The 55,417-nt window shown below is 73.7% G+C and carries 52 protein-coding genes and 1 tRNA gene (1 of these 53 cut by a window edge); 26 read left to right on the top strand and 27 right to left on the bottom strand.

The genetic code is table 11. The features are described 5' to 3' along the window. Together ACH4PY_RS34425 and ACH4PY_RS34420 are read left to right on the top strand one after the other, a co-directional pair. Window positions 1-451 carry the 3' portion of a response regulator gene (locus tag ACH4PY_RS34425; protein WP_398192334.1) on the top strand. Its footprint begins 236 nt before the window's first position, so 451 of the gene's 687 nt are visible here — the last part of the coding sequence; its start codon lies beyond the left edge, outside the window; it ends in the stop codon at window positions 449-451. A 144-nt stretch (window positions 452-595) separates the two neighbouring features. Next, window positions 596-1,567: a zinc-binding alcohol dehydrogenase family protein gene (locus ACH4PY_RS34420; RefSeq protein ID WP_398192232.1), complete on the top strand. Its 972-nt coding sequence runs from the start codon at window positions 596-598 to the stop codon at window positions 1,565-1,567. A 42-nt stretch (window positions 1,568-1,609) separates the two neighbouring features. Here the strand turns inward: ACH4PY_RS34420 and ACH4PY_RS34415 are convergent, their stop codons facing one another. Then, complete coding sequence (locus ACH4PY_RS34415; RefSeq protein WP_398192230.1) at window positions 1,610-2,749, bottom strand: threonine aldolase family protein; 1,140 nt, start codon at window positions 2,747-2,749, stop codon at window positions 1,610-1,612. Between the two features lie 64 nt (window positions 2,750-2,813). After that, a complete protein-coding gene (cdgB, locus tag ACH4PY_RS34410; RefSeq protein ID WP_398192228.1) occupies window positions 2,814-4,475 on the bottom strand; it encodes a diguanylate cyclase CdgB in 1,662 nt (553 codons plus the stop codon). A gap of 321 nt (window positions 4,476-4,796) precedes the next feature. Here cdgB and ACH4PY_RS34405 point away from each other — a divergent pair, with 321 nt between their 5' ends. Further along, the gene (locus tag ACH4PY_RS34405) at window positions 4,797-5,309 is read left to right on the top strand and encodes a flavin reductase family protein (protein WP_031525224.1); all 513 of its coding nucleotides are present in this window, start codon (window positions 4,797-4,799) and stop codon (window positions 5,307-5,309) included. A gap of 40 nt (window positions 5,310-5,349) precedes the next feature. On the opposite strand, the gene arfB is transcribed toward ACH4PY_RS34405, so the two are convergent. Beyond that, window positions 5,350-5,787, bottom strand: a complete 438-nt coding sequence (arfB, locus tag ACH4PY_RS34400) for an alternative ribosome rescue aminoacyl-tRNA hydrolase ArfB (RefSeq protein WP_398192225.1) — start codon at window positions 5,785-5,787, stop codon at window positions 5,350-5,352. Window positions 5,788-5,919: 132 nt separating this feature from the next. Between arfB and ACH4PY_RS34395 the strand changes: the two genes are divergently transcribed. The 6 genes from ACH4PY_RS34395 (at window position 5,920) to ACH4PY_RS34370 (ending at window position 11,441) form a co-directional block, all read left to right on the top strand. After that, the gene (locus tag ACH4PY_RS34395) at window positions 5,920-6,495 is read left to right on the top strand and encodes a TerD family protein (RefSeq protein WP_398192224.1); all 576 of its coding nucleotides are present in this window, start codon (window positions 5,920-5,922) and stop codon (window positions 6,493-6,495) included. Window positions 6,496-6,623: 128 nt separating this feature from the next. Continuing rightward, a complete protein-coding gene (locus tag ACH4PY_RS34390) occupies window positions 6,624-7,112 on the top strand; it encodes a hypothetical protein (RefSeq protein WP_398192222.1) in 489 nt (162 codons plus the stop codon). A 122-nt stretch (window positions 7,113-7,234) separates the two neighbouring features. After that, window positions 7,235-8,371, top strand: coding sequence for a hypothetical protein (locus ACH4PY_RS34385; RefSeq protein WP_398192220.1), 1,137 nt, complete (start codon window positions 7,235-7,237; stop codon window positions 8,369-8,371). Window positions 8,372-8,489: 118 nt separating this feature from the next. Beyond that, on the top strand, window positions 8,490-9,461 hold the full coding sequence (locus ACH4PY_RS34380) for a zinc-binding dehydrogenase (RefSeq protein ID WP_398192218.1): 972 nt from the start codon (window positions 8,490-8,492) through the stop codon (window positions 9,459-9,461). A 118-nt stretch (window positions 9,462-9,579) separates the two neighbouring features. After that, entirely contained in the window at window positions 9,580-10,035 is a 456-nt protein-coding gene (locus tag ACH4PY_RS34375) for a tellurite resistance TerB family protein (protein WP_398192216.1), read from the top strand. 308 nt (window positions 10,036-10,343) lie between these two features. Further along, entirely contained in the window at window positions 10,344-11,441 is a 1,098-nt protein-coding gene (locus ACH4PY_RS34370) for a LuxR C-terminal-related transcriptional regulator (RefSeq protein WP_398192215.1), read from the top strand. Between the two features lie 24 nt (window positions 11,442-11,465). Here the strand turns inward: ACH4PY_RS34370 and ACH4PY_RS34365 are convergent, their stop codons facing one another. Both ACH4PY_RS34365 and ACH4PY_RS34360 read right to left on the bottom strand, forming a co-directional pair. Next, on the bottom strand, window positions 11,466-12,362 hold the full coding sequence (locus tag ACH4PY_RS34365) for a hypothetical protein (RefSeq protein ID WP_398192213.1): 897 nt from the start codon (window positions 12,360-12,362) through the stop codon (window positions 11,466-11,468). Between the two features lie 189 nt (window positions 12,363-12,551). Next, entirely contained in the window at window positions 12,552-13,907 is a 1,356-nt protein-coding gene (locus tag ACH4PY_RS34360; RefSeq protein ID WP_398192211.1) for a hypothetical protein, read from the bottom strand. Window positions 13,908-14,622: 715 nt separating this feature from the next. Here ACH4PY_RS34360 and ACH4PY_RS34355 point away from each other — a divergent pair. Then, a complete protein-coding gene (locus ACH4PY_RS34355) occupies window positions 14,623-15,408 on the top strand; it encodes a helix-turn-helix domain-containing protein (RefSeq protein WP_398192209.1) in 786 nt (261 codons plus the stop codon). Window positions 15,409-15,477: 69 nt separating this feature from the next. Here the strand turns inward: ACH4PY_RS34355 and ACH4PY_RS34350 are convergent, their stop codons facing one another. The 4 genes from ACH4PY_RS34350 to ACH4PY_RS34335 form a co-directional block, all read right to left on the bottom strand. Then, the gene (locus tag ACH4PY_RS34350; RefSeq protein WP_398192207.1) at window positions 15,478-16,383 is read right to left on the bottom strand and encodes a MauE/DoxX family redox-associated membrane protein; all 906 of its coding nucleotides are present in this window, start codon (window positions 16,381-16,383) and stop codon (window positions 15,478-15,480) included. Between the two features lie 11 nt (window positions 16,384-16,394). Next, window positions 16,395-17,015, bottom strand: a complete 621-nt coding sequence (locus ACH4PY_RS34345; protein ID WP_398192205.1) for a twin-arginine translocation signal domain-containing protein — start codon at window positions 17,013-17,015, stop codon at window positions 16,395-16,397. A gap of 37 nt (window positions 17,016-17,052) precedes the next feature. Next, window positions 17,053-17,475: a hypothetical protein gene (locus ACH4PY_RS34340; RefSeq protein WP_398192203.1), complete on the bottom strand. Its 423-nt coding sequence runs from the start codon at window positions 17,473-17,475 to the stop codon at window positions 17,053-17,055. A gap of 533 nt (window positions 17,476-18,008) precedes the next feature. Then, window positions 18,009-18,461, bottom strand: coding sequence for a hypothetical protein (locus ACH4PY_RS34335; protein WP_398192202.1), 453 nt, complete (start codon window positions 18,459-18,461; stop codon window positions 18,009-18,011). A 676-nt stretch (window positions 18,462-19,137) separates the two neighbouring features. Between ACH4PY_RS34335 and ACH4PY_RS34330 the strand changes: the two genes are divergently transcribed. After that, a complete protein-coding gene (locus ACH4PY_RS34330) occupies window positions 19,138-20,748 on the top strand; it encodes a TROVE domain-containing protein (RefSeq protein ID WP_398192200.1) in 1,611 nt (536 codons plus the stop codon). 12 nt (window positions 20,749-20,760) lie between these two features. Here the strand turns inward: ACH4PY_RS34330 and ACH4PY_RS34325 are convergent, their stop codons facing one another. Further along, window positions 20,761-21,006: a hypothetical protein gene (locus ACH4PY_RS34325; protein ID WP_398192199.1), complete on the bottom strand. Its 246-nt coding sequence runs from the start codon at window positions 21,004-21,006 to the stop codon at window positions 20,761-20,763. A gap of 196 nt (window positions 21,007-21,202) precedes the next feature. Here ACH4PY_RS34325 and ACH4PY_RS34320 point away from each other — a divergent pair, with 196 nt between their 5' ends. Beyond that, window positions 21,203-21,820: a glyoxalase gene (locus ACH4PY_RS34320; RefSeq protein WP_398192197.1), complete on the top strand. Its 618-nt coding sequence runs from the start codon at window positions 21,203-21,205 to the stop codon at window positions 21,818-21,820. A gap of 387 nt (window positions 21,821-22,207) precedes the next feature. Here the strand turns inward: ACH4PY_RS34320 and ACH4PY_RS34315 are convergent, their stop codons facing one another. Next, window positions 22,208-25,117, bottom strand: a complete 2,910-nt coding sequence (locus tag ACH4PY_RS34315; protein WP_398192196.1) for an AfsR/SARP family transcriptional regulator — start codon at window positions 25,115-25,117, stop codon at window positions 22,208-22,210. A 421-nt stretch (window positions 25,118-25,538) separates the two neighbouring features. Between ACH4PY_RS34315 and ACH4PY_RS34310 the strand changes: the two genes are divergently transcribed. Both ACH4PY_RS34310 and ACH4PY_RS34305 read left to right on the top strand, forming a co-directional pair. After that, window positions 25,539-27,299: an FG-GAP-like repeat-containing protein gene (locus ACH4PY_RS34310; RefSeq protein WP_398192195.1), complete on the top strand. Its 1,761-nt coding sequence runs from the start codon at window positions 25,539-25,541 to the stop codon at window positions 27,297-27,299. A gap of 343 nt (window positions 27,300-27,642) precedes the next feature. After that, entirely contained in the window at window positions 27,643-29,376 is a 1,734-nt protein-coding gene (locus ACH4PY_RS34305; protein WP_398192193.1) for an FG-GAP repeat domain-containing protein, read from the top strand. A gap of 150 nt (window positions 29,377-29,526) precedes the next feature. Here ACH4PY_RS34305 and ACH4PY_RS34300 read toward each other — a convergent pair whose 3' ends face one another. Next, window positions 29,527-29,709: a hypothetical protein gene (locus ACH4PY_RS34300; protein ID WP_398192191.1), complete on the bottom strand. Its 183-nt coding sequence runs from the start codon at window positions 29,707-29,709 to the stop codon at window positions 29,527-29,529. Between the two features lie 64 nt (window positions 29,710-29,773). Continuing rightward, window positions 29,774-33,124: a type 2 lanthipeptide synthetase LanM gene (gene lanM / locus ACH4PY_RS34295; protein WP_398192189.1), complete on the bottom strand. Its 3,351-nt coding sequence runs from the start codon at window positions 33,122-33,124 to the stop codon at window positions 29,774-29,776. A gap of 376 nt (window positions 33,125-33,500) precedes the next feature. Here lanM and ACH4PY_RS34290 point away from each other — a divergent pair, with 376 nt between their 5' ends. From ACH4PY_RS34290 to ACH4PY_RS34270, 5 genes are all read left to right on the top strand, one after another. Then, on the top strand, window positions 33,501-34,691 hold the full coding sequence (locus tag ACH4PY_RS34290) for a serine hydrolase domain-containing protein (RefSeq protein ID WP_398192187.1): 1,191 nt from the start codon (window positions 33,501-33,503) through the stop codon (window positions 34,689-34,691). An 83-nt stretch (window positions 34,692-34,774) separates the two neighbouring features. Next, a tRNA-Thr gene (locus ACH4PY_RS34285) sits at window positions 34,775-34,848 on the top strand. Window positions 34,849-35,069: 221 nt separating this feature from the next. Further along, the gene (locus tag ACH4PY_RS34280; RefSeq protein WP_398192185.1) at window positions 35,070-36,194 is read left to right on the top strand and encodes an ABC transporter ATP-binding protein; all 1,125 of its coding nucleotides are present in this window, start codon (window positions 35,070-35,072) and stop codon (window positions 36,192-36,194) included. A 235-nt stretch (window positions 36,195-36,429) separates the two neighbouring features. Then, on the top strand, window positions 36,430-36,843 hold the full coding sequence (locus tag ACH4PY_RS34275) for a hypothetical protein (protein ID WP_398192183.1): 414 nt from the start codon (window positions 36,430-36,432) through the stop codon (window positions 36,841-36,843). A gap of 116 nt (window positions 36,844-36,959) precedes the next feature. Beyond that, window positions 36,960-37,703, top strand: a complete 744-nt coding sequence (locus ACH4PY_RS34270) for an NDP-sugar synthase (protein WP_398192182.1) — start codon at window positions 36,960-36,962, stop codon at window positions 37,701-37,703. Window positions 37,704-37,782: 79 nt separating this feature from the next. On the opposite strand, the gene ACH4PY_RS34265 is transcribed toward ACH4PY_RS34270, so the two are convergent. The 7 genes from ACH4PY_RS34265 to ACH4PY_RS34235 form a co-directional block, all read right to left on the bottom strand. Beyond that, window positions 37,783-39,384: a DoxX family protein gene (locus ACH4PY_RS34265; RefSeq protein WP_398192332.1), complete on the bottom strand. Its 1,602-nt coding sequence runs from the start codon at window positions 39,382-39,384 to the stop codon at window positions 37,783-37,785. 185 nt (window positions 39,385-39,569) lie between these two features. Then, on the bottom strand, window positions 39,570-40,526 hold the full coding sequence (gene rlmB, locus ACH4PY_RS34260; RefSeq protein WP_398192180.1) for a 23S rRNA (guanosine(2251)-2'-O)-methyltransferase RlmB: 957 nt from the start codon (window positions 40,524-40,526) through the stop codon (window positions 39,570-39,572). A 105-nt stretch (window positions 40,527-40,631) separates the two neighbouring features. Then, window positions 40,632-42,023, bottom strand: a complete 1,392-nt coding sequence (gene cysS, locus ACH4PY_RS34255; RefSeq protein ID WP_398192178.1) for a cysteine--tRNA ligase — start codon at window positions 42,021-42,023, stop codon at window positions 40,632-40,634. A gap of 52 nt (window positions 42,024-42,075) precedes the next feature. Next, complete coding sequence (locus ACH4PY_RS34250) at window positions 42,076-42,465, bottom strand: PPOX class F420-dependent oxidoreductase (protein ID WP_398192176.1); 390 nt, start codon at window positions 42,463-42,465, stop codon at window positions 42,076-42,078. Between the two features lie 165 nt (window positions 42,466-42,630). Then, window positions 42,631-43,149, bottom strand: coding sequence for a 2-C-methyl-D-erythritol 2,4-cyclodiphosphate synthase (gene ispF / locus ACH4PY_RS34245; RefSeq protein ID WP_398192174.1), 519 nt, complete (start codon window positions 43,147-43,149; stop codon window positions 42,631-42,633). Continuing rightward, complete coding sequence (gene ispD / locus ACH4PY_RS34240) at window positions 43,139-43,867, bottom strand: 2-C-methyl-D-erythritol 4-phosphate cytidylyltransferase (protein WP_398192330.1); 729 nt, start codon at window positions 43,865-43,867, stop codon at window positions 43,139-43,141. Before ispD ends, ispF begins: the two co-directional genes overlap by 11 nt. A gap of 337 nt (window positions 43,868-44,204) precedes the next feature. Then, window positions 44,205-44,687: a CarD family transcriptional regulator gene (locus ACH4PY_RS34235; RefSeq protein ID WP_031525269.1), complete on the bottom strand. Its 483-nt coding sequence runs from the start codon at window positions 44,685-44,687 to the stop codon at window positions 44,205-44,207. A 627-nt stretch (window positions 44,688-45,314) separates the two neighbouring features. Here ACH4PY_RS34235 and ACH4PY_RS34230 point away from each other — a divergent pair. Then, complete coding sequence (locus tag ACH4PY_RS34230) at window positions 45,315-45,941, top strand: DUF461 domain-containing protein (RefSeq protein ID WP_398192171.1); 627 nt, start codon at window positions 45,315-45,317, stop codon at window positions 45,939-45,941. A gap of 78 nt (window positions 45,942-46,019) precedes the next feature. Here the strand turns inward: ACH4PY_RS34230 and ACH4PY_RS34225 are convergent, their stop codons facing one another. Both ACH4PY_RS34225 and ACH4PY_RS34220 read right to left on the bottom strand, forming a co-directional pair. Further along, entirely contained in the window at window positions 46,020-46,700 is a 681-nt protein-coding gene (locus ACH4PY_RS34225; RefSeq protein ID WP_031525271.1) for a response regulator transcription factor, read from the bottom strand. Continuing rightward, entirely contained in the window at window positions 46,697-47,980 is a 1,284-nt protein-coding gene (locus tag ACH4PY_RS34220) for a sensor histidine kinase (protein ID WP_398192169.1), read from the bottom strand. Before ACH4PY_RS34220 ends, ACH4PY_RS34225 begins: the two co-directional genes overlap by 4 nt. A 241-nt stretch (window positions 47,981-48,221) precedes the next feature. Between ACH4PY_RS34220 and phoU the strand changes: the two genes are divergently transcribed. Together phoU and ACH4PY_RS34210 are read left to right on the top strand one after the other, a co-directional pair. Beyond that, window positions 48,222-48,902 (top strand): phosphate signaling complex protein PhoU, encoded by a 681-nt coding sequence (gene phoU / locus ACH4PY_RS34215; RefSeq protein WP_398192167.1) that lies wholly within the window; start codon window positions 48,222-48,224, stop codon window positions 48,900-48,902. Window positions 48,903-49,020: 118 nt separating this feature from the next. Further along, entirely contained in the window at window positions 49,021-49,191 is a 171-nt protein-coding gene (locus tag ACH4PY_RS34210) for a hypothetical protein (protein ID WP_398192165.1), read from the top strand. 98 nt (window positions 49,192-49,289) lie between these two features. On the opposite strand, the gene ACH4PY_RS34205 is transcribed toward ACH4PY_RS34210, so the two are convergent. Then, the gene (locus tag ACH4PY_RS34205; protein ID WP_398192163.1) at window positions 49,290-50,588 is read right to left on the bottom strand and encodes a glycosyltransferase; all 1,299 of its coding nucleotides are present in this window, start codon (window positions 50,586-50,588) and stop codon (window positions 49,290-49,292) included. Window positions 50,589-50,798: 210 nt separating this feature from the next. Between ACH4PY_RS34205 and ACH4PY_RS34200 the strand changes: the two genes are divergently transcribed. Both ACH4PY_RS34200 and ACH4PY_RS34195 read left to right on the top strand, forming a co-directional pair. Further along, on the top strand, window positions 50,799-51,326 hold the full coding sequence (locus tag ACH4PY_RS34200) for a hypothetical protein (RefSeq protein ID WP_398192161.1): 528 nt from the start codon (window positions 50,799-50,801) through the stop codon (window positions 51,324-51,326). 105 nt (window positions 51,327-51,431) lie between these two features. Next, entirely contained in the window at window positions 51,432-51,851 is a 420-nt protein-coding gene (locus tag ACH4PY_RS34195) for a VOC family protein (protein ID WP_398192328.1), read from the top strand. Between the two features lie 21 nt (window positions 51,852-51,872). On the opposite strand, the gene ACH4PY_RS34190 is transcribed toward ACH4PY_RS34195, so the two are convergent. The 3 genes from ACH4PY_RS34190 to ACH4PY_RS34180 all read right to left on the bottom strand — a co-directional run bounded on the left by ACH4PY_RS34190 (window position 51,873) and on the right by ACH4PY_RS34180 (window position 53,554). Then, on the bottom strand, window positions 51,873-52,205 hold the full coding sequence (locus ACH4PY_RS34190) for a helix-turn-helix transcriptional regulator (protein ID WP_398192159.1): 333 nt from the start codon (window positions 52,203-52,205) through the stop codon (window positions 51,873-51,875). Beyond that, a complete protein-coding gene (locus tag ACH4PY_RS34185; RefSeq protein WP_398192157.1) occupies window positions 52,205-52,348 on the bottom strand; it encodes a DNA-binding protein in 144 nt (47 codons plus the stop codon). Before ACH4PY_RS34185 ends, ACH4PY_RS34190 begins: the two co-directional genes overlap by 1 nt. Before the next feature lie 81 nt (window positions 52,349-52,429). Next, a complete protein-coding gene (locus ACH4PY_RS34180) occupies window positions 52,430-53,554 on the bottom strand; it encodes a DUF1152 domain-containing protein (RefSeq protein ID WP_398192155.1) in 1,125 nt (374 codons plus the stop codon). A 38-nt stretch (window positions 53,555-53,592) separates the two neighbouring features. On the opposite strand from ACH4PY_RS34180, the gene ACH4PY_RS34175 reads away from it, so the two are divergent. Both ACH4PY_RS34175 and ACH4PY_RS34170 read left to right on the top strand, forming a co-directional pair. Then, complete coding sequence (locus ACH4PY_RS34175) at window positions 53,593-54,333, top strand: GntR family transcriptional regulator (RefSeq protein ID WP_398192153.1); 741 nt, start codon at window positions 53,593-53,595, stop codon at window positions 54,331-54,333. Between the two features lie 237 nt (window positions 54,334-54,570). Next, entirely contained in the window at window positions 54,571-55,023 is a 453-nt protein-coding gene (locus ACH4PY_RS34170) for an ATP-binding protein (RefSeq protein ID WP_398192152.1), read from the top strand. A 24-nt stretch (window positions 55,024-55,047) separates the two neighbouring features. Here ACH4PY_RS34170 and ACH4PY_RS34165 read toward each other — a convergent pair whose 3' ends face one another. After that, window positions 55,048-55,410: an NUDIX hydrolase gene (locus tag ACH4PY_RS34165; protein WP_398192326.1), complete on the bottom strand. Its 363-nt coding sequence runs from the start codon at window positions 55,408-55,410 to the stop codon at window positions 55,048-55,050. Between the last annotated feature and the right edge of the window lie 7 nt (window positions 55,411-55,417).

Raw genomic sequence — 55,417 nt, 5'->3', positions numbered from 1 at the left:
CGGCCCGCGGGTGCTCATCCTGACCACCTTCGACCTGGACGAGTACGCGTTCGCCGCGCTCAAGGCGGGGGCGGCCGGGTTCATGCTCAAGGACGTCCCCCCGGACGAGCTGCTGGCCGCGATCCGCGCGGTGCACAGCGGGGACGCGGTCGTGGCGCCCAGCACGACCCGGCGGCTGCTGGACCGCTTCACACCCATGCTGCCCGCCCCGGAGTCCGAGCCGCGGCACAAGGAGCTGGACAAGCTCACCGACCGCGAGCGCGAGGTGCTGCTGCTGGTCGCGCAAGGCCTGTCGAACGGTGAGATCGCCGCGAAGCTCGTGCTGTCGGAGGCGACGGTCAAGACGCACGTGGGCCGCATCCTCACCAAACTGGGCCTGCGCGACCGGGTGCAGGCGGTCGTCCTGGCGTACGAGTCGGGTCTGGTGCGGGCGGGCGGCGGCGGGCTGTGACACGGGCTCCCGGGGCTGAACCGCCCCGGGAGCGGGTAGGGGGCCCGGACCGACGCGGAATCAAAAGCGAAGTCCGGTGCGTTTGATCGACACCGCTGCGAGACAAGCGACGCAGTGGACGGACGAGGACTACGGGGAGGCGCCATGCGCGCGATCGTCATCGAGGAGTTCGGCGGACCGGACGTGCTGCGGCTCGTGGAGGTGCCGGATCCGGAACCGGGCCCCGGCGAGATCACCGTGGCCGTCGCCTACGCGGGCGTCAACTTCGCCGACATCATGGCCCGCACCAAGGGCTACCAGGTCGACGCGCTGCCCTTCCGGCCCGGCCTGGAGGTCGCCGGGCGCGTCCTCGCCGTCGGGGAGGGCGTCACGGAGCACGCCCCGGGCGACGAGGTCGCCGCGTTCGTCCGCGGCGGCGGCTACGCCGAGATCGCGGCCGTACCCGCCGCCAGCGCCTTCGCCGTGCCCGCCGGGCTCGACCTGCGCACCGCGGCGACCCTGCCGACCGTGATGCCGACCGCGTACGGCGTGCTGCACGACATCGCGCGGCTGCGCGAGGGCGACACCGTCCTGGTGCAGGGCGCCGCGGGCGGCGTCGGCACGGTCGCCGGCCAACTGGCCCGGCTGGGCGGGGCGAAGGCGGTCTACGGTGTCGTCTCCAGCATGGACAAGGCGCCGCACGCCCTGAAGTCCGGCTACGACCAGGTCTTCCTCGCCACCGACTTCGACGAGCAGGTGCTCGCCGCGACCGGCGGGCGGGGCGTGGACATCGCCCTCGACGCGGTCGGCGGCGAGACCTTCCGCCGGACGCTCGCCGTCACCGCGCGCTTCGGCCGGCTCGTCTCCTTCGGCAACTCCGGCAATGCCGCGCCCTGGCAGATCGGCCCCGCCGACGTCTACCCCGCCGCCCAGTCCGTCGCGGGCTTCTCCCTCATGGGGCTGGCCGCGCAGGACCCGGCACGGCTGCGCGAACTCGCCGACGCGGCCTTCCGCACGGTGCTCGACGGGGGCGTCGAACTGCCCGTGACCGCGGAGCTGGACCTCGCCGAGGCGGGCGAGGCGCACCGCCTGGTGGAGTCCCGGGCGACGACCGGCAAGCTGCTGCTGCGCGCCTGAGCGGGCGCCGCCGGCGGGATCCGCCCCGCCGGCGGCGAGCCCTCAGGGCAGACGGCGCGCGAAGTCGGCCGCCGCCGCGTGGATGTCGGACTCCGTCCACTCCAGGGCCTCACGGCCGACCGTCATCTCCAGCATCGACAGGCCCGGCAGCCGCGGCTCGAAGAACTGGTAGCGCCCGAAGAGCGATTCGCGGCGCTCCTCGGCCTGCTCCAGCGCCGCCCGGTTGAGGACGTCCTCGGGGTAGGGCAGCCACACCTGGAACTGGTGGGTGTGCGGCGCGTCCGGATACGTCCGCGGCCACGTCGCACCGCCCGCCGCCAGCCCCTCGCGCAGCGCACGGGCCACGACCTGGGCGTGCGCCACGTACGACGGCAGCCGCGGCAGCTCGCCCCGCAGACCCGCGAGGGCCGAGAGCACCGCCGGGAACTGCATGAAGACCTGGCCCCCGTAGCGGTGCCGCCACGCCTTGGCCTCCGCCACGAAATCCGCCGAACCGGCCAGCGCGGCGCCCGAGATGCCGTCCAGCGACTTGTAGTAGCTGACGTACACGCTGTCGGCCAGGCCCGCGATCTCCTGGAGCGTGTGCCCGAAGTGCGGCGCGCACTCCCACAGCCGGGCGCCGTCGAAGTGCACGACGGCGTCCCGCTCGCGGGCCGCCTTGACCGTCGCCGTCAGCTCGTCCCACGTCGGCAGCACATAGCCCGCGACCCGCAGCGGCAGCTCCAGCATGAGCGCGCCGAACGGCTCGTCGAGATCCGCGACCTCCTCGGCGGAGGGCATCCGCGGGTCCCGCGTCGGATGCACGGTCCGCAGGCCCGTCAGCACGCTCAGCGCGTCCCGCTCGTACATCTCCGGATGCGCCAGCGGATGCAGGGCCACCAGGGAGTTGCCCGTCCGGCCCGCCCACACCCGCAGGGCCACCTGCTGGGCCATCGTGCCGGTCGGGAAGTACGCGGCCGCCTCCGTGCCCAGCAGTTCCGCCGTGCGGCGCTCCAGCTCGCCGACGACGCTCTTCTCGTCACCGTAGAGGTCGACGGGCTCGGTGGTGTCGTACGCCTCCGAGCCCTCCCGTACGAGCCGTGCGAGCCGCTCCGCGACGGATTCCCGCGGGGGGTTCGCGAGCACGCGCCCGCACGCCCTGAGCGCGGCGGTCCGCCGCGCCTCCTCTTCACTTTCACCCATGGCCCGATCTTCCCCCACGAAGGGGCCAGCGCCCCGAGCGGCCCATCACCCCGGAGCGGGGGGGTCAGCCCGCGCGGCGGTGGCTGGGGCGGGGGGAAGAGGAGGAGCGGCTGCGCTTTTCCACGTACATGCGCTGGTCCGCGGAGTGGAGGATCTCCTCCACCGTCATACCGCAGCCGGCCCAGCCGACGCCGAAGCTCGCTCCGACGCGGACGGCGCGGCCGTCCACACGGATGGGCGGGGTGATCGCGTTGCGCAACCGCACCGCGAGATCCGCCGCGTCCGCCGGCGCGAGCCCGTCCGCGAGGACGACGAACTCGTCACCGCCGAGCCGGGCGACGGTGTCGCCGTCCCGCACCGCGCCGGTGAGCCGGCGGGCGACCTCGATGAGCACGGCGTCACCCGTGTGGTGGCCGAAGCGGTCGTTGATGGACTTGAAGCCGTCGAGGTCGCAGAAGAGGACGGCGAGCCCCTTCCCGGGCGCGGGGTCGCGCTCGTCGGGCACGGCGACATGGGTGTGCGAGTCGTAGCCGATCGCCCCGAGCGGCGAGGCCAGCTCGTCGGGCCCGTAGCCGTAGCTGAAAGCGAACTCGTCGGGTCCCTGGACCTCCGCGGCGAGCGCGGCCGCGTCCTTGTCGCCGGGGCGGTTGCAGATCCGGGCGGTGAGCCGGGAGCGCAGTTCCGCGCTGTTGGGCAGCCCGGTGAGGGAGTCGTGGCTGGCGCGGTGGGCGAGCTGCAGTTCGCGGCTCTTGCGGTCCTCTATGTCCTCGACGTGGGTGAGCAGGAAGCGCGGCCCGTCGGTGGTGTCGGCGACGACGGAGTTGCGCAGCGACACCCACACGTAGGTGCCGTCGCGGCGCGCGAGCCGCAGTTCCGCGCGGCCCCCTTCGGCGGAGGTGCGCAGCAGCAGGCCGACGTCCTCGGGGTGGACGAGGTCGGAGAAGGAGTAGCGGCGCATGACGGAGGCGCTGCGCCCGAGCAGCCGGCACAGCGCGTCGTTGGCCCGCAGCAGCCTGCCGTGCTGGTCGCCGCCCATCTCGGCGATGGCCATACCGCTGGGCGCGTATTCGAAGGCCTGCCGGAAGCTCTCCTCGCTGGCCCGCAGTGCCTGCTGGTCGCGTTCCAGCCGGACGAGGGCGCGCTGCATGTTGGCGCGCAGCCGGGCGTTGCTGATGGCGATGCCGGCCTGGAAGGCGTACATCTGGAGGGCTTCCTGGCCCCAGGGGCCGGGGTGGCGGCCGCTGGAGGGGCTGTCGACGGATATGACGCCGAGCATGTCGCCGCCACCGCCGAGGGAGGCGTACATGGGGGCGTAGAGGCGGTCGCCGGGGTGCCATTCGTCGGCGAAGCGGGGCAGCGGGCCGTCGGTGTGCCACTGCGGCACGTCGTCGTCGTTGAGGACCCAGCCCTCGGTGTGCGGGATGAAGCGCAGCGAGCCCCAGCGCCGGCCCATGCCGAGGCGCCGGTCCCAGGCGGCGCGGGAGCCGACCTTGCCGGTGAGCAGCGCTTCGCCCGCCTCGCTGCCGGCGAAGGCGGCGACGACGAGGTCGCCGTCCGGCCGGACCAGGTTGACGGCGGCGAGGTCGTAGCCGAGGCCGGTGACCACACCGTCGGCGACCGCCTGGATGGTGTCGGCGAGACTGCGCGCGGTGTTGAGGTCCGCCACGACCTGGTGCAGCTGACGCAGGGTCGCGAGGCGGACATACGGCTCCGATTCGGTATCCATGCCCCTCTCCGCGCCCTGGACGGCCAACTCCCGTGTCTCCGCGATACATCCGATGACGCCGCCGGCACCGGGTTACTCCGGCCACTGAATCACAGCGAGCTGTGCGGTCGGTACACAGGGTCAACAATATCTGCTGCTTGTGACTCAAGTCACATCATCGCGTAAGCATGTGAATACGGAGGGTACGGCCGGACGCCCGGCCGGGGACCTAGGACCGGGACAGGTTATGACTGCGACCACAGCCCGATCCGCATCCGTCCACCGAGCCGTACCGTGAGGTACGTGCTGCACTCACCGAGCGACCGGCATGCTGGGTCCACCATGGCCCACACTGTCGACCCCGATGCCTTCCGCGCCGCGATGACCCGCCTCACCGCGGGCGTCGTCCTCATCACCGCGCACGACCCGGACGACGGGCCGCGCGGCGAGGACGTCGGCATGACCGCGACCGCCTTCATGTCCGTCTCCCTCGAACCGCCGATGGTGCTGGTGAGCGTACGCACCGGGTCCCGGATGGACGAACTGCTCGAACGGCAGCCGCGCTGGGCCGCCTCCGTGCTCAGCGAGAGCCAGCGGCACATCGCCGGGCGCTTCGCGCTGCGCGGGCGGGTCAGCGACCGGCTGCTCTTCGAGGACATCTCCTACTACCGCGGCGAGCACTCGGGCGCGCCCGTGCTCGGCGGGGCGCTGTCGATACTCGAGTGCGAGACCGCGCAGCGCGTCCCCGCCGGGGACCACACGCTCGTGGTCGCCCACGTCCTGGACGCCCGCACGCCGAGCGCCGAGGGCGGCCCGCTGGCCTACTTCCGCGGGCGCTACCGCTTCCTGCGCTGAGCCTCCCGGGGGCCGCCGGATCCCCGGAACGGGCCCGGGGTCACTCCCAGCTGCCGCCGGAGCGGCCCCGCTTGGTCTCGCTGCGCTGCTTCTTCACCCGCAGCCGCCGCTCGTTGATACCGCGCGGGATCTTCGTCGGGCGCCGGGCCTTCGGCGGCGGCGCCGTCGCCTCGGCCAGCAGCGCCGCGAGCCGCGTCGCGGCCGCCTCCCGGTTGCGCCACTGCGAGCGGTGCTCGGAGGCGCGAACCGTGACCACGCCGTTCACCAGCCGTCCCGCCAGCCGCTCCAGCGCGCGGTCCTTCCACACCCGCGGCAGCGCCTCGGTCGCCGCGAGGTCGAACCGCAGCTCCACCTGGCTGTCCGAGGTGTTCACATGCTGCCCGCCGGGACCCGACGACCTGGAGAAACGCCACAGCAGCTCCGCCTCCGGCACGGAGACGGAACCGCGGATGGTCAGTGGCCCGTACATGCCTTCCATGGTCGCGCGTGCGCGTCCCCGGCGCATCGGAATTAGCGCCGGGTGCGGAACCACGAGATCCCCGGTCCGCGTTCAGTCCGATGACGGTAGTTTCGATCGCGACACCTACGACCAGACATAAGGGGACTTCCCATGGCGGTAAGCCTGACCAAGGGCGGAAACGTCTCTCTGACCAAGGAGGCGCCCGGCCTGACGGCTGTGACGGTCGGCCTGGGCTGGGACGTCCGTACCACCACCGGCACGGACTTCGACCTCGACGCGAGCGCCATCGCGGTCAACGCGACGGGCAAGGTCTACTCCGACGCGCACTTCGTCTTCTTCAACAACAAGCAGACGCCGGACCAGACCATTGTCCACACCGGCGACAACCGCACGGGCGAGGGCGAGGGCGACGACGAGGCGATCAACGTCAACCTGGCCGGTCTGCCCGCCGACGTCGAGAAGATCGTCTTCCCGGTCTCCATCTACGACGCCGAGTCCCGCAGCCAGAACTTCGGCCAGGTGCGCAACGCCTACATCCGCATCCTCAACCAGGCCGGCGGCGCCGAGATCGCCCGCTACGACCTGAGCGAGGACGCCGCCACCGAGACCGCGATGGTCTTCGGCGAGCTGTACCGCAACGGCGCGGAGTGGAAGTTCCGCGCGGTCGGCCAGGGCTACGCCTCGGGTCTCGCGGGCATCGCCACGGACTTCGGTGTCAGCCTCTGACGTCCCCCGTCCACGCAGGGCCCTTCGACGGCGCCCCTCCCCCACAGCCGGGAGGGGCGCCGTCTCCTTGCCGGGGGCTGGGGGGCCGGGGGCGCGGCTCCGGCCCGCCGGTCTGGGACGATCGACCGGTGATCGACCTCGGCTACGCCCTCTCCCGCCGCTTCCCGGACCCGCCGCAGACGGACTACCGCACCGCGGACGTCCGCGCCCTGCGGCACGACCTCTTCTGCGGCGACGTCTACATCGCCGAGGGCGAGCGCGAACTCGCCACCGCGTGGGGCTGGGTGCCCGTCCTCGACTTCGCGTGGGCGCTGTGCGACATCGCCGAACAACTCGACCGCGACCCCGCGGGCAGCCGCGCCGCCCGCCCCCAGCACGCGGAGTTCGACTTCACGGAGTCGCCGGACCGGCTCCGCTTCGTCCGCCGCTTCGGCTTCGTCGACGTCACCGCGGACTGGCTCCCCGACGAGCCCCCGCTCCCCGTCCGCCACGCCGACCTCCGCCGCGAGGCCCGCGACTTCCTCCACGACGTCGTGGCCGACCTGACCGACATGCACGACACCCTGTCCGACAACCCCGCCCTCTGGACCCTCCTGGCCCGCTACCCCCGCACCTGACCCTGCGCCCGCGCTGCGGGGCACCCGTTTTTCGGGGGCGCGTGGGGTGCCCGGCGCGGCACGCGCAAACCCCAGCCTGCCGGGAGGGACTAGCATCCGGGGCCAACGGGGAGGTCACCGACATGCGCAAACTGGCTTACGCCGCAGGCGGGTTGCTCGTGGTGGGGGGCGGGGCCCTGCTGGGCCCCGATACGTGGGGGCCCGCCGCGATCGTGCTCATGATCGCGGCGCTCGCCCCGCTCACCCTGATTCTGTGCGCCCTGATGCTGAGCCTCGGCCTGAGCACCCGGGTCCGCTGGTACGGCTGGGTCCTCGCGGTGACGGCCGCGCTCGCCCTGCCCGCGGGCGTCGTCGGCACGGTCGCCGCACACGAGCACGGGTCGCGCGGCTACGTGTCGCGCTACGGGACGCCGGGTGTCGCGGACCTGCCCAAGTACTGGAACGGCGTCACCACCGTGCAGCCGCGCGGCGGGTGGTGGAAGACGATGCAGCTGCGCTTCGGGGACGCCGCGTGGCCGCGCTACCACAGCTACTACACGCTGGAGGGCCTGGACCGCTTCGCGACGGGCCCGGACCCCCGGGGGGTGCGTGTGGACGTGCTGATCGTGGACGGCGCCGCGTACGACGTGGAGAGCTGGCGCACGGACGCGCAGCGCTTCGCCCCGCTGGGCCGCGACCCGCTGCCGCGGCTGCTGTGGGGACTGCTGCCCGGCCTCCTGCTGCCGCTCGCACTGCTGGTGAGCGTGCCGGTGCGGCTGCGCCGCCGGTCCCCCGGCGAGCGGCCGCCGTACGGCGTGCCCTACCGCGTACCGCCCCACCGCGTACCGCCCTCCCGTCCGAGCGCGGACGGGCCGCCCCGCAGGGCGACGCCCGCGGACCGGATCTACGAGGCCGCGACGCGGCAGCACAAGGAACGGCACCGGCCTTACCGGCTGACGGTGACTTCCTCGCGGGTGCGGGTGACCGCGGACCCGGACGGCTTCCGTGTCGAGCAGTTGGTGAACGGGAGCTGGCGCGGGCATCTCGACCTGCCGTGGCGCGACATCGCGGAGCTGGTCTTCGACCACGACCACCGGGACCCGGTGGTCTCCCTGTACGTGCTGCCCGCGCAGGGCGGCCGCCGGCACGCCCTGGATTCCTCCCACCTTTCCAGCGCCGAATGGCGGGAACTCGCCGACGCGGTCGCCGCCGACACCGACGGCCGGGTGCGCCTCGACCTCGGTGCCCGCGGCGGCCGCCACGTCAACCCCGACGCCTGACCGGCTGGACTCCGCCGGGCCTCCCGGCCTAGGGCGAAAGGCCGATTGGCCGCGCCCGCCGGGCGGGGTTGGCTGGGGGCAGGCGCCGCTGCGGGCGGCGGGAGCGGAGGGCGAGGACGTGTTTGCCGTACGACTGCACGAGTTCGGGGGGCCCGAGGAGCTGCGGTACGAGGAGGTGCCGGACCCGGAGCCGGGCGCGGGTGAGGTGCGGGTGGCGGTCGCGGCGGCGGGGGTGCACCTGGTCGACACGTGGCTGCGGGAGGGGCGGGTCTCGGGTCCGATCCCGCTGCCGGAGCTGCCGACCGTGCCGGGCCGGGAGGTCGCCGGGACCGTCGACCGGGTGGGTCCGGGCGCCGACCCGGCGTGGCTCGGGCAGCGCGTCGTCGCCCACCTCGGCACCGCGCCCGGCGGTTACGCGGAGCTGGCGGTCGTACCGCAGGCGCGGCTGCACGCCGTACCGGACACGCTGGACCTGCGCGCGGCCGTCGCGATGATCGGCACCGGCCGCACCACGCTGGGCATCCTGCGGCTCGCGGAGCTGGCACCGCAGGACACGGTCGTCGTGCTCGCGGCGGCGGGCGGGATCGGCACGCTGCTCGTGCAGTACGCGCTGTCGCTCGGGGCGGACGTCGTGGGTGTCGCGGGCGGGCCCGACAAGGTCGCGGCGGTCCGCGCGCTGGGCGCCGCCGCGGTGGACTACCGGCGGCCGGGCTGGACGGACGAGGTGCGGACGGTGCTCGGCGGCGAGCGCGCGGCAACCGTCGTCTTCGACGGCGTCGGCGGTGACGCGGCCACCGCCGCGCTGGGCCTGCTGGCGCCCGGCGGGCGGCACCTCGTCTACGGCTGGGCCTCCGGCGGCCCCGCGGAGGCCGTGCCGGGCGTGGACTCCCGGCCGCTGGTCGGACCCGCGCTGGCGAAGCTCACCGGCACGCCGGAGGGGCTGCGCGCCCTAGAGTCGGCGGCGCTCGCGGCGGCCGCGGAGGGCACGCTCGTGCCGGGCGTCCAGACCTTCGCCCTCCAGGACGCGGGCGCCGCGCACGCGGCGCTCGCCGCGAGGGGGACGACGGGCAAGGTGGTCCTGACCACCTGACCACCTGCCCCCTGAGTCCCTGCCCCCCGAGCCGCCGCGGCGGGGGGCCGGGAACTCCGGAACGCGGTCGCGGAGTTCTCTGGGCGAAACGAACCGTCCGTACGAGGAGAAACCCCCCATGGCCCTGTGGGACCGCTTCAAAGAGTCCGCCACGAACATGCAGGCGCAGCTCAACGCCAAGAAGAACGACCTCAAGAGCGGCGCCTTCCGTGACGCCAGCATGGCGATGTGCGCGCTCGTGGCGGCCGCCGACGGGTCGGTCGATCCGTCCGAGCGGCAGCGCGTCGCCGCCCTCATCGGCACCAACGAGGTGCTGCAGAACTTCCCGGCGCAGGACCTCCAGCGGCGCTTCGACGACTACCTGGGCAAGCTGACCGCCGACTTCGCGTTCGGCAAGGTGGGGATCCTCCAGGAGATCGCCAAGGTGCAGAAGAAGCCGACGGAGGCCCGTGCGGTGATCCAGATCGGCATCGTCATCGGCGGCGCCGACGGCGACTTCGACGCGACGGAGAAGGGCGTGGTGCGCGAGGCGTGCTTCGCGGTGGGGCTCAACCCGCAGGAGTTCGACCTCTGACGGCGGGCGCGCGGGCACTGCCGGAACGGGCAGTGCCCGAGCCGTCTCGGACGGGATCCGGCACACTATGATCCGAAAGTGGAGCCGGAGGCGTCACATGCCGTCCCGCGGCGGAAGCGGCCACGACGGCCGACGCGGCGCGGGCCGCGGGTGCGGGGGTGTCACCGCCCCGGCGGGCACCGGCTCCGGATGTGCGCGGCGCGCTGCGGCCGGCGCGGATACGCGGGGAGCACGGGGTACCCCGGGGGCGTGAGCGTCCCCGTATCCGGGTGGGGCGCCGGGTCGCCCGGGAAGGTGGGGGTGGACGGATGCTTCCGGTGCCGAGCGGGGACGGACGCCCGCCGGGGGCCGCGGCAGGCGGTCCGGGCGGTGTGGTCGGTACGCAGCGGGACGAGGACGCGGCGCTGGCGCTGTACGAGGCGCTGCGGGCCCGCGGCAGGATGACGGGCGGCAGCCCGCCGTCCACCGCCGAGCTGTACGCGGCCGCGGAACTGGACGAGGTCCAGGGCGGGCGCGGCTGGGGGCGGTTGGCGGATCTGGGGCTGGTGCAGATACGTGACGGGGTCGCCGAGGCCGTCGATCCGGACGCGGCGCTCGCCCGCGCGATGGACCGTTACCAGGCCAACGCGACCGAGCAGTTGCGCAACGGGGTGCGGCTGCAGCGCGTCACGGAGGCGCTGTTGGCGGTCTACCGGCCCGCGGTCCAGCGTGAGACACGCGAAACGCGTGAGGTGGCGGTGGAGTTCGTCTCCGAGCCGCGGCGCAAGCAGCGCATCCGGCTGGATCTGTCGGACGCGGCGCGGGAGCGGATCGACTCGATGCACCCGGGGCCGATGCCGGCGATCGAGGTCCTGGAGGCCTCGCTGGCGCACGACCGCTCGCTCATGGAGCGCGGGATCATCAGCCGCGCGATCTACCCGATGTCGTGCCTGGCGTCGCCGAAGTACGCCCGCTGGCTGCACGATCTGGCCGACGCGGGCGTGGAGTTGCGGCTCATCGACCACGCGCCCTTCGACCTCCTGACCTTCGACTCCGACGCGGCGCTGATGGCCGCGGACCCCGAACACCCGTCGGACACCCTGATCGTGGTGCGCGGCGCGGCCCTGATGCGGGCCTTCCGCGCGGTGTACGAGGACTTCTGGCTGCGCGGGCGGCCGCTGGTGTCCTCGGCGGGCGGCGGCGCGGAGGACGCGGACGCGGTCACCGCGCAGGAGCGGGTCATCATCCGGCTCATGGCGTCGGGCCTCAGCGACGACCAGATCGCCCGCAAGCTGGGTGTCCACCGCCGTACGGTGCAGCGCGCGATCGCCAAGCTGATGGAGCGGCTGAACGCCGCGAGCCGCTTCGAGGCGGGCCTGAAGCTGGCGCGTGACGAGGAGTTCGCGGGGCTCTTCACCGGGGTGTGACGGCACGCCCCGGCCCGCGCGGGCTCAGCGGGGCGCCGCCGGGAGGTGGTCGGCGAGGCGGCGCAGCAGTGCGGCGATCGGGCCCTGGAGTCCGGGCAGCGTCGAGATGAGCAGGTGGACGAGGGAGAAGCCGAGCGCCGCGGTGTCGGGGGTGTCGGCGGTGCGCAGCCATGCGGTGACGGCGAGCCGGGCGGCCTTGTCGGCGCCCGCCGAGGCGCCCTGGGCGTGCAGCCGGGCGGCGGCGACGGTGGCGTAGTGGGTGGCGGCGGGCCAGTCGCCGTCGCGGGCGGCGTCCCCGGCGGCGCGGCCGAGGGCGGCGGACGGGTCGGGGTCCGCGCCGACGGCGAGGGCGCACAGGTCGTGCGGCATGTCCGCCGGGTCGCCCCAGCAGGGGTCGGGCGGGCGGCGTGCTGGCACCGGCGGGGCGGGCCGCGGTGCCGGGTGGGCGGTGCCGTCGGCCTCGACGAGCAGCCGCTCGACCCGGCCGTCGGGGTGGCCGACGGCGACGTGGGTGGCGCGGCCGCTCTCGCGGGCCTGCCAGGCCGCGGCCGACCACGCCGGGTGCGTGTCGTCGGCGAGACCGCGGGCCTGCGACATGACGGTGCCCCAGGTGTGGACGGTGCCGCCGGGCAGGACGGCCACGCTCACCGGGGTGACGGGCGCGGCGTCGGCGGGCCCGGCGCCGAACCAGTCGCCGGTCCACGGGGTGGTGGCGACGGGGATGACCGGCACCCTGACCGGCACCAGCCACTCCGCGCCCGTCCCGCCCGCTGCCCCGGGCTCCCGTCCGCCGTACGGGCCGGGTTCCGGCTCGTGGTCGCCGGGTGCGGCCGCGGCCGCCCAGGTGCCGTACCCCCATGGCGAGGCGCCGGAGGCGTGCGCGTCCGGCGTCGGGGGCTCGTACGGGTGAGGGGTGGGCATGTCAGCCGTCCCGCGGGGAAGGGGCCGCGCCGGTGGCGGGGCCGACGCGGGCGGGACGGCCGGTCCGCGGGAGCCGCGGAAGGTGGGCCCGCACCCGCACGTCGCCAAGCGTGCGGGTGCGGCGGCGCCCGGCTCTGCCCGGGCCGGGCGCCGGTCTGAGGGTGTGTCCGGCGGTGCTGGTCGGTGCGGTCATCGGGTCACCCACGCGGTCCGGGGCTCGGAGGCCGGGCGGGGGAAGGGGACGGTCGGCAGCGGGCCTCCGGCGAAGAGGTCGCGGCAGAGGGCGTCCACGCGGGCGGGGGTGACGGGCGGGAGGGCGGTCAGGCAGGCGTACGGGCCGGCGGTGGCGAGCCGCCAGCGGGCGCACACCTCGGCGGTGGGGCGGGGGAAGCGCACGGTCAGACCGTGTCCGGTGGCCACCGCGTGGTAGCCGGCGGCGGTGATGTGCCCGGCGGCGTAGTCGGCGGTCGCGTAGCAGGTGTGGACGAGCGCGCGCACCCCGTCGTACCCGCGGTCGCGCAGCGCGGCCCACAGCAGGGCGGTGGCCAGCGGGTTGGGGGTGCGGCCCGCGACGGTGCGGCCCGCGTCGCCGCGCTCGGGCGGGACGGCGCCGGCGGTGAGCAGCACCCCGCAGGGCACGGGCAGGCCGAGCAGGCGGTGGGCGGTGAAGGAGAGGCTGTCGGCGCCGTCGCGCAGGTCCCAGGCGAGGCCGCGGTGGCCGAAGGGGGCGGTCAGGCCGGTGGGTCCGGCCTCGACGTGGACGTGGACCGGTCCGGCGGGGGTGGCGGCGGCCCGTATCGCGGCCAGGTCGTCGCCGCCTTCGCCGCCCGCGGTGTGCGCGGTGGCCAGCACGATCGCGCCGCCGGGGCGCGCGGCGGTGAGCTGTTCCAGCGCCGCGGGGTCCATGGCGCCGTCCTCGCCCTGCCGGACCTGGACGACGTCCAGCCCGAGGCGGCAGGCGTGGTGGACGGTGGCGTGGTGCGCGGCGGCCGTGACGTACAGCGGCGCGCCGGGCAGGGCGCGCCGCGCCGCCGTCAGCCCGCCGAGCAGGCCCTCGGCGGCGCCCCCGGTCACCTGGCCGTGGACGCGGCGACGGTCGCCGAGCGCGAGGTCGGTGCAGAAGTCGACGACGGCCCGCTCCAGGCCCAGCACGGTCGCGGCCGCCCCGCCCGGTACGGTGCCGCGTCCGGCGGCCGCGCGCTCCGGGCCCGGCCCGGGCGCGGCGCCTTCCGGCTCGTCGAGGTCGTCGAGGTCGGCGAAGGCGGCCAGCAGCGCCGCGTAGTCGCCGCTCTCGGCGGAGGCGGGGAAGTCCACCGCCGGGTCGTCGGGGCCCGCGGCGGCGGCGTGCTCGGCGGTGGCGCGCAGGGCGGTGACGAGGGCGGTGAGGCGGCGGCGGGTGGCCGAGGGATCGGCGGCGGTGAAGCCGATCCGGTCGCGCCGCGGGGGCGGTGCGTCGTCCCCGGCGCCGTCCCGTACGCCCTCCGCGGGCGCGTGCGCGCCGGGCGGCGCGGGCGCGGACGGATCGGCGGGCGGCTCGTACGCCATGACGACCTCCAGGAGACGGCAGCGCGTGACGTGGTGGAGGGCCGGCGGGACATGCCGGCCCTCCACACGACTCGCCGAAGGCTCCCCCCCGAACCGGGCAGAGCCGACCGGTGGCCTTCGGCGCACCCCGGCCGCGGTCACGGGGGCCGACGCCGGGAGCGGAGTGGTGCAGGGTCCTACAGGTGATGCGACGACTGCGGGTGCCGCGGTGCGGACCGCGGTTCCGCCGGTACGCGCCGCGTCCCGTCGCCGGGCCGTGGTGTGTACCAACGGGAGAATTCGTACCCGACGCGGCGCCCCTTCCGCCACGAACGCTGGCCTACGCATCCACACCTCCCGATCAGGCCTTTTGTTCCCCTGTCAGCGCTCGGCAAGCCTGTGAGCAGGTAATTGACCCCTCTCGCCGATCCGTTGTCCAAAATGGGACACGTACCAATGTGGACAGACCCGCCGTACCCGGCGGCGCAAGGGCGCCGATTCGGCCCCGCGGCGCAAAGTCGCAGGTCGCCGGGGCAGGACCGATCTCGGCCGACGGGGTGTCACTTCCCGCCGTTTCCCGGACCATGCCCAGAACCGCAGGTCATCTGCCGCGCGGCGGGCGCCGGTTGACACGTTTCGCGACCGGCGCGGAGCATCGGAGCGCCAGTCGCCACGCGGTGCCGCACCTCTGCCACCGCCCGCCGTGGCCGGATCCCGGGATCGGAGGAGATGCACGATGGCGGCGTACCGCGAGGGCCCTCCGCCGCTCATCCACGGCTTCCTCCGCCAGGCGCGCCGCGCGCGCGGCGCGTTGAGCCAGCAGGACGTGGCCGCGCGGGTGGGCGTCTCGACGCGGCTGTACCAGGACTGGGAGGGCGGCGTCCGGAGCATCCCGGCGCACCGGCTGGACGCGCTCGCCACCGCGCTGGGCCTGGACGCCGGGCGGCGCGACGAGTTGTGGGTGGTGGCCAGCGGGGGCTTCCCGCCGCGCGGTCCCGGCCGCCCGGACCCCGGGGCGGTGAGCGGCTGGACGTCGTACCTGCGACTGCTGCCGGTGCCGGCGCTCGCGGTGGACGCCGGGTGGCGGATCGAGGAGAGCAACGCCGCCTGGCAGGGGCTGTTCCTGGCCGCGGGTGAGCGGGCACCCGTCAACCTGCTGCGCTTCGTGCTGTTCAGCCCGTACGCGCGGCGGCTGTGCGGCGACTGGGCGACCGGCTGGGCCACCCCGTATCTGCGGCAGCTGCGGCTGGAGGCGGAGACCGGGCGCAGCCCCGAACTGCGGTCCGTGGTCGCGGAGATCGCCGGGTGCGGCACCGTCGATCCGGAACTGGCCGCGCTGTGGCGGGCGGTGGACGAGTCGAGCCGGATCTCGCTGCACAACGACGGCCAGGTGCGGCTGCTGGTCCCGCCCGCGGGCGGCCCGCCGCAGTACGTCCGCACGCTCGTCTCCTCCCCCGCGCACGACCCGCGCCGCCGCATCGTGACCTTCCTGCCGACCCCGCGGGCCGCCGACGCGGCCTGAGACGCGGCGACCCGGCGCACCGCGGCCCCCGTCCGGGCGGCTGCCGGACGGGGGCGCGGGCCGGGCCGGTCAGGTGGTCATGGGGAGCGGTGCCCGCCGTGCGACAGGGGGTGTCACGGCGGACGGGACCACCTCGCCGGTCACGTCGTCGATCACCGAGACCCGCACCGCCGGGTGCGGCGCGGAGTCCACGGTGAGGGTGAGGTCCAGCGCGAAGAGCACGCTGGCCGGGTGGGTGCCGCGGGCGTCCCGGTAGGCGCCGGTGTAGTGCAGCACCCGCCAGCCCTCGTCGTCCCAGTGGTCGAGCAGCCCGGAACGGACGATCGGCATGGCGGACTGCCAGGCCAGCGAGTTCTCCAGCAGTTCGACGCTCGCGGCGACCGGCACCCGCTCGCCCGCGCCGCCGCCCGGCGGCAGCGGGTGGCCGAACAGCCGCAGCCGGGCCCGCCGCAGCGGCACCCGCAGCGTCCGGTCGAGGTCGGCGACGAGCACCGCCAGTACGGCGGCGGCGAGCACCAGGACGGCCGCGGAACCGGCCGGGCGGTCGGAGACCTGCGACCACCACGGGGCGTCGGCGGTCGCGGCCACGGCCCCGCCGGCCACCACCAGCCCGGCCCGGGTGAAGGCGCGCACCCCGATCGGGCCCTCCGCGCGGGCGCTGCACCCGCACGACGACTCCGGCGCGGTGGACCGGGCGTAGGCCAGGTAGCCGGTGAAGCCGGCACCGAGGGCGGCGGTCGCGGCGCCCGGTGCCACCATGTCGGGTACGGCGAACAGCGCTGCGGCCAGCGCGAGTTCGACCGCCCCGACGGCGCGCAGCGCGAGCGTGGCGCGGCGCCCGTCGCCCAGCACGCGCACCAGCACGGTGTTCGCGGCCAGTTGGGCGGTCTGCCGGCCGAACGCCTTGCCGGCGCCCGTCGCCACCAGCAGCACCGCGCACACCAGCGGCGCGAGGTTGGAGACCAGCGGAATCATGGCGCCTCCCGTCAGTGGCCGAGCGAGACGCGGGCCATGTCGATGTGGCCGTCGGACGGCCGCCAGGCGCCGAGCACCTGCGCCTCCTGCCCGATGCGGGTGCGGGACAGGTCGGCGGTGAGCGCGCCGCCGAGGTAGGAGGCGGTGGTGGTGTCGGGCACGATGTGGCCGACGACCTCGTTGCCGCCGTGGCTGAGGTGCAGCCGGTCCTTGGCGATGCCGCGGATGGTGACGTAGACGTTGACGATGTTGACCCACACCGCGTCGGCGGCGATGGTGCCGTCGGGCATGACGGCGCCGCGCGCGTAGAGGCCGTCGCCGGGCTCGACGGCCTCGGCGGTGGTGGTGCGCAGCTTCCAGACGCTGGTGGCGTTGGTGAGCTGGACGAGGTGCCGCTCGCCGTGCGAGCCGGCGACGTCCAGCACGTTGCGGTTGATGGCGACGACGCGGCCCTCGGCGAAGGCCGCGGGGATCGCCGCGTCGAGCGAGGGCATGGGCTCGGCGAAGGCGGCCTCGGCGTCGAGTCCGCCGAGGGCGGAGGCGCCGACGATGGTGGCGCCGCCGATCGCGGCCGTGGTCAGGAAGCGCCGGCGGTCCAGGTGGCGCCCGCCGTTGTCGTGGCTGTGGCTCATGTCGTCCTTCCTGGGGGTGGGGTGGGGGGCGCCGCGGTCACTCGTAGATGTAGACCGGGACCTTGCCGGAGCTGAGGCTGCCGATCGCGGAGAAGGCGGACGGCGTCAGGTCGATGACCCGGTTGGTGCGGCAGGCGCCGTTGCAGCAGGTGGCCTCGCCGCAGAAGCTCTTGGTGCGCGGGCCGCAGTCGGCGAGGGTGACGCACACGGAGGCGCCGGAGCACTGGTGCTTGACGTTCATGGTCGCGCCGCAGGTGCGCCGCGGCATGCCCTCGCCGCACAGGTCGGGGCGGGTGATGTCGTAGCAGGCGGCGGAGAGGTTGGGCCAGGCGGCCATGTTCTTGCCGGACTGGCAGGTGCCGCAGGCGCCGGTGCCGGCGCTGCCGCAGGAGCCCCAGGCGTTGCCGCAGCAGAACCAGGTGGCTTCACCGGCCCAGAGGGAGGTCGATCCGCAGGCCATGTCGCGTTCCTTTCGGACGGTGGCACAGGCCGATTTGTATGACCTGTGCATGACAATGCGATGAACGGCGGTGTGCGCGCATCGCGGCGGCGGCGCGGGGGTGGGCGTGCGCGGGGACGAGAACCGCAGACCTTCATGCCCATGACAAGATCGTGAGAGGGCTACGCGCCCGCGCCGTTGCGGTGACGTGCCGTTGCGGTGACATGCCGGGGGTGCGGCGGAAGGGTGCGGTGGTGCCGGTGCTGCCGTGAGCGGTCCCCGCGGGCCGACGAGCGGTACGGATATCTCCGTGCGGGCCGTGCGGGGGGGGTACGGGCCGTGCCGTTCCGGGCGGGGCCCGGCGGTGCGCGCTTGCGGGCGGAGCGGTCTCGTGCCTCGTGCGGACCCGGCCCCGGGCTGGGCCGGATGCGACTGATGTGCCGGCAGTGCAAGGTGGAACACCGCAATGATGCGGGATTCTACGCGCGTACGGAAGAGCCCGAGCGTTCCCGTTCGCCGCCGGGCGGGCAGTCGGGTGCCTCCGGGAGCGGGGTTCAGTCCCCGCGCGGGTGGAGGTGGCCGTCGATCGCCGCGACGACCAGCGCGAGCAGGGCGGCCACCGCGCCGGCCGCGAAGAGGGCCTCCTCGTACACCGCCGAGCCGGAGCGCAGCAGGTGCAGCGCGTGGCCGGCGTACACCGCGCGGTGGTCGTGCAGCAGGGTGGCGCCCGACAGGACGGCGAGCACGGTGCCGAGCAGCGGGACGGCGATGTGGCCCTGCCGGGCGCGCAGCCAGACCACCGTCGGGGCGGCGACGCACACCGCCACGGGGAAGGCGGCGACCATGCCCAGCCGGACGTCGTAGCCGACCAGCTCGTACCCGAGGGCGCAGCCGCCGGGTATGAGCACGAGGGCGAGGACGACCAGCACCGCCGCGCGCCACGCCGTACCGCCCGGGGTGCGTGCCGCACGGGGCGCGCCCCCGTCCCCCTCCGCCGCTGCCGTCATGCGGCCAGTATGCCAAGTCGCCCTGCCCGGCAGGGAAAAAGCCTTGGAAAGCCGCGGCCCGGCCGCCCTACAGTGAGGACTGCCGCGAAGCGCGGACAGGGGGTTCCTTCGAAACCGTCGAATACCGAAACCCCCGGTCCACGGGTACTCGCAGCACCCTTCGGGGAAGACAACCGGATTCAGGTGGCAGGCGAAGCGCAGTACGGGCCTACTTCTTGGTTATGAGTGGTTGCGGGTTCGAGTCCCGCCGGAGTCCTCGGGCTCTGTTGCTCAGTAGCCCGCACGACCTGGTACTCGCCTGCTTCCTGACTCCGGCTGTCCCCCCGATCCGGTCGCCTCGCGGCCGGGCCGGCGCATCCGCGCACGGCGACGGTACGACAACTGCACAGGCGCCGCGAAGCGCAGTGAGGGCATACTTCCGCTGCTAACGGGGAGGTCGCGGGTTCGAATCCCGCCGGAGCCGCCATGGCTCCGTAGCTCAGGGGCAGAGCACCAAACGTAGCTCTTGCGACAGGTACTCGCGGCGCCTCGCAGGTCGTCCGTCCGCCGACGGCCCGGACATTTCCGTCCAGCCGGTCCACCGGATCCGTGGATTCCGGATTTCCCGCCCCTCCGGGCCCGAATTCCGTGTTCCCGCGTGCCGCCGGACCGCGCTTTTCCCGAAAAGGCAACCGAGATGGCCAAGTTCGCCCGCGCGCGTTCCGCGCCCACCAGCCCCCTGAGCACCAGCGGCACCACGACGACATTCGAGGGCGGCGCCGCGTACCGGCGCGGCGTGAAGAGCGAGCTGTTTCTCTTCGCCGCCGTGAACATGGTCGGCGAGGCCTCTTTCTACGAGTCCGGCGATGCCCGCGACACCCGTTTCCGCGACCTGGTGCACGCCGCGACGAAGGCCGATCCCGACTGGGTTGCGCGCTTTGTGCCGTATCTGCGCGGCGAGATGAACATGCGCTCGGCGGCGATCGTGACGGCCGCGGAGTCCGCGCTCGCCCGCCGCGCGGGCGGGCTGCGCCGCGAACCGTCCGTCCCGGTACGGAAGATGGTCTCCGACGCGATGCTGCGGGCCGACGAGCCCGCGGAGTTCGTGGCGTACTGGAAGGCGCGCACCGGCAAGGCGACACTGCCCGGCGGGGTGCAGCGCGGTGTCGCTGACGCGGTGACCCGCCTGTACACCGAGCGCGCCGCGCTGAAGTACGACGGCACCGGCGCCGCGTGGCGGATGGCCGACGTCGTCGCGCTGGCCAAGCCGGTGCCCGCGGGCCCGTGGCAGGCGGACCTCTTCGACTACCTCGCCGACCGGCGCTGGAAGCGGCCCGAGGTACGGGTCACCGCCCGGCTGCCGGTGCTGAGCGCCTACCGGGCGGCGGCCGCGATGCCGCAGGCGGAGCGGCGCGCGTGGTTCCTCGCGGACCCCGCGCGGCTCGGCGCGGCCGGGATGACGTGGGAGCAGCTGTCGAGCCTCGGCCCGATGGACGCGGCCGCGTGGTCGGCGGTCGCCCCGCACATGGGGCTCATGGCGCTGACCCGCAACCTGCGCAACTTCGACGAGGCCGGTGTCGGCGACGACGTCGCCGCGGCGGTCGCGGCGCGGCTGTCCGACCCGGAGCAGGTGCGCCGGTCGCGGCAGTTCCCGTTCCGCTTCCTGTCCGCGTACCGCGCGGCGCCGTCGCTGCGCTGGGGCCAGGCCCTGGAGCAGGCGCTGACCGCCGCCACGGCCAACGTCCCGGCGCTGCCGGGCCGCACGCTGGTGCTCGTCGACACGTCCGGGTCGATGGAGGCGCAGGTCTCGGCGCGCAGCACGGTGCGGCACGTGGACGTCGGCGCGCTGTTCGCGGTCGCGCTCGCGGCCCGCGGCTGCGACGTGGACCTCGTGGGCTTCGCCTCGGGGACGTTCAGCCACCCGCTGGCCAAGGGCGGTGCGGTGCTGCGGCAGGCCGGGGCGTTCACCCGCCGGGTCGGCGAGGTCGGCCACGGCACGGAGACGGTCGCCGCCCTCAAGGCGGCGTACCGCGGCCACGACCGGGTCGTCCTGTTCTCCGACATGCAGGCCTTCCGGTGGCCCGGCAGCAGCGGCGGTCTGACCGTCTCCCGCGCCGTCCCGCCCCAGACCCCGCTGTTCGGCGTCAACTCCGCGGGATACGCCCCGGCCGCCATCGACACCAGCACGCCGCACCGCTACGAGATCGGCGGCTTCAGCGACAAGCTCTTCACGATGATCGACCTGCTCAGCCGCGGCCGCAGCACGGGCTGGCCGTGGGAGCGGTCCGCGACCACCGACCGGGCGTGACGGCGGGGTGACCTACCCGGCCGTGGAGGTCACCCCGCCCCCGCCGCTCGTGGCGCGGGCGAGGGACAGGGTGAAGGACACCGTCGTGCCCGCCGCGGACCACGCGGCGGGCACGACGGTGTCCTGACAGGGCATCGACCGTGAGCGCGACTTCTTCGACCTGTGCGTGCTGTGCCCGGTACCGGTGTGGCATCCGGCGAGCATCCCCCCGGCCACCACGGCGGCGAGGACGACGACCGGCATTCTCCGGCTGCGCATGGTTTCTCCGTGACATCGGCGGTCCCGCCCACCCCGGGCGGGCACTCCCCCGTACGGACGTACCCCAAGCCCCGGGGCGTTCGCGGGTGGGCGTGATCACGACATTCCCGTGACATGCCCGGCACCGGGCGCAGGGCGTCCCCGACCGGTCAGCTTTCGAGAAGCGCGCAGGTGGGAGCGTGGTTACGGTCGAAACATGAACTCCATCGAATCTGTTGTTCTCGACACCGCGGACCCGGCGGCCGCCGAGCAGTTCTACGAGCGGGCCTTCGGGCTCGGGGACCGGGTGCGGGTGCGGGCCGCCGGGCAGGCCGCGGGGAGCGGCTTTCGCGGCTACACGCTGTCGCTCGTGGTGGCGCAGCCGTCGATCGTGCGGGGCCTGGTCGGCGCGGCCGTGGAGGCGGGGGCGTCGGAGGTCAAGCCCGTGACGAAGTCGCTGTGGGGCTACGGCGGGGTGGTGCGGGCGCCGGACGGGGCGCTGTGGAAGGTCGCGACGTCGGCGAAGAAGGACACCGCGCCCGACAGCCGGACGGTCGACGACGTGGTGCTGCTGCTCGGCGCCTCGGACGTGCTGGCCAGCAAGCGCTTCTACACCGAGCAGGGCCTCGCGGTCGGCAAGAGCTTCGGCCGCCGGTACGTCGAGTTCACCACGCCCGGCGGCGGGATCAAGCTCGCGCTGTACGGCCGCCGGGCACTCGCGAAGGACGCCGGGGTGCCGCCGGAGGGCGAGGGGCCGCACGGGCTCACGATCGCCGCCTCCGGCACCGACGCCTTCACCGACCCGGACGGCTTCGCCTGGCAGCCCGCCTCCTGACCGCCCCGGGGCCCGGCACCCCGCGGGGCTCCGAGCGCTCGCGCCCGGGTCCCTCCGGCAGTGGCCGTTGGTGAACCGTTGGTGGTTTGTTGCCCGTGGTCCGTAGCGTCGTCTCCGGCGGCGGACGGGGCTCGGGGGCCCGTCCCCGCCGGGAGCCGCCGCGCAGGCGGAGGCGCCCGGCGGACGGCCGCACCCACCGCGGACGCGGACGGACCGGGGCCTGATCACGGGGCAGGCCCGGGGCCGTCCGTGTCCGGGAAGCACCGGTCACCGGGGCGTCCACGACGTCACCGGCGGGCCGCCCCAGGTCTGCGGATCGGCCGATCCGCGGTCACTCCCCCGCGAGACGGGCCTCGCGGGGTGGTGTGCAGGTGCGGCGGGCGGCCTTCACCGGAGGTCGCCCGCCGCGCAGGCGTCAGCCAGCGCGGCCAGGCCCTCCTCGCACTCCTGCTCGCGCTGCGGCAGCAGGTGGAAGCGGGCCAGGTCGAGGCAGGCGTGCCAGCACTCGCGGGCCGCCTCGTACTCGCCGAAGTGGTGGTGGGCGCGGGCGGTCACGGCCAGGCAGTCCGCCTCGCCGCCGTAGTCGCTCAACTGCCTCCGGATGGCGAGGGCTTCGTCGAGCGCGGCGAACGCCTCGGACCGCTCGCCGAGGTGCTGGAGCGCGGCGGCGTAGTTGGTCAGCAAGGTGGCGAGCGCGGTCGGTCTGCCCAGTTCGCGCAGCAACGGCAGCCGTCGGCGCTGCTGTTCGGCGGCCCCGGCGTAGTCGCCCGCGAGCATGAGGGCGTCGGCGATCCGCCCCAGGACGAGGGATTCGCTGCCGGGCAGGTCCACTTCGCGGTAGAGCTCCTGGGAGCGCAGGGCGTACGCGAGCCCGGGGCCCGCCCGTCCGGCCTGGACGTGCAGCGCGGAGATGTTGCCGAGGATCGACGCCTGCGCGACGATGTCCCCCGCCTGCTCGAAGAGCCGCAGGGCGATGCCGAGGTTCTCCAGGCACTCGTCGTTGCGGTACGCCATGCCGTGCGCGACGGCGATCCGCCGGTAGAGCCAGGCCTGGCCGACGGTGTCGTCCTGGGCGTCGGCGATGTCCAGCGCGCTGCGCAGCGCCGCGTCCCAGATGCCCGTCCACCAGTAGGTGTCGCCGTAGCCGAAGAGGCCGACCGCCAGCCGCCAGGCGATGTCGGAGCGGCCGAGGGCGCCGGCCCGGGTGATCGCGTGCTGGATCGCGGGGATTTCGCGGACGTACCAGGCGAGTGCCTCGTGCGCGTCGGCGAAGGGCGGGGCGGGTGCGGCGGCGGGTCCGGCCAGGGGCGGGGGCGGCTGCGTCTCGCCGACGGTGATGGCCGAGGCGCTCTCCACCGCCGCCACGTACCAGGACAGCAGCCGCAGTTCGGCCTGCTCGCGCGGCCCGGCGGGCTCCTCGGCGCGCACCCGCTCGGCCGCGTACTCGCCGAGCAGGTCGTGCATGCCGTAGCGCTCGGGCGCCGGGCTCTGCACGAGGTGGACGTCGGTGAGCCGGTCCAGCAGCCGGGCGGTGTCACGGACGGGCAGTCCGAACAGGGCGGCGGCCGAGTGCGGGGTCACCTCGTACTCGGGCCAGACGCCCAGCAAGCGGAATGCGCGGGCGACCGACCGCTCGTGCGGCAGATCGCTGTCGCGCATCGCGACGTAGCTCATGCCGATCGTGGCCTCGACGTCCAGGCTGCCGACGGTCAGTTCGGGCAGCCGGCCGCTGCCGGACGACAGCCGGCGGGCCAGCAGCGACAGCGGCCAGCCGGGGCGGGAGGCGAGCCGCCCGCCGACGACGCTCAGTGCGAGCGGCAGCCCGCCGCACATCGCCAGGATGTCGGCGGCCGCCTGCGGGTCCTCCAGGACCCGCTCGGTCCCGCACAGCGCGGCCAGCAGCACCTCCTGGTCGGCGGACGTGAGCGGTGCGAGCGGCAGCAGCACGGCGGCGGGCAGGTCGGTGAGGGTGTGCCGGCTGGTGACGACGACCGCGCAGCCGCCGCTGCCCGGCAGCAGCGGCAGGACCTGCGCGGCGTCCCGCGCGTTGTCCAGCACCAGCAGCATCCGGCGGTGGGCGAGGACGGTACGGAAGAGCGCGGCGCAGTCGTCGATGTCGCCGGGCAGCGACTCCTCGCGCACCCCCAGGTCGGACAGGAAGCGCACGAGCAGGTCGCGCGGGCTGCGCCGGCCGCCGGGGCCGAAGCCGCGCAGATCGGCGTAGAGCTGCCCGTCGGGGTAGTCGGCGTGCAGCAGGTGGGCGACGTGGACGGTGAGCGCGGTCTTGCCGACGCCGCCCATCCCGGAGACGACCACCGGGCGCGGTGCCCGGCCGGGCGCGTCCCCGCCGTCGCCGCCACCCGGGCGCAGCAGCGCGGTGAGGCGGGCGACCTCGGCGTCCCGCCCGGTGAACAGGCCTACGTCGGCGGGCAGTTGGTGCAGCGGCCGGAAGGCGGGGGCGGACGGCTCCGCGGTCGCCCCGGCGGCCTCCCGCCGGGCGAGGGGTACGGGCCCGGGCCGCGGCGCGGGGACGTCCGCGGGGGCGTCCGCGGCCAGCACCTCCTGGTAGGCCGCCCGGACCGCCGCGGACGGGTCGACGCCCAGCTCCTCGGCGAGCGTGGCCCGCAGCCGCGCGTACACCTCCAGCGCCTCGGCCTGCCGGTGCGCGCCGTGCAGCGCGAGCATCAACTGCCGGTGGAAGGCCTCGTGCAGCGGGTGCTCGGCGGCAAGCGCCGTGAGCGGGCCGATCAGTTCGGCGCGGCGGCCCAGTCCCAGCCCCGCGTCGAAGCCCCACTCCAGCGCTTGCAACCGGGCCTCCGCCAGTTGCCGTACGACCGGCAACTGCGGTTCGGCGTCGGCGAATTCGGGCAGGTCGGCGAGCGGGGCGCCGCGCCACAGGGCGAGCGCGGCCGCGCTGCTCCCGGCCGCCGCGGCCCAGTCCTGCCGCAGGTGCGCGGCACGCGCGGCGTCGGCGTGCCGCTGGAAGACCTCGACGTCGAACTCGTCCTCGGCGACGTGCAGCCGGTAGCCGTGCGGCACCGCGGTGACGCGCTGCGGCTCGTCCCCGAGGAAGGCCAACTGCCGCCGCAGCCGCGTCAGATGGTTGAAGAGGGAGGCGTCGGCGGTGGCCGGCGGCCGGGCGCCCCACAGCGCCTCCTTGAGGGCGTCCTTCGACACCGTCCGGTTGGCCGCCAGCAGCAGCGCGGCGAGCAGGACCCGGACCTTGTGGCCGCCGACCGTCCGCTCCTGCGTCCCGTCGTGCACCAGCAGCGGCCCCAGCAGCCCGAACGTCGGCATCGTGCCCCCTTACCTGCGGACATTCTAGGCACACCGCCACCGGCCGCCCGGGGTGCGAGCCGCACCGCCGGACGCGGGGCACGGCTCAGGTGCGGGCCGCTCCCGGCCCGGGACGGCGGGCGGAACCGCGAATTCCCCTACGCGGGACATCCGGTGTGCGGGGAAGGGCGCCCGCGTCCGGCAGGTTTTCCCGGCGGCGGACGGCGAGCTTCCGTGCAGCCGGTGCGCGAACGGCGGATGAACAGTCGGGACGGTACGGGGAATTCGGGCAGGTCGCGGCTTTCGACGCCGTACCGGGAACGGAAACGCGCAGGCCAGAGGTCGTCTCCCGGCATACACTCCGCTCACCGGAACCGGACGTGTGGACGATTCCGTACCGGTTCGGGGATTCGTCGTTCGACATCCCAGGGGGGATTTCTTCGTGTCCGAAACACAATCGGCACGGCTGAAAAGCCGCCGCCGCCTCGTCGCGGTGTGCACCGCCGGTCTTCTTTCCCTCGGCGCTTTCGCGCTGGGGACGAGCGCCCAGGCCGCCGCGCCGGGCGCACAGCGGCTCAGCCTGCCGGCCGCCCCCGCGCAGCCGCAGCCGAAGCTCCTGCGCCACCCGGCGCAGCCGGGCGCCTCCGCGCCGGGCCGGAAGTCCGCGCGCACCGCGGCCCCGACGCCGACCGAGACGGCGCCCGTCCCGGGCGTGACCGCGCCGCCGATGCGGTACGACGTGGACGGCTCCGGCATCTCCGGCCTGCTCTTCCGCAACGGGGCGGGCGATCTCTACAACGTCCAGACGGACTTCACCGAGCTGAGCCCCGCGCCCGAGATGTTCCTCGACCTGCTCACGCCGGGCGACCTGACGGGCTCGGGCGGGCCGGACGTCCTCGCGACGACGGTCACCGGGCAGCTGGAGCTGTTCACGCCGGGGAACTTCCCGACCAGCCCGTCCTGGTCCGGCAACGGGTGGGGGACGTACAACAAGGTCGTCACGACCGACGACATCACCGGCGACGGCAGGGCCGACGTCGTCGCCCGTGACCACGACGGCAAGCTCTGGCTCTACCCGGGCACCGGCAAGGCGAGCGGTGAGCCGTTCGCGGCCCGTGTCCCCATCGGCTCCGGCTGGGGCATCTACGACCAGCTCACCAGCCCCGGCGACGTGGACGGCGACGGCGTCAGCGACCTCGTCGGGCGCACGACCGACGGGTCGCTCTTCCTCTACAAGGGCACCGGCGTCTCCTCGGCGCCCTACGCCGGGCGCACGCTCGTCGGCAAGGGCTGGAACACCTACAACCAGCTCATCGGTGTCGGCACCGACGAGACCGGCCAGGCGCTGCTGCTCGGCCGCGACCTCAGCGGCACCCTGTGGGCGTACTACCCGGACGGCAAGGGCGCCTTCGCGCAGCGCACGCAGTACGGCACCGGCTGGACGGTGGACGAGTTCGCCGGCACCGGCAGCGTCCCCTACTGGGGCAAGAAGAAGCTGCTCGGCGAGACCCCGGACGGCACGCTCTTCGAGTACGCCGCGAGCAACACCGGGGGCTTCACCGAGCGCGTCCGGGCCGTGGACCCCGGCAGCTACGCCGGGCAGTTCGACCTGACGCTCTCCAACGCGCTGAACCGGGACGGCGCGCCGGACCTGCTGGAGCGCTACGGCAACACGCTCTACAACAACATGCTCGACGGCGGCCCGATCTCCACCGGCTGGAGCGGCTACAACCTGATCATCGGCCCCGGCGACCTGAGCGGCGACGGCAACAGCGACATCCTCGCCCGCGCGTCGGACGGCAAGCTCTACCTCTTCCGCGGCAACGGCAGCAACACCCACCTGGGCGCCCGCGTCCTGGTCGGCAGCGGCTGGGGCACGTACAACACCCTCGTCGGCGCGGGCGACTTCACCGGCGACGGCCGCGCGGACATCGTCGGCCGCACCGCGGACGGCACGCTGTGGCTCTACAAGGGCACCGGCAACGCGACCGCCCCCTTCGCCGCCCGCGTCAAGGTCAGCACCGGCTGGGGCGGCTTCAAGCAGCTCGCCTCCCCCGGCGACATGGACGGCGACGGCCGCGCCGACCTCCTCGCGGTCGACGGAGCGGGTTACGCCTACCGCTACAGCGCCGACGGCAAGGGCGGCTTCAAGGCCCGCGTGACGGTCGGCAGCGGCTGGGGCACGTACAAGAAGCTCTTCTGATCCACCCCGCTCACCAAGGGCGCCCGCACCCCACCCGGGGATGCGGGCGCCCTCGCGCTGCCGGTCGGCCGGTGGGCGCCCGGACAAGGGGAATAGGAACCACGCATTCCCCGGCCCCGCGGCGGAAACCGAAGCGGGCGCTTCCGTGCAGCCGCCACACGTTCGCCCGCAAAGACGCGCCCGGCCTCCCTTTCGGGCAGCCCTTCGGGTCGGCGCACCGCCCACGGGGATACCCGGAGGCCGCTGTCGCAGGCCGGGAGTACACTCCGCTCACCAGAACTGAACGCGTCTTCGAATACGCGCGGTTCGGGGATTCATCGTTTGAGATCCCATGGGGGGATTAGTGTCAGAATCACAGCCGGCCAGAGCCACGAGCCGCCGCCGCCTCGTCGCGGTGTGCACCGCCGGCATTCTCTCCCTCGGCGCGTTCGCGCTGGGGACGAGCGCCCAGGCCGCAGAGCCGGGCGCCCACAGCGTCAACCGCCCCAAGGCTCCGGCCGGGGCGCCGCACGTCACGTCGCCCTGGAAGGCGGCGGGCAAGGCGAGCAAGAAGCTCGCGAAGTCCGGGACGGCCGACGCCACCGGCGTCACGCCCGCGCCGCAGCGCTACGACATCGACGGCGACGGCATCGGGGACCAGCTCGTCCGCGGCAACGACTACAGCTTCTACAACTCCCTGGCCACCGAGTCCGAGGAGATCGGCGCTGCGTCCGAGCAGTTCGTCGACGTCGTGACGCCCGGTGACCTGACCGGCGCGGGCGGGCCCTCCGTCCTGGCCACCACCTCCGGCGGCAAGCTGGAGCTGTTCACGCCGGGCAACTTCCCGAACAGCCCGTCGTGGACGGGTTCGGGCTGGGGCGTCTACAACAAGCTCGTCGCGACCGACGACATCACCGGTGACGGCAAGCCCGACATCATCGCCCGCGACTACAGCGGCAAGCTCTGGCTCTACCCGGGCACGGGCAAGGCGAGCGGCGAGCCGTTCGCGGCCCGCATCTCCCTCGGCTCCGGCTGGGGCGCCTACGACCAGCTGGCCAGCCCCGGCGACCTGAACGCCGACGGCATCAGCGACCTGGTCGCGCGCACCTCGGACGGCACGCTCTGGTTCTACCAGGGCACCGGCAAGGCCACCGCGCCGTACGTCGCCAGGACGTCCATCGGCAAGGGCTGGAACGGCTACAACCAGCTCATCGGTCTCGGCAACGGTCCGACCGGATCGGGCGCGCTGTTCGCCAGGACGACGGACGGCTCGATCTACTCGTACCTGTCGAACGGCAAGGGCGGTTTCGAGGCGCGCGAGTTCAACACCGACCAGTGGAACGTCGACCTGCTCGCCGGCGCCGGAAGCATCCCCGCCTGGGGCAAGAAGGACCTGCTCGGCGAGACGGCGGACGGCACGCTGTGGTGGTACGGCACGGACAACGCCGGCCACCTCACCAAGCGCTACCCGTACAGCGCCGACGGCGGCTTCTCCGGCCAGTTCAACCTGACCTTCTCGAACTCGCTGACCAACGACGGTCTGCCGGACCTGCTGGAGCGGTACGGCAGCCTGCTGTACAACGACGACCTCGGCACGGACATCTCCACCGGCTGGGGCAGCTACAACCTGATCATCGGCCCCGGTGACCTGAGCGGCGACGGCAAGGGCGACCTGCTGGTCCGCGACACCTCCGGCAAGCTGTACATCTACCGCGGTGCGGGCGACGCCCTGCACTTCTCCGCCCGCGTGGCGGACGGCAGCGGCTGGAACACCTACAACGCCATCGTCGGCGCGGGTGACGTGAACAGCGACGGCCGCGCGGACATCGTCGCCCGCGACACCTCGGGCACGCTGTGGCTGTACAAGGGCACCGGCAACGTGTCGGCCCCCTTCAACGCCCGCGTGAAGATCGGCACCGGCTGGAACACGTACAACAAGCTCGTCTCCCCCGGTGACATGGACGGCGACGGCCGCGCCGACCTCTTCGGCGTCGACGCCTCCGGCACCGCCTGGTTCTACAGCGCCAACGGCACCGGCGGCTACAAGGCCCGCGTGAAGATCGGCACGGGCTGGAACACGTACAAGAAGCTCTTCTGATCCACCCCGCTCACCAAGGGCGCCCGCACCCCACCCGGGGGTGCGGGCGCCCTCGCGCGTCCGGTCAGCCGGTGGGCGGCGCCGCGTGCAGGGTGCGGTGGTCCCGTGTGCCCCCGTCCTGCCCGCGCGGGCACCCCCGGGTGGGAGTGGTCAGCAGCAGATGGTGACGGAGAAGGTGCAGGTCGCACAGGAGATGGGGCTGCCGAAGGCGGAAGCCGGGGGCAGCTCGGCGGTCTCGATCACGTCGGCGAGGTCGAGGGTGCCGAGGGGGTTGTCGGCGTCGGCCGGGAGGGCGAGCGGGGCGGGGGCGAGTTCGAGGGTCGCGGTCGTCATGGCGGGATCCCTTTCCGGGGTGATGGTCGGTTGCAGCTGTGCGGGCCGCACCGGGCCCGCCTCCTCAGGCGTCGAACGCTTCGAGGAGCAGGACGGGTGCGACGTCTTCCGGGCGGGCCAGGCGCAGCAGGCCGTGGCCGATGCCGGCGAGCCCGGTCATGAGGCCCGGGGAGGCGAGAGCCCCGGGGGTGCCGCAGAGCGGGCCGTGGCGGTCGAGCTGGTCCAGCAGGGCGTGCACGCGCCGCTCGCGCTCGGCGGCGGCGCCGGGGACGGCCAGCCGCGCCGCGGCGGTGAGGAGTTCGAGGTTGCCCAGGTCGCCGTGGCACAGGCTGTGGTTGCCGTAGAGGCCGAACCGGGTGGTGGAGGCGACGGCCAGCCGCAGGTCGGCGTCGGTCTCGGGGGTGCGGGCGGCGGCCGGGAGCGCCGCCCGGGCCAGGCCGATACCGGGGGCGCCGTGGCACCAGGCGTGCATGTGGCTCACCCCGTCGGGGCCGGGCCGCAGGCCCCAGGGGCGGCTGTCGCCGCTGCGGAAGTCGGGCCAGTTGCCCAGGTCGGGGCGGTACGCGCCGCGTTCGTACGCGAAGGCGGCGTACGCGGTGGCGCGGGCGGCGCCGTCTCCGGTGCGGTGGGCGTGCCGGAGCAGGGCCCAGGCGATTCCGGCGGCGCCGTGGGAGAAGCCGAGCATGGGCTGCGAGCAGGCGAAGTCGGAGCCCCAGGCGACACCCGCGCCCGCCGGGAGCGCCGTGCGGACCAGGAACGCGGCGCTGCGGTCGGCGAGCTCGGCGGCGGGCGCCCCGAAGCGCGGTACCAGTGCCTCGGCGACGGCGAGGCAGCCTGCCGCGCCGTTCATCACGTCGTACGCGGTGTCGGTGCCGACGGCGTCGGCGGCGAGCCGGAGCAGTCCGGGCACGGGCGCCGCGAGGCCGGGTTCGGCGAGCAGCCCGGACGCGGAGGCGAGCGCGTACGCCAGACCGCACTCGCCGCCGAACGCGCCGAGCCGGACCCGCTGCCCGCCCCGGTCGAGCACCGTCTGCGCGTGGGCGGCGAGCGGGGCGAGGACGCGGGTGGCGAGTTCGGCGTCGTGCCCGTTGCCGAGGACGCGGGCGAGCTGGGCGAAGAACAGGCCGACGCCCGCGTAGCCGTTGAAGAGGTCGCCGCCGAGCGGGGCCACCTGCCACTGGTCGCCCGCCACCAGGTCGAGCCCGAACCAGCCGATACGGCCGTCCGCGTGGACCGCCGACCGCTCCAGCGCGGCCGCCACCGCGCACGCCCGGTCCAGGGCGAGGTCGGCGGGCGTGGCGCCGGGTCCGGCCGGGCGGCCCGGCCCCGTGTCCAGCGGCCGCACGGCGGTGTGGGTCCCGGCGCGGGTGGCCATCGAGGCGCGGATGACCCAGTCCTGCCGCGCGAGGTCCTCCCCGTCCATCCCGGCGACGATCGCCCGCGCCCGTTCCAGGCCGGAGGCGGCGAGCAGCCCGGGGAGCACCGCGCCGCCCGCAGCGGTGACGTCCCGGGAGGATGCGCGGGTCCGGAAGAGGGGGACGTTCGCGGCCCAGATGTCGCGCAACTCGTGGACGGCGAGGGCCAGTCGGGGCGCGTCCCCGGCGGCGAGCGCCCACAGCAGGCTGAGCACGCGGTCCCGCTCGGCGGCGTCCCGCAGCACGTCGGGATGGGTGGTCTCGTCGAGCAGGCGGCCGTAGATCCGGGTGGCGCGGGTGATGACGCGCAGGCCGTCGCCGCTGAAGCGGGCCAGCGGGCCGTCGGGGGCGGTGAGTTCGGCGCGGTGCCGCAGCAGGGCGCGGTAGCCGGCGCGGAATCCGTCCCGTATCCGGTCGGTGTAGCGCTCCGGCTCCGCGGGGCGGCCGTGCAGGACGACCTTGTTCCGGCTGCCCTGCGCGGTGCGCCGCGCCCTGACCAGGTGCATCCGGTCGGTGCCGGGGTCGGCCCAGTCGACGGCGGGGAAGGGCAGCAGCACACCCGCGTCACCGCCGAGCCCGCCGACGTCGACCGCGCCGGGTCCGCGGCCGGAGAGCACCGCGGGGAGCAGTCCGACACGGCCGACGGAGTGCTGGAGCAGCACGGCGGCCGGGTCCTCGTCCGCGAACGGGCTGCCGGTCAGCATCGGCAGGCCGACGTGCAGCACGGACTCCATGTCGAGCAGGACGGGCTGGTCGCCGGCGGCGATCACGTTCTCGTAGTGGAAGTCGGCGCCCGACAGGGCGTAGAGCACGGCGAGTTGGGCGCCCAGCCGGAAGAAGAAGCGCCGCGCGCCCGCCTCGTCGGCGCAGGGCGCGGGCGCGACGTGCTCCACCCAGCCGTACTCCCCGCGGTCGAGCACCCCGAGCAGCCGCGGCGCCGCCGCGGGCAGCCGCTCCCCGAACCACGCCAGGACGTCGTTGACGTGCGCGTGCACGGCCATCGGCCGCGGCTTGTAGACCAGCCGGCGGCCGGAGGCGAACCGCAGCAGGAGGACGCCCCGGCCCCCGTCGTGCAGGTCGCCCGCGGCGAACTCCACCTCGGTCAGCGGCCCTTGGTCCTCGCCGCCGAACAGCCCGCACACCAGCAGGTCGCGGTCCGCGGCCAGCCGTCGTACGAACTCCCCGAAGGCGTCGGCGGCCTGCCCGCTCACGGTGGCCAGGATGCGGGTGAGGACGGGGTATTCGGCCAGGAAGCGGGTCAGGGCGGGGCGGGTGCACATCTGCTCGGCGAAGGACCGGAAGCGGCCGCGCGGATCGTCCCCGGCGAGGCGCCCGGCCGCGCGCATCCGGTGCAGTTCGAGGACCAGGGCGCGGACGGCCACGGTGACGAGGTGCGAGGTGACGTGCGCGCGCAGGGCGCCCAGCACCGGCCCGGGGTCGAGCAGGGCCCCCGCCGCGGGGCGCGCCCGCCTGCCGCCGGACGGGGCCGCGGACCCGGCGTCCGGCGAAGGCCCTTCTCGTAAGAGGCCTTCCCGTAAGGACCGCTCGGCCCCGGCGACCGCGTGGTCCGCGAACGGCCGTACGACGGCGGCGAGTTCGTCCTGCCACCGCGCCTCCGCCCCCTCGGCGGCGGGCCCGGCCACCGGGTCCGCCCCCTCGGCGGCGGGCCCGGCCACCGGCCACACCTCGGGCAGCCCCGCCACGACTGCCTCCGCGGTGTGCGCCCACCCGGGCTTGCGCACCCGCCGGGCGAGCGCCTCGGGCTCCTCCGCGAGCAGCCGCCCGACGTCCTCGGCGCTGACGCCGAGGCCTTCGGCGGCCAGCGCCAGGGTGTCGTCCACCAGCCCGGGATACGCGTCCCGCCACGCCTTGAGCCGGACCTCGTCGACGGCCGCGCCCGCGTCCCGCGGCAGCGGCGGCCGCTCCGCGACCGACAGGGCCCGCGCCCACCAGGCACCGCCCTCGTCCTCGTGCCCGTCCGTGCCCACTGCCCGTGCCAAGACAAGCCCCGTCCGCCCGGCCGCCCGGCGCGACCGTGCGCCGGGCGGTGACCTCGCCGCCCTGCGAGGAGGAGTACACGACAATCAGGGCAGCACATGACAAAAGGTGAGCCGTATTCATCTCAGCTTACGCACCAGTGCCATGCCCCACAACCGCTCATGCCACAAAGGGAGTTGGGGTCACCATCCCTCCCGCGTGCCCCCGTCCCGGCGGGGGGCTGCCCCCACCCTTTTTCCGGTTGGCCGCCCCAGCGCCCCGACCCGCCCCGGCCGGGCATCGTGAGCTGCGCGGCGGGAGGGCGTCCGGACCCGCCGCGACCGGTGGCCGCACACCGCGGCGACCGGGCCCAGGACGGACACGGACACGGGAGAGAACGTGAACAGGCACAAGCGCGTACGGGCCGGGGTCGTCACGCTGGCGGTGGCGGCGGGCATCGCGGCGGGCACGCTCCCCGCGGGCGCCGCCACCGCCGCACCGCACAGGCCCGCCACCGCGCACACCGCGCACACCGGGAACGCCGGGAACGCCGGGCTGCGGACGATCCTCGACCGGCTGACCACCGCCGACGGCGGCCCCGGCGCCCTCGTCGAGGTGCGGGACCGGCGCGGCCGCTCGGTGCTCACCAGCGGGGTCGCGGACGTGCTGACCCGGGCGCCGATGCGCGGCGACAGCAGCTTCCGGATCGGCAGCATGACCAAGCCGTTCGTGGCGACGGTCGTGCTGCAGCTCGTGGGCGAGCACCGCGTGGTGCTGGACGCCCCGGTCGAGCGCTACCTGCCCGGCGTCGTCCGCGGCCCGGCGGGCGACGGCCGGACGATCACCGTACGGCAGCTGCTCCAGCACACCAGCGGGCTGCCCGACTACCTCGACTTCCTCGACCCGCGGGCCGTCCTGCGCGACCCGCTCGCCCACCACGACACCCGCGACCTGGTGGACCTCGCCCTCGCCCACCCGCCGGTCTTCCCGGTCCCCGGCGACGGCTGGGACTACTCCAACACCAACTACCTGCTGGCCGGGATGATCGTCGAGAAGGTGACCGGCCACTCCTACGGCGAGGAGATCCGCCGCCGCGTCATCACCCCGCTCGGCCTGACCGCGACCTCCGTCCCGGACGACGACCCGGCGATCCCCGGCCCGCACCCGCGCGGCTACGTCCGGCCCGGCCCGGACGCGCCGCTGCTGGACGCCACCGCGGTCAACCCGTCGGTCGCGGGCGCCTCCGGCGCGATGATCTCCAGCGCGGACGACCTCGACCGCTTCCTCGCCGCGCTGCTGGGCGGCCGCCTGCTGCGCCCGGCGCAGCTCGCGGAGATGACGGCGGTGCGCGCCACCGGGGACACCGGCCGGGAGTACGGCCTCGGCCTGGAGCGCCGGACGCTGCCCTGCGGCGGCACGTACTGGGGCCACGGCGGCGACATCTTCGGCTACGAGACCCTGGGCGGTGCCACCGCCGACGGCCGGCAGGCCACCGTCATGGTGAACGTCGACCCCGGCGGCACGGACGCGCAGGACGACGACATGCGGGCCGCCGTCGAGACGGCCCTGTGCGCGGACCGCCACGCCTGACCGCACGGGCGCCGGGCCGGGAATCCCCGGGCCGCCCCGGTGCCGAGGCGCTAGAGTACGGGTGTGCGCCGTCAGGCCCGCCCGCCCTTGTAGCTCAGTCGGCCAGAGCACCTGTCTTGTAAACAGGGGGTCGTCGGTTCGAATCCGACCGGGGGCTCGTGCTGGAGGTTCCGCCCGTCCGGGCGGGGCCTCCTTCTGCTTGTCCGGGGTGACGAAAAAGGCGCCCGGGGCCTGGTGACAAAAGGTGGAACGTGCAGGTAGCGTCACCGGGGAGTCCGCGTATCCACGGGCTCGACCACTGAAGCGGCACCGAAAGACCTGCTTCCTTTACTCGGATCGTCCGGCACGTTCCTGCCGGTGAAGGGATTGCGAACCACCATGGCTACTGTGACGTTCGACAAGGCGACCCGGATCTACCCGGGTGGCGACAAGCCCGCCGTCGACGGTCTGGACATCGAGGTCGGGGACGGCGAGTTCCTGGTTCTCGTCGGTCCGTCCGGCTGCGGCAAGTCGACCTCGCTCCGCATGCTCGCGGGGCTGGAGGACGTGAACGCCGGCGCGATCCGGATCGGCGAGCGGGATGTCACGCACCTGCCGCCCAAGGACCGCGACATCGCGATGGTGTTCCAGAACTACGCGCTGTACCCGCACATGACGGTCGCCGACAACATGGGCTTCGCGCTCAAGATCGCCGGCGTCAACAAGGCCGAGATCCGCAAGCGGGTCGAGGAAGCCGCCAAGATCCTGGACCTCACCGACTACCTGGCGCGCAAGCCGAAGGCGCTCTCCGGTGGTCAGCGCCAGCGTGTCGCGATGGGCCGCGCCATCGTGCGTGAGCCGCAGGTCTTCCTCATGGACGAGCCGCTGTCGAACCTCGACGCCAAGCTCCGTGTCCAGACCCGTACCCAGATCGCCAGCCTGCAGCGCCGCCTGGGCGTCACCACGGTCTACGTCACCCACGACCAGACCGAGGCCATGACGATGGGCGACCGCGTCGCGGTCCTCAAGGACGGTCTGCTGCAGCAGGTCGACACCCCGCGCCACATGTACGACAAGCCGGCCAACCTCTTCGTCGCGGGCTTCATCGGCTCCCCGGCGATGAACCTCATCGAGGTCCCGATCGTCGACGGCGGCGTGCGCTTCGGCAACGCGCTGGTCAACGTCGAGCGCGACGCGGTGCAGGCGGCGGCGGACAAGGGTGACCGCACGGTCACCGTCGGTGTCCGTCCCGAGCACTTCGACATCGTCAGCGGCGACAGCGAGGCCAAGTCGCTGTCCAAGGACGCCCCGGCGGGCCTGGCCGTGACCGTCAACGTCGTCGAGGAGCTGGGCGCCGACGGCTACGTCTACGGCTCGGCGAAGGTCGGCGACGAGGACAAGGACGTCGTCATCCGCGTCGGCGGCCGCGAGATCCCGGAGAAGGGCTCCGTGCTGCACGTCGTGCCGCGCGGCGGCGAGACCCACGTCTTCGCGACCTCCTCCGGCGAGCGCCTGAGCGACTGATCACACGACACCCCCTCCCAGGGGGAGTTCCGCGCCTGTGACGGCCGGGCGGTGCGTATCCGTACGCACCGCCCGGCCGTTCGCGTTCCCGGTCCGCGCGGGCCCGGATATACAGCCGCACAAGCGGCAGTTCGGGTCCGTTCGGCACCGCTCGAACGCACCGCCCGGCGATTTCACTCCCCCGCAAGGGTGACTCGATGTCGCCGAATCATCACCAGTCGCTACGATCCGAACCGTGAACCAGGTAGCTCGCCGTCTCGGCAAGACATTCGCGCTCGTCCTCCCGGTGGTCCTCGTGCTGTCGGGAACACTCGCCGTCACCCGCGTCTCGTGGGCCGGCGCCTCCGACGCCCAGGTGCTGACCGCCTCCTCCACCACACGGGACCAGGCGGCCGCCACGGCGCCGCAGGAGGCGCTGCGCGCCCGGCTGCTGGACGAACTCCAGCAGAAGGACCCGGGAGCCGCCCTGACCGACCTCCAGGTCGCCATGGCGCAACAGCCGTCCCTCGCCCGGTACTGCGTCTCCATCGCCCGCTCGCTGGGCCGCGCCGCCGTCGCGAAGTACGACGGCTCGGTGCGGCGCGCGCAGGCGTGGTCGCGGCCGGTGTGCGACACCGCCTTCGCGACCGGCGTCGCCGCCATGGGCTGACCCCGGCCGGACCGGCGGTCCGGGCGCCCGGCACGAGCGCGTACGGCCGACAGCCCCGCAGCACGCGGGGGTTGCCGGGCGTACGCGCTCGTGGCCGTTCGCATAGGGTGCGCTGCATGACGCACGACACCACTGCGCACGAGACGACCGTCCCGGTCACCCAGGCCGTCATCCTGGCCGGCGGCCAGGGCTCACGGCTGCGGCCCTACACCGACGACCGGCCCAAGCCCATGGTCGAGATCCCCGGCACGGGCACGCCGATCATCGGCCACCAGCTCGCCTGGCTGGCCGCGGAAGGGGTCACGGACGTCGTCGTGTCGTGCGGGCACCTCGCGGAGGTGCTCCAGGAGTGGCTGGAGAGCGCGCCGCTGCCGCTGAAGGTGACGACCGTCGTCGAGGGCGAACCGCTGGGCCGCGGCGGCGGGCTGAAGTACGCCGCCCGGTCGCTGCCGCGCGCCGACGAGCCGTGGTACGCCACCAACGGCGACATCTGGACCCGCTTCTCGCTGCGCGGCATGGCCGCCTTCCACGAGGAGCGGGACGCGGTGGCGACCCTCGCGCTGGCCCGGCCGCGCATCCCGTGGGGCGCGGTGGAGACCAACGAGTTCGGGCAGGTGCTGGACTTCATCGAGGCACCGCCCTCGCCCTTCCTGATCAACGCGGGCGTGTACGTCTTCGCGCCGTCCTTCACCGCGATGCTGCCCGACCTCGGCGACCACGAGCGCACGACCTTCCCGCGGCTGGCCCGCGAACGCCGGCTGGCCGGCTACCCGATCCCGCAGGGCGCCTACTGGCGGGCCATCGACACCGCCAAGGACCTCCGCGAGGCCGCCCGCGAGCTGGGCACCGCGCCCGTCTGAACCCGCCCGGCCCCGCACGTGCCCGAGCCCGCCCGGTCCCCTCGCGAGGGGACCGGGCGGGCTCGGGTGTTCCGTGGCCTCAGACCGCCGGGGTCGGGGACTGCTGCTCCTCCGGGGCGCCCAGCAGGCCCGCGCCCAGCAGGCCGCCGATCGCACCGCCCTGCGTCGGCTTCGGGGCGGGCGGCGCCGGGGGCGGGTCCGCGTGGGTCGGCGGGGCGGCGGGGGGCTGCGACGTCCCGCCCGAGCCGCCGGACGAACCGCCGCTCGACCCGCCGGAGGCACCGCCCGACGTCCGCGTGCCGCCCGGGGTGTGCGTGCCGCTTCCCGGCGTGTGCGTCGCGGCGCCGTCCTGCGACCCGTCGGCCGGCGGCTGCGCCGAGGCCGTCGGCTGCGGCTTCTTCCGTGCCTTCGCCGTCCGGCTGGGCTCCGCACTGCCCGGCGCGGACCCGTCGTCGCCCCCCGAGACCTCGGGCAGCGGCTCCCCCGGCAGTTCGTTGACCGGCGGCCGCGCCGGCCCGTACTGGTGGGTGCCCGGCCCGGTACTGGCCCTGACCGCCGCGCCCAGCACGGAGCCGACGAGCAGCGAGCAGCCGACGATGAGCGTGCCCAGCACCACACCGCGGCGCAGCACGTAGCGGCGCAGCCCCCACAGCCCGACGCGCGGGCCCAGCCGGCGCCAGGCGTCGGAGGCGAGCTTGCCGTCCACGGAGTAGACGGGGGCGCCGGCGATCACCAGCGGGCTCCACGCGGCCAGGTAGATGAAGTCGGGGGCGTCGTAGACGGGGACGGTGCGCCAGCTCACGGTGACCAGCAGCGCGACGGACAGGGCCGCGCCGAAGACGGCGGCGACCCGCTGCCACAGCCCGAAGACGGTCAGCACGCCCACCACGACCTGCAGGAAGGCGATGGACAGGCCCGCGCCCACCGGGTGGTTGAGGGCCGCGTCGCGCAGCGGCTCGGCGGCGCCCCACGGGTGCAGCGAGGTCAGCCAGGTGACCATGGAGCCGCGCTTGCCGCCGTCGAAGTAGACGCGGTCGCACAGCTTGCCCATGCCCGCGTAGATCGACACGAAGCCGAGGAAGATGCGCAGCGGCAGCAGCACGATGCCGAGGTTCATCCGGCGGCCGGGGTACCAGGCGTGCTTGACGAAGTCGCCGCCCTTGGGCAGGGGCCGCTCGCGCCGGGGAGCGGTCTCGTACAGCTCGTCGTCGTCCTCGCCGTAGTCCGCGTCGGCGTCGAAGGCGGCGAGCGGCGGCTCCTCGTCGAAGGCGCCGCGGGCCGGGCGCACACCGCCGAGCAGGCCCGTGACGGGGGCGCCGCCGCTGCGCGGGCCGACGACGGTGGGTGTGGCGGGCGGCAGCACCGTCGTCTCGCCGATCCGCGGCAGCGTCTGCGTGGTCGCGCCCGCGGAGCCGTCCGCCCCGCCGTCCGCCGACCCGCCGCGCACCGCCTGGAACAGCTCACCGGCCAGCGCGTCGCCGGGCTCGGTGCGGCCGGACCACACCACCGGTGCGAGCCGGCGGCGGCCCGCGGCCGGGGCACCGTGCGGCTGCGCGCCCCGCTGCGCGGTCAGGCCGCGCGGGCTGCGCGTCAGCGAGCGCGCGGAGCTCCTTCCCAGCTGCACCCGGAAACTCGCGTGCGTGACGATGACCTGGGCGGGGTCGCTCGGCACGCGGGCCATGGTCAGGGCGGGCTCGTCGAATCCGGGCGTCCCTCCCCCCGGGGAGGGGCGGGGTGTTCTGGTGTCCACACTCATCTAACCGAGTGACGGTCCTTTAGGACACTGCCGGACACCGCCCTCGATGTCCGAGACGCGTCAATCGCGCCGAACCCCTATGATGCCCTCCCGCGCCTGCCCCGGCGCGGTCACGAGCGGCGGCGGGCCGCCTCGTACAGCACCACGCCCGCGGCCACACCGGCGTTCAGCGACTCGGCCGCGCCACCCGGCATCGGGATGCGCACCAGCAGGTCGCACGTCTCGCCGACCAGCCGCGACAGGCCCTTGCCCTCGCTGCCCGCGACGATCACGACCGGCCCGTCCAGCGCCTCCAGGTCGTACAGCTCGACGTCGCCGTCCGCCGCGAGACCGACGACGGTCAGGCCCGCCTTCTGGTACGCCTCCAGGGCGCGCGTCAGGTTCGTCGCGCGGGCGACGGCGACCCGGGCGGCGGTACCGGCCGAGGTCTTCCACGCGCCCGCGGTCATCCCGGCGGCCCGCCGCTCGGGCACCACGACACCGTGCCCGCCGAAAGCGGCGACCGAGCGGACGACCGCGCCGAGGTTGCGCGGGTCGGTCACCCCGTCGAGGGCCACGATCAGCGCGTCCTCCCCGCGGTCGGCGGCCTCGCCGAGCAGGTCCTCGGGGTGCGCGTACTCGTACGGCGGAATCTGCAGGGCGATGCCCTGGTGGTTCAGCCCGGACGTCATCCGGTCCAGCTCGGCCCGGGGCGCCTCCATGAGCGGCACCCCGCGGTCGGTGGCCAGCCGCAGCGCCTCGCGCACCCGGTCGTCGTTGTCGATGAACTGCTGGACGTAGACGGCCGACGCCGGGATGTCCGCGCGCAGCGCCTCCACGACCGGGTTGCGGCCCACCACCAGCTCGGACGCCGACCTGCCGCCGCGCCCGCCCGGACGCTGCTGCCGGCCGCTGGTCTTACGGGCCTGGGCGGCCGCGATCCGGCTCTTCTTGTGGCCCGGACGCATCTCGGCGGGCGGGGTCGGACCCTTGCCCTCCAGGCCCTTGCGGCGCTGCCCGCCGCTGCCGACCGTCGCGCCCTTCTTGCTGCTCGTACGGCGGTTCCTGCGCTGGCTGTTGCCGGCCATGGGGACTCTCACTTCTTCTGTCTACGTCACGTCTGTGGGGCGCGGGCCCGGAAAGCCGCGAGGGGTGCGGGGGCCGGGCGCCCGCACCCCCCTCGTCTCGTCCGGTCAGCCGCGCAGCGTCCAGCGCGAGCCGGTCGGGGTGTCCTCGATCTCCAGACCGGACTGCACCAGCTGGTCACGGATCGCGTCGGCCGTCGCGTAGTCCTTGCGGGACCGCGCCTGCTGCCGCTGCTCCAGCACCAGCCGGACCAGCGAGTCGACGACGCCGTGCAGGTCCTCCCCGCGGTCGGCGCCCGTCCAGTGCGGGTCCAGCGGATCCAGGCCCAGCACTCCGAGCATCGCACGGACCTCGGCCAGGCGCGCGACCGCCGTCTCCTTGTCGTCGGCGGTCAGCGCGCTGTTGCCCTGCCGGACGGTGGTGTGCACGACCGCGAGCGCCTGCGGCACCCCGAGGTCGTCGTCCATCGCCTCGGCGAAGGCCGGCGGCACCTCGGCGGCCGGCTCGACCGGCCCGGCCTTCTCCACCACCCGCTGCACGAAACCCTCGATCCGCGCGAACGCGGCCTCGGCCTCGCGCAGGGCCTCCTCGCTGTACTCGATCATCGACCGGTAGTGCGGGGTGCCCAGGTAGTAGCGCAGCACGATCGGCCGCCAGCGCTGCACCATCTCGGAGACCAGCACGGAGTTGCCGAGCGACTTGCTCATCTTCTCGCCGCTCATGGTGACCCACGCGTTGTGCACCCAGTAGCGCGCGAACTGGTCGCCGTACGCCTTGGCCTGGGCGATCTCGTTCTCGTGGTGCGGGAAGATCAGGTCGATACCGCCGCCGTGGATGTCGAAGACCTCGCCGAGGTACTTGTGCGCCATGGCCGAGCACTCCAGGTGCCAGCCGGGGCGCCCACGGCCCCACGGGGTCTCCCAGGACGGCTCGCCGGGCTTGGCCGCCTTCCACATCGCGAAGTCCCGGTGGTCGCGCTTGCCGGTCTCGCCCTCGCTCCCCGGCTGCCGCAGATTGTCCAGCTCCTGGTTGGACAGCTCCAGGTAACCGGGGAAGGAGCGCACGTCGAAGTACACGTTGCCGTCGGCGACGTAGGCGTGGCCGTCCTCGATGAGGCCGCGCATCATCTCGATCATCTCGGGGACGTGCCCGGTCGCCCGCGGCTCGTACGTGGGCGGCATGCAGCCCAGCGCGTCGTAGCCGTTGGTGAAGGCGCGCTCGTTCTCGTACCCGATGGCCCACCAGGGCCGCCCCTGCTCGGCGGACTTGCGGATGATCTTGTCGTCGATGTCGGTGACGTTCCGGACGAAGGTCACGTCGTACCCGCGGTAGCGGAACCACCGCTGCAGGATGTCGAAGTTCAGCCCCGACCTGACGTGGCCGATGTGCGGCGCCGCCTGCACAGTGGCGCCACACAGGTAGAGAGACACACAGCCCGGCGTGAGCGGGACGAAGTCACGTACCTGGCGCGCGTTTGTGTCGTACAGGCGAATAGTCACGCCTCAAGGGTAGTGGGCCCGGCGGCCTACGCGGACCGCCGGGCGAAAGACGTCACAGCCGCTCGACGACCCGCTCCGGGCTGATCCGCACGATCACCCGCACGGCGTCGGGGCCGTCGTTGCTGTAGTCGGCACCGGTGTACTTGCGGCTGACGGAGTCGACGAAACTCCGGTCGGTGTCCTCCGTGACGGTCGCGGTCCCGCGGATCTCGACGTACGCGAACGGGTTGCCCTCCGGCGTCGCCAGCACGGTGACCCGCGGGTTCCGCTCGAGGTTGCGCGCCTTGCGCCGGTCGCGCGTGGTGGAGAACAGGACGTCGTCCCCGTCCCGCGCCACCCAGATCACCGACAGCTGCGGGGTGCCGTCGGGCTCGACGGTGGCGACGGTGGCGTAGGTCTTCGCGTCGAAGAGCGCACGAGCGGTGTCCGAGAGCTGGGCCATGGCTGGCTGCCTTCTTTCTTTTCTGCGCGGGCTGGGCTTCGGTCCGTCAACACCACGGGGACGCCGATTCATCCACCGGTGCGGCATCCACCGGCGTGGAGGACGCGCTTGCCGCGCGGGGCACCCGTTTGTTTTCAGGGGCGCCCCGCGCGGTAGCGCGAAGCCTCAGGACGCCGGCGGCAGGACCATCGCCGTGGCCAGGGCGGCAAGCCCCTCGCCGCGGCCGGTGAGGCCGAGCCCGTCCGTGGTGGTGCCGGACACGGACACCGGAGCCCCCACCGCGGCGGCGAGAGCCGCCTCCGCCTCGGCGCGCCGCGTCCCGATCTTCGGGCGGACCCCGATCACCTGGATCGCGACGTTGCCGATCGTGAATCCGGCCTCCCGGACGATCCGCGCGGCCTCCGCGAGCAGCGTGACCCCGGACGCCCCGGCCCACTCGGGCCGGTCCGTGCCGAAGTGCGCCCCGAGGTCGCCGAGCCCGGCGGCGGAGAAGAGCGCGTCGCACGCGGCGTGCGCGGCCACGTCCCCGTCGGAGTGCCCGGCGAGCCCGTGCGAGGCGCCCTCCCAGTGCAGGCCCGCGCACCACAGCTCGCGGCCCGCCGCGAAGGCGTGCACGTCCGTTCCGACACCGACCCGGGGCAGCGGCGCGAAAGGCGCCTCCCCGGCGCGGGGCTCAGTGGCCATTGGCCCTCCTGCGGGCGAGTACGGCCTCGGCCAGGACGAGGTCCAGCGGCCGGGTGACCTTGAAGGCCTCCTCGTGTCCGGGCACGACGAGGACGGGGATGCCGAGCTGTTCGACCATGCCAGCGTCGTCCGTGACGGGGCCGGAGACCGAGGAGTGCGCCTTGGCCAGCACCTCCCGGTCGAAGCCCTGCGGGGTCTGGACGGCCCGCAGCAGCGCGCGGGCGGGTGTGCCGGTGACGGCTCCGGTGTCCGGGTCGACGCTCTTGACGGTGTCGGCGAGCGGCAGTCCGGGCACCACGGCGGGGGCCCCGCCGCGTACCGCGTCGACGACGGCCTCGACCGTCTCGACGGGCACCAGCGGGCGGGCGGCGTCGTGCACGAGCACCACGTCGACGTCGTCGGGCAGTGCGGCCAGGCCGAGGCGGACGGAGTCCTGCCGTTCGGCGCCGCCGGGCACGACCCGTATGTCGGTGGACTCCGGCAGCCCGTTGGCGTCGAGCAGCGCCCGGACCTCGGCGGCGCCGTCGGGCGGCGCGACCACGACGATCACGGAGACGGCGCGGGCGCGCGCCATCGCGCGCACCGCGTGGACCAGGATGGGAACCCCGCCGAGGGTGCGCAGCGCCTTCGGCGCCCCGGGGCCCAGCCGGACGCCACGTCCGGCGGCGGGAATGACGGCTGCGGTACGCAGGTTTGTGTCCTTGTATGAGTTGGGTATCGCTTGGGGGGTGCGCCCGGGGCGATGTCCCGGGTGGTTGCAGGGCGCGGTCTCCCCACCAGGACCCCTTCCGTGAAGTCCTGGGGAAGACCGTAGCGCTCTGCGGGTCCGCAGACGCCTGGTTCGGCGTACGCGCTGCGGCAGCTGTGCTCACCCGCTCAGCCGCCGCGTGCGCCCGGCCGCGCATGCCGCAGCACCCGGCCGTGATGCTGGGCCGGGTGCCGCGGCAGTGTCCCCGGAGGGTGCCCGGGGTGCGTCTGCGTAAGTCAGTACGTCACGGCAGCGTGGGTGGGCGCTGGAGTGGACGTGACACGAGAACGTCCGGAAAGGGACGGTCTTACGACGCGAGGACTTCGTCGAGCAGGGCCTCGGCCTTGTCCTCGTTGGTGTTCTCCGCCAGAGCGAGCTCGCTGACCAGGATCTGCCGCGCCTTGGCGAGCATGCGCTTCTCGCCGGCCGACAGGCCGCGCTCGCGCTCGCGCCGCCACAGGTCACGGACGACTTCCGCGACCTTGATGACGTCGCCGGAGGCGAGCTTCTCCAGATTTGCCTTGTATCGACGGGACCAGTTGGTGGGCTCCTCGGTGTACGGCGCGCGCAGCACCTCGAAGACCCGATCCAGCCCGTCCTGACCGACAACGTCGCGCACGCCGACGAACTCCGCATTGTCCGCGGGTACGCGCACCGTCAAGTCGCCCTGGGCGACCTTGAGCACCAAGTAGGTCTTGTCCACGCCTTTGATCTGGCGAATTTCGATAGCCTCGATCAGCGCGGCCCCGTGATGGGGATAGACCACGGTGTCGCCAACCTTGAACGTCATGTGACAGGTACCCCTTCCGTGGCTATCCAGGGTAACACGGGAACGCCCTCATCTGAATGGCGTTTTCGCAGGTCAGGGCATATCTCGGGGCTTGACAAGCGCCCCCGGAACGTGCTGGAGGGTGCCATGGACAGCCGGTATTCGCAGGTCGGAGCGGGTATGCGGGGAGCCGGAATCACCACCGCCGAGGCCGCGGCGGCCGCCGAACACTGGGTGATACGTCCGGATTTGTCGCTCCCCGGCGAGTGGATCTTCGCTACTCCGTTCGGGTTCACGGCACCGAAGACGCGGCTGAAGATCCAATTGCGCGGCGATCACGGAAATCCCCCCGTCCCGCCGTGTCACGGCGACCCGCCGGTAATCACACCGTGGTAATGCCGGAATACATTGCGGGCGCGTTGCGCGCGTGTACCGGATGGCGGCCCGATGACGTCGGGATCCGGCCATCCTCCGACCCGCGGACACGACCGCTCGGGTGAGGGACTGTCACCGAGGGGACACCCGGTGCGCGGCCGATACCGGGGCTCGGTAATCTTAGGCCGCTGGAAGATCGTCCGATCCTGCCGAACCGGCTGCCCGCCACAGCCGGCCAGGCCGTCAGTCCTCGTCCAAGGAGATGCCGCCGCCGTGGTCCGCAGCTTCCGACGCGGCGCCCTCGCCGCCGCCGTCGTCGCCCTCTCAGCCGTCTCGCTCGCCGCCTGCGCCGCGGGGAACGAGGCCGAGACGCTCAAGGTCAAGCCGGACAACCCGGCCGCGACCAAGGGCGACATCCAGGTGCAGAACGCCTTCGTCCTGACCGACCCGAGCGGCCCCGCCTCGGTCACCGCCCGGCTGTTCAACAACGGCGACAGCGACCAGACGCTGAAGAGCGTGGACATCGTGAGCGGCCCGTCGGCCCAGCTGTCCGGCGCGGACGGCTCCGGCAGCATCACCGTCCCCGCGCACAGCACCGTGCTGCTCGGCGGCAAGGGCAACCCCAGCGGGGTCATCAGCGGCGGTCAGGAGCAGCTCCGGAACGGCGGCTTCCAGAACGCGGTGTTCACCTTCAGCGGCGCCGGCGCCGTCCCGCTGAAGATCCAGGTCATGCCGGCCGCGAGCTACTTCGCGCCGTACGGCCCGGGTTCGCTGCCGACCACCGAGGCCCCGACGCCGACCGACACCGCCACCTCGACGCAGACCCCGCAGACGTCGGGCGACACCGCCACCCCGACGGACACCGCGAGCCCGTCGGACACGGCGACCGCCACCTCCTGACACCGCGCCCGATGTGACGGGTAAGGGGCCCGCACCATGGGCGCGGGCCCCTTACCCGTACGCGGAATCCCGCGCGGCCTACGGCTCGAACTTGTAGCCGAGGCCACGGACCGTCACCAGGTAGCGCGGGGCACCCGGGTCCGGCTCGATCTTGGCGCGCAGCCGCTTGACGTGGACGTCGAGGGTCTTGGTGTCGCCGACGTAGTCCGCGCCCCACACCCGGTCGATGAGCTGCATACGGGTGAGCACCCGGCCCGCGTTGCGCAGCAGCATCTCCAGCAGGTCGAACTCCTTGAGCGGCAGGTCCACCTTGCCGCCGCCGACCGTCACGACGTGCCGGTCGACGTCCATGCGCACCGGCCCCGCCTCCAGCGCGGCCGGGGAGATCTCCTCGGGCTCGCCGCGGCGGCGCAGCACCGCGCGGATGCGGGCGACCAGCTCCCGCGAGGAGAAGGGCTTGGTCACGTAGTCGTCGGCGCCGATCTCCAGCCCGACGACCTTGTCGATCTCGCTGTCCTTGGCGGTCACCATGATCACCGGGACATTGGACTTGAGCCGCAGCTGGCGGCACACCTCGGTGCCGGGCAGCCCCGGCAGCATCAGGTCGAGCAGGACCAGGTCGGCGCCGTTGCGTTCGAACTCGTCCAGCGCGTCGGGCCCGGTCGCGGATATGGCGACCTCGAAACCCTCCTTGCGGAGCATGTACGACAGCGCGTCGCTGAAGGACTCTTCGTCCTCGACGACGAGTACGCGGGTCACGGAAGGACCTCCGGAGCGGGGATGTGTTCGGGGAGGGTCTGGAAGAGCTGTTCGTCCGACGGCTCGTCGGCCGGCTCCGCGTCCGCCTCGGCATCGGGATCGGTGCCGGGCGGGAGCGCGCGGTCGCGGGCGATCCCGGCCTCGGGAAGCCGCAGTGTGAAGGTGGAGCCCTGGCCTTCGACGCTCCACACGGTGACCTCGCCGCCGTGGGTGGCGGCGACGTGCTTGACGATGGAAAGGCCGAGCCCGGTCCCGCCGGTGGCCCGCGAGCGTGCCGGGTCGACCCGGTAGAAGCGCTCGAAGACCCTTTCGCGGTCCTTCTCGGAGATGCCGATGCCCTGGTCGGTGACGGAGATCTCGATGAGATCCCCTCCCCCGGCGGGGATACGGCGTCCGGCGATGCCGACCCGGGTACGGGCCGGACTGTAGTTGACGGCGTTCTCGACGAGGTTGCCGAGCGCCGCCGCGAGCTGGCCCCGGTTGCCCCATATGCACAGGTCGGGGGTGGTCCCGGTGGCCATGGTGATCTGCTTGGTGTTGGCCTGGTGACGGCAGCGGTCCATGGCCTCGGCGACCAGGTCGTCGACCGCGACCGGCTCCGCGTCGTCCAGCAGGTCGTCGTCCTGGACCCGGGACAGGTCGATGATCTCCTGCACCAGGCTGGTCAGCCGGGTCGCCTCGATCTGCATGCGGCCGGCGAAGCGGAGCACCGCCTCGGGGTCGTCGGAGGCGTCCATGACGGCCTCCGACAGCAGCGAGAGCGCCCCGACCGGGGTCTTCAGCTCATGGCTGACGTTGGCGACGAAATCCCGCCGGACCGCTTCGATCCGCCGGGCCTCGGTGAGGTCCTCCACGAGCAGCAGCACCAGGCGCGAGCCCAGCGGTGCCACCCGGGCGGACACGGCGAGGCCTTCGCCGCGCCCGGCGCCGCGGCGCGGAAGGTCGAGTTCCACCTGGCGTATCTCGCCGTCCCGCCGCGTCTCGCGGGCCATCTGCAGCATCTGGTCGACGGCGAGCCTGCCGCCGCGCACCAGTCCGAGGGCATATGCCGCCGAGCTGGCCTTGACCACGGTGTCGCCCTCGTCCAGGACGACCGCCGAGGACCGCAGCACGGACAGCACGGTGTCCACGCCGGGCGGAAGCACCGCTTCCGTGTGCAGTGCGGTACGGGTCGGGCGGGCCTGTTCCCGCTCGCTCCAGCGGAACGCGAGCACGGCGATGACACCGGTCGCCAGACCGGCTATCGCGCTGGCTGCGGCGACTGCCGCGTTCACGTCCATGGCTCCAGGTTAGGTGGCACGCGCAAGCGCTCCACAGCCCTGAGAGATACCTCTCGGTCGCACGTTGCCAAGAGTTCACCTTCACGTAGGAGGTGATTCACTCCGGGTGCGCGGCCGGTATTCCGTGGCCCACGAGCGTGGAGCGTGGAGGAGAAGCCCTCTTGTGCCGGCCCGTGCACTGTGTGTACAGACCGCTCACCAGCTCACGGAAGCTCATGAAGAAGCTCTTGGAAGGAACGCGATGCGGGACGCATACCACGAGGAACTCGACTCCATCGGCGACGGCCTCGTCGAGATGGCCCGGCTCGTCGGCTCGGCGATAGGCCGGGCCACCACCGCGCTGCTCGACGCCGACCTCAACGTCGCCGAGAGCGTCATCGGCGCGGACGAGAAGGTCGACGACCTCCAGCGCGAGCTGGAGACCCGGGCGATCAACCTGCTCGCCCGCCAGCAGCCGGTCGCGACCGACCTGCGGATCGTCGTCACCAGCCTGCGGATGAGCGCCGACCTGGAGCGCTCCGGCGACCTGGCCCGGCACGTCGCCAAGCTCGCCCGGCTGCGCTTCCCCGCCTCCGCGGTGCCGCGCGACCTGCACAGCACCATCCTGGAGATGGGCCAGCTCGCGCAGCGCCTGATGGCCAAGGCCGCCGAGGTCATCATCACCAAGGACGTCGACGACGCGCTCCAGCTGGAGGCCGACGACGACCGCATGGACGAGCTGCACCGCACCCTCTTCCAGCACCTGCTGGACGACCGCTGGAAGCACGGCATCGAGACGGCCGTGGACGTCACCCTCGTCGGCCGCTACTACGAGCGCTTCGCCGACCACGCGGTGTCGGTCGCCAAGCGCGTCGTCTACCTGGTGACGGGCGAGCACGTGGACGCGATGTCCCCGCTGCCGACGGACGTCGAGTCGGCGTAGCGCGGGTGGGGGCGTGCGGGGCGCGCGCACGGGAGCGGGGTGCACTAGTGCGCCCTTGATGAACCCGGGGCGGCGCCGTTTCACTGGTGTGCAGGCCAAGCCCGAGGAGGGTGCACTGATGCCGGAGACCCCCACGCCCACCCCCGTACGCGACCAGTCGGCCCCCGACACCGCCGCGGCCCCGCTGCGTATCCCGCTCCCGCTGGTCGCCGCGTGCGGCTGCGGCTCGGGCTGCGGCTGCGGCTGCCAGTCCGGTGGCCCGTGCCAGTGCAGCGGCTGCAACGGCTGAGCCGCCGCTTTCGACGTACCGCCTGACGTATCGCCGCCCCCGCCGCCGCTGACCCGGCTGCGGGGGCGCGGTGCGTTGCCGTGCACGTCCCGGCCGGGTCAGACCCGGAGCAGGCCGCCGAAGCGCGGGGCCCCGTCCTTCACCGCGACGAGGTTCGCGGCCACGTACGGGATGCGGTGCGCCTCGTGCCACGGGGTCGGGTGGTACGTCACCAGGCGGGACGTCTGGAAGCGGGCGGTGAGCCCCGGGACGAAGCGGCGGTAGGCGTCGTCCGTGTAGTACCAGAAGGAGTTCTCGTTGTAGAAGGCCGTGTGCGTCGGGTCCTGGAAGGCGCCGCGGCCGTCCGTGCTCGGGGTACGGGACAGCAGCATGCCGCCCGGCGCGAGCAGCCGGTGGATCTCGTTGATCAGCCCGGTCTTGTCGGGCACCTGCCCGAGGAAGTCCACCGCGCGGATCACCCCCACCGAGCCGTCCGCCAGGTCGAGCGGGCCGGGCAGCGTACCCGTGATGTCCACGCCCTCCCCCGGCAGCCGGTCGACCCCGAGGTATCCGGCGGGCTTGCCGTGCGCGGCCCCGAGGTCGAGCGCGAGCAGCCCGCCGCGCTCGGCCCAGGCCAGCGCGTTGCCCTCGACGTGGCGGTCGTAGAGGGCGACCGTCTCGCGCTGGATGCGGGCGTTCGTCTCCGGGTCGCGCTGGGTGCTGTCCGCGTGCACCCGCTGGAGGTAGAGGCACTGCGGGATGTGACGGAAGGGCCCGGCCTGGTAGAGCCGGCACATCAGGTCCTGGTCGTCGAGGACGTCCCGCTCCGCGTCGTACCCGCCCACCTTGTCGTACGCGTTGAAGCGGAAGGCCCGCACGTGGTTGGGCGCGTACCAGATGTACGAGACGTTGTGCGGGACGGGCGCGAGCGAGCGCAGGCTCAGCACGGCGCGGCCGTCCACCTCCGCGTCCTCGTACTCCCAGCCGTGGGCGATGTCGAAACGGGAGGTGTCGGCGCTGCCGTCCGCCTGGATCTGGGCGCAGTCGCTGTAGACGAGGACGGCGTCCGGATCGGCGTCGAAGGCCGCCACGATCCGCCCGAGGCAGTCCGCGGCCAGCACGTCGTCGTGGTCCAGCTCGACCAGGAACTCCCCGCGCGTTGCCGCGCACGCCCGCCGCTTGGCCGCGCCGACCCCCTTGACGTCGTCCGCGACCTCGACCCGTACCCGCTCGTCCGGCTGCTCCGGCCGCCACCGCGCGCCCTGGTTGAGCAGCACCACCCACTCCCAGTCGGTGAACGTCTGGCGGCGCAGCGAGGCGAGGCAGTCGTCGAGGAAGCGCGGCTGGTGGCTGGGGGTGAAGACGGAGACGCGCGGGCTCGGCCCACTCCGGCCCTGGCCCCGGCCCCGGCGGCTCACCGGCCGCCGCCCGGGACGTGCCGCGCGCCGCGGCGCCCGATCCTGCGACAGGCCATGATCTCTCCCGCGATCTCTCCCGCGTGACGAGCCGGTTCCTCCCATCGTGCGCACCCGACTCCGCGCCGCCCCCGCCCGACACGCCCACCGTCCCCCGTACGGCCGCACCCCGCCCTGGGCATACTGAGCGGCACCACCAGGGGAGGGGGGAACGTGTCGGGTCAGCTCTTCACGCTGCTCGGAGTGCTCGCGGGCGCCGTGGCGTCCTACGTCGGCGCGACCCGTATGGAGGGCGCCCGCTGGCGGCGGCAGCTCGAAACCCGCTGGGACGAACGCCGCCTGGAGGCGTACCTCGGCTTCGCCAACGCGATCAAGAGATTCACCTCGATCGCGGGCCGCCTGGCCGCCACCCGCGGCCTGTCCGCCCTCCCCCAGCCCCTCGACCTGGACACCGGCCTCGCCCTGCTCGCGGAGGCCGAACAGGACCGCGGCCACGCCTTCGAAGCCGTGCTCCTCATGGGCGACGCCGACGCGATCACCGCCGCCCGCGCCCTCCAGCGCGACGCCTGGACCCTCGAACGCTTCGTCCGCACCCCCGCGCCGGACGACACCCCCGCCGACTGGACCCGCGCCTTCACCGCCCTCCAGGACCGGCGCGACACCTTCTACCTCGCCGCCCGCCACGACCTCGGCGTCACCTCCGCCTTCCGCCTCCGCAGCGAGGACCCGCCCGCCGCCTGACCGCCCGTCCGTGTCGAGAACGCGGCACCGGCTCCGTCCCCGGGGTACGAGTAGCCGGAACGGACCGCGCGACACCGAAGGAGCACCCCCGTGACGATTCAGCGCATGGACAACGTAGGCATCGTCGTCGACGACCTGGCGGCCGCCGTCGCCTTCTTCACCGCCCTCGGCATGGAACTGGAGGGCGAGGCCGACCTCTCCGGCCCCTGCCCCGACCAGATGCTCGGCCTCGACGGCGTCCGCACCACCATCGCGATGATGCGCACCCCCGACGGCCACGGCAAGCTCGAACTCACGGCCTTCCACTCCCCCGAGCCGATCCCCGCGGCCCCGCCCGCCCCCCACACCCTGGGCCTCCACCGCGTCATGTTCGCCGTCGACGACCTCGACACCACCCTCGCCCGCCTCCGCCCCCACGGCGCCGAACTCCTCGGCGAGATCGCCCAGTACGAGACCGCCTACCGCCTCTGCAACCTCCGCGGCCCGTCCGGCATCATCGTCGCCCTGGCGGAACAGCTCGGCTGACGCCTCCAGCCTTCGTCGAGGTCAGGCCGCATGCGGGGTGAACACGACGGACGAGGTGTCGCCGTCGAGAGCGATGTTGAGTGACGCGTCGAGAGCTTTGGCGAGGCGAGCCAGGAGCGGGAGGGTGGGGACGGTGCCGCCCAGTTCGAGCTTCGAGATCTGGGGCTGGGTCGTGCTCGCCCGCCTGGCGAGCTCGCTCTGGGAGATGCCCAGTTCGGTCCTGCGGTCGTGGACGGCCTGTCCGAGATCGAAGGCCATGCGGATCTCGGTGCGCATCGTCTCGACTTCCGGCGCCTCAGCTCCGCCCTGCGTGACGGCGCGTTCGCGAGCGAGTCTCCATCGCGAGTGGTTCATCAGCCCTCTCCCTTCGTCATGTCCCGGCTGAACTCGTCATGCGCCGTGTGGCGCTCGGTCCCGCACACCTTCATGGCCTGCTTCGCCCGCGCCACCTCCGCGTCCTCACGCATCCGCGTCTTCCGGAACACGGTCAGGAGCACGATGCGCCGGTCGTGCGTGAGCCAGTAGGCCCTTTTCCCCCAGCGCCCTGGTCACGCGGCCCGAGCTTCTGCCGCCCTCAGTCACCGGACACTCCACAGCGGAGCCGCGTACCGGTCGGGGCGGGCGGCGACGAGCATCGCACGCAGGGCCTCGCGCTGCGCCCCGCCGAACCCGAGCGCTTCGGTGAGCCGCCGGAAGGTGGTGTGCGTGACCCCGCGGGCACGGGCGCCGACCTCGAAACGGTCGAGCCGCGGCATCAGCTCCTCCGGGGTGAGCGGCCGGCGTACCTGCCGACCGAGCCGGAGCGCCTTGCGCCGCTCGTAGTCGATCTCCGAGAAGCCGCACACCTCCCGGCTGTACCGCTCCGCCTCGTCCAGGCCGGTCGTGTGCAGCAGCCGCCCGGCCAGCTCATTGCGCCGGAGGGCCTCGCCGAGATCCGCTTCGAAGACGGTGGCCGCGTCATCGGTGAGCGGAATCGGCAGCCCCGCGTCCCGCACCTCGCACACCCCCCGCACACCCCGCGCGGCGGCCACGAGCATGGCGGTGGCCTCGGACGGATGCCACTCCAGCACCGCCCCGACCGTCTCGACGTCTGTGGCGGTCAGCGCATGCACGGTCTCCCCCATGCGATGCCGCAGCTCCTCCGCCGAAATCTCCCCGTCCAGCCCCGCCCCTGCGACGAGCACCCGCGCACCGACATCCGCCCGCGCGGCGGCGGCCAGCACAAGCGCATCCCCGAGCGGACTCCGCAGCCCCGGCTCGTCCCCTCGCGCGAGGATGTCCCCTCCGACATCAACGATGTCCACGGATTCCGCCGAGGCCCAGTCGACGACCTCCCGAATCTGCCGCACCATCCCCTGTACCCCGTGGTGCGGGTCGAGCAGCGCGAAGGTGTGGGGCACCTCGGCAGCGAGCCGCGGCAACGTCGACCCGGCAGGCGGGACGGCCCGCGCCCCGGGCCCGACCGCGGACACCCGTTCCGTAAGCCGCCGCAGCCCCACGAATTCATCAGCCGCCCGCGGCCCCGGCAAGGGATCGACGATCAACCGCTCCCACGCATACGTGAGAACGACAGCGGGACCCGCTCCGTAAAGAGCCGCGCTCACCACCACGCCGGCAACAGCGTCACCCCCACCGCCCGCTGCCACGATCACCCGCGTCACACCGTGAGCGTAGACCCTGACCCTATAGTGGCTGGTGGCCATAGCCACTTGACGCGTGACACTTCCCCGAAGGAGAGCCGATGCCGCAGATCCAGGAGGCCCAGCCCAAATACCTCCAGATCGCGCACTACATCCGTGATCAGATCCTCCGTGGCGACCTGCGTCCGGGCGACGAGGTGCCTTCGGAACGACAACTCGCGTCGGACTGGGACGTCTCGCGGCCCACGGCCGCACGCTCACTGGAAGCCCTGCGCACCCAGGGACTCGTCGAGAAACGCCAGGGGTCAGGGACGTACGTCCGCAATCTCGAAGTCAATCGCCGGGCACGCGAGCTGTACGGACGAGCGCGCCAGACCGGGCGGATCTACACCCCTGGGGAGTACGCCGTCATCACCTCGGCGGACTGGCAGGAAGCGCCGGATTACGTCGCTGACGCGCTACAACTGCGGCCCGCCGAAGGCGTTGTTCGCCGCCGGAGGGTGACGAACGACGACTCCGGACCGATCACCCTGTCCACCTCGTGGTTCACCTCGGACGTCGCCCGCCGGGCACCGAAGCTGCTGGACGCCGAGCGGATCACGGAGGGCACGCTCCTGTATGTGGAGCGGGAGACGGGACGCCAGGGCAGCTACGCCGAGGACCGGATGTGCGCCCGGATCGCAACCGAATCAGAGGTTGCCGACCTTGAACTTCCTCAGGGATCCCCCGTGCTTGTCGCGCACCACGTCGTCTACGACCTGCAGGATCACCCCTTGGAGTTCGCCGAGGCGACGTATCCGCCGGACCGCTGGGCCTTCGAGCAGGGTTACCCGTTGGCGTGAGGTCGCCGCTTTCCGTAGCGAACCGCTTGCGTGAGGCAAGTGGCTAATGCCACTATCCAGTAAGTGGCCAATGCCACTTGAGGAGACGTCAGCAATCTCTGCGAGGAAGCCATGCCCTCTTCCCCTTGCACGCCGACGACATCGGGTCCCCACAGCCTGTGGACGATCGCTCGAAACCTTCAGCGGGACCTACGGCTCCGCCCAGGCTGCGACAGACGCGGGCAAGGAGTAGCCCGCATGCCTGAGCTGGATGGACTCGACGATGGCCTCGTCAACGCTTCCTGTACGGACGAGCCACACGGCACGATGACGCTCCTTCCCGTACCCGAAGCCGCCAGCAGGGTACGGCGGTGGTTCCGCTTCTTCCTGGAACCGCACAAACCGACCTGCTCGATGGATGACTGCATGCTCGTGATCTCAGAGCTGGTCACCAACGCGATCGTCCACGGTGAGACCGAGGAGGGGATGCGCGTCCAACTGCTGTGGCGCCGCGAGGGAACCGACCTCCACGTCGAGGTGCACAACCCGGGAGCCCCCGAGAAGGTCAAACAACGACCGCACATGGAGGAGTCGGAACACGGCCGCGGCCTGTGGCTGGTGGACATGCTCACCGACTCCTGGAAAGCGGGTCCCGGCGAGCACGGTGGGACGGTCGTGTCCTTCGTCATGACCGATGCCTGGCCGAAGTGAGTCATCGCCAACAGGTCACACGAGCTATACGAGCTTCACCCCGTCGTGGGCGCGGACGACCGGCGGGGAGACGGTGTCGAGGGCGTCCAGGACGCGGACGGCGTATGCCTCGTCGGCGAGGTCGGAGACTTCTTCGCGGGTCGCCCAGCGCACGGCGCTGGTCTCGGGGCCGGTCGACACATCCCCGTCGATCGCTTCGCAGCGGAAGACGAGCGAGACGATCAGGCCGGACATGTTCTTGTAGACGCCGGTCAGGGTCGCCGGGAGGGCGATCTTGATGCCGGTCTCTTCCAGCACCTCGCGTCGGCCGCCAGGGCGGTTGCAAGTTCCTGGATCGCGTGGATCGTCCGCGTTGAGTGGGAGTTGACGTGGCAACAGGACAGGCACGAGACCG

It is taken from the genome of Streptomyces sp. NPDC021224, assembly GCF_044332905.1.
Classification (GTDB): domain Bacteria; phylum Actinomycetota; class Actinomycetes; order Streptomycetales; family Streptomycetaceae; genus Actinacidiphila.
The sequence above is the reverse complement of the archived record's forward strand: the minus strand, read 5'-3'. Positions and strand labels throughout refer to the sequence as shown.

Bases quoted from the DNA above. Each gene is read 5' to 3' on its own strand.
- ACH4PY_RS34190 (WP_398192159.1), bottom strand. From the start codon at position 52,205: ATGAACCACTCGCGATGGAGACTCGCTCGCGAACGCGCCGTCACGCAG.
- ACH4PY_RS34415 (WP_398192230.1), bottom strand. From the start codon at position 2,749: ATGGGTGAAAGTGAAGAGGAGGCGCGGCGGACCGCCGCGCTCAGGGCG.
- ACH4PY_RS34220 (WP_398192169.1), bottom strand. From the start codon at position 47,980: ATGGACGTGAACGCGGCAGTCGCCGCAGCCAGCGCGATAGCCGGTCTG.
- ACH4PY_RS34195 (WP_398192328.1), top strand. From the start codon at position 51,432: ATGGACAACGTAGGCATCGTCGTCGACGACCTGGCGGCCGCCGTCGCC.
- ACH4PY_RS34335 (WP_398192202.1), bottom strand. From the start codon at position 18,461: ATGACGGCAGCGGCGGAGGGGGACGGGGGCGCGCCCCGTGCGGCACGC.
- rlmB (WP_398192180.1), bottom strand. From the start codon at position 40,526: ATGGCCGGCAACAGCCAGCGCAGGAACCGCCGTACGAGCAGCAAGAAG.
- ACH4PY_RS34375 (WP_398192216.1), top strand. From the start codon at position 9,580: ATGGCCCTGTGGGACCGCTTCAAAGAGTCCGCCACGAACATGCAGGCG.
- ACH4PY_RS34340 (WP_398192203.1), bottom strand. From the start codon at position 17,475: ATGGCCTGCGGATCGACCTCCCTCTGGGCCGGTGAAGCCACCTGGTTC.
- ACH4PY_RS34365 (WP_398192213.1), bottom strand. From the start codon at position 12,362: ATGCCCACCCCTCACCCGTACGAGCCCCCGACGCCGGACGCGCACGCC.
- ACH4PY_RS34395 (WP_398192224.1), top strand. From the start codon at position 5,920: ATGGCGGTAAGCCTGACCAAGGGCGGAAACGTCTCTCTGACCAAGGAG.
- ACH4PY_RS34420 (WP_398192232.1), top strand. From the start codon at position 596: ATGCGCGCGATCGTCATCGAGGAGTTCGGCGGACCGGACGTGCTGCGG.
- ACH4PY_RS34360 (WP_398192211.1), bottom strand. From the start codon at position 13,907: ATGGCGTACGAGCCGCCCGCCGATCCGTCCGCGCCCGCGCCGCCCGGC.
- ACH4PY_RS34370 (WP_398192215.1), top strand. From the start codon at position 10,344: ATGCTTCCGGTGCCGAGCGGGGACGGACGCCCGCCGGGGGCCGCGGCA.
- arfB (WP_398192225.1), bottom strand. From the start codon at position 5,787: ATGGAAGGCATGTACGGGCCACTGACCATCCGCGGTTCCGTCTCCGTG.
- ACH4PY_RS34280 (WP_398192185.1), top strand. From the start codon at position 35,070: ATGGCTACTGTGACGTTCGACAAGGCGACCCGGATCTACCCGGGTGGC.
- ACH4PY_RS34265 (WP_398192332.1), bottom strand. From the start codon at position 39,384: ATGGCCCGCGTGCCGAGCGACCCCGCCCAGGTCATCGTCACGCACGCG.
- ACH4PY_RS34180 (WP_398192155.1), bottom strand. From the start codon at position 53,554: ATGGCCACCAGCCACTATAGGGTCAGGGTCTACGCTCACGGTGTGACG.
- ispF (WP_398192174.1), bottom strand. From the start codon at position 43,149: ATGGCCACTGAGCCCCGCGCCGGGGAGGCGCCTTTCGCGCCGCTGCCC.
- cdgB (WP_398192228.1), bottom strand. From the start codon at position 4,475: ATGGATACCGAATCGGAGCCGTATGTCCGCCTCGCGACCCTGCGTCAG.
- ACH4PY_RS34350 (WP_398192207.1), bottom strand. From the start codon at position 16,383: ATGATTCCGCTGGTCTCCAACCTCGCGCCGCTGGTGTGCGCGGTGCTG.
- ACH4PY_RS34355 (WP_398192209.1), top strand. From the start codon at position 14,623: ATGGCGGCGTACCGCGAGGGCCCTCCGCCGCTCATCCACGGCTTCCTC.
- ACH4PY_RS34250 (WP_398192176.1), bottom strand. From the start codon at position 42,465: ATGGCCCAGCTCTCGGACACCGCTCGTGCGCTCTTCGACGCGAAGACC.
- ACH4PY_RS34270 (WP_398192182.1), top strand. From the start codon at position 36,960: ATGACGCACGACACCACTGCGCACGAGACGACCGTCCCGGTCACCCAG.
- ACH4PY_RS34345 (WP_398192205.1), bottom strand. From the start codon at position 17,015: ATGAGCCACAGCCACGACAACGGCGGGCGCCACCTGGACCGCCGGCGC.
- phoU (WP_398192167.1), top strand. From the start codon at position 48,222: ATGCGGGACGCATACCACGAGGAACTCGACTCCATCGGCGACGGCCTC.
- ACH4PY_RS34170 (WP_398192152.1), top strand. From the start codon at position 54,571: ATGCCTGAGCTGGATGGACTCGACGATGGCCTCGTCAACGCTTCCTGT.
- ACH4PY_RS34330 (WP_398192200.1), top strand. From the start codon at position 19,138: ATGGCCAAGTTCGCCCGCGCGCGTTCCGCGCCCACCAGCCCCCTGAGC.
- ACH4PY_RS34235 (WP_031525269.1), bottom strand. From the start codon at position 44,687: ATGACGTTCAAGGTTGGCGACACCGTGGTCTATCCCCATCACGGGGCC.
- ACH4PY_RS34315 (WP_398192196.1), bottom strand. From the start codon at position 25,117: ATGCCGACGTTCGGGCTGCTGGGGCCGCTGCTGGTGCACGACGGGACG.
- ACH4PY_RS34300 (WP_398192191.1), bottom strand. From the start codon at position 29,709: ATGACGACCGCGACCCTCGAACTCGCCCCCGCCCCGCTCGCCCTCCCG.
- ACH4PY_RS34385 (WP_398192220.1), top strand. From the start codon at position 7,235: ATGCGCAAACTGGCTTACGCCGCAGGCGGGTTGCTCGTGGTGGGGGGC.
- ACH4PY_RS34405 (WP_031525224.1), top strand. From the start codon at position 4,797: ATGGCCCACACTGTCGACCCCGATGCCTTCCGCGCCGCGATGACCCGC.
- ACH4PY_RS34210 (WP_398192165.1), top strand. From the start codon at position 49,021: ATGCCGGAGACCCCCACGCCCACCCCCGTACGCGACCAGTCGGCCCCC.
- ACH4PY_RS34320 (WP_398192197.1), top strand. From the start codon at position 21,203: ATGAACTCCATCGAATCTGTTGTTCTCGACACCGCGGACCCGGCGGCC.
- ACH4PY_RS34325 (WP_398192199.1), bottom strand. From the start codon at position 21,006: ATGCGCAGCCGGAGAATGCCGGTCGTCGTCCTCGCCGCCGTGGTGGCC.
- ACH4PY_RS34175 (WP_398192153.1), top strand. From the start codon at position 53,593: ATGCCGCAGATCCAGGAGGCCCAGCCCAAATACCTCCAGATCGCGCAC.